Genomic DNA, 56622 nt, shown 5'->3' on the forward strand with positions numbered 1-56622 from the left:
TTAATTAGTTAAAAAAGATTCCAGCTAAGGCTGCGTTTGGCCCTCGTACGTGATTGATCCGAACTCGAACGGAGTGGTCTATCTTGAAGCGAATATATTTGCCGTTTCGGTAGGTGTCGACTACTTGAACTGGGGCCAGGATTTCGAGCGTTTCAGCGTCAAATAATTCAATAGCCGAGCGTCTGCCTTTGCGGTCCCAGTCCAGAAAATAAAGTGTTAAGTAGTAGGGTTCGCGGGTGTGGCTAAAGACGTCCAGTGTAAAGGTCTGGAGGGTAGCTTTAGGATCTTGCGTGATGAAAGCACTAGCAAACCGATCATTCGTTTTTTCTTGTTGCAAAGCGCGAGAATCAGCCGTTTTAGCTTCCCACGACTGATTGATCGCTCTGATGACCCGCACCGAATCAATGTACGCTGGCTTTTTAAGTAGGTTTTCCTCGCGTTTATTCCCTGCGAAGAAATAACCATCTTTCCCATACCGATTTTTCCAATTCCCCCCGGTGATTGAGTCGACAGTGAATGAAGTTACGGCATACTGCCATTTATCTGATTGGGTGTTAAAAGCTGGTGAGCCTTTTTCATAACGTATCTTGATGGCATAGCTGCCTGGAGAAAGGTTTCGAAGATACACGTAATTCGCATCTTCGTCCGCTGCCTTAACTGGCTGGTTATTGACCGTTATCTGTTTAATGAGCCTGCCATTCTTGGGGAGACCTAATTTCGTCGCTGTCGCACCGACAGGAACACGTACTGCGCAATCACCAGTAAGTGAGTTGAACGACGCCGATATGACGCCCCAAGGGGTGGGCACCGAGCCTTTGACCTGGGAAATCGATTCCGTCAAAAAAGGAATAATGCTGAACGTTTTAAAGCCAGGTGAATCGGGCCGTATTCCCAAAATTTCTTCTGATAACCACTTCGATACACCTGCTCCCCAGGGATGGGTTAAACTGGTATAGCCACACTGATTATTAATCGGGGCACTGTTCGGAGCTAATACGTCGTTCCAAGAGGGTCGAAACACTTCAAAGAACGTAGTACCACCATACTTAATTTGTCCACCCCATTGATCGATAAGGGTGGTGATCGCTTCATTTTTGTAGCCAGCATGGGCCATCCCCTGCAAAATGAAATACTGGTTGAAGGGCGAATAGGAAAGTCGGGTGTTTCGATCACTAAACCATTTTTTTGCCAACGCCTGTAAGCTCGTTGATTGGTCCTGCCCGGCATTAAATACTTCGGCCAACGCATGCACACCATAGTTCGAAAACTGGTCAGCCACAAGCTGCTGTTTTTTCAGCGTTGCATAACGACTGTATTTAGCCGCCAGGGCCGTATCGCCAATCGTTAGCATACCTTGAGAAAATTTCGACCAGGCGTTGATGCATAACCAGCGGTAAGCCCGTTGACTTTCGGCGATGTTGGGCCGCTCAAATCCTGCGCCCAGCCGCTCATCCCACCCCATAAAGCTTAGGTTGGGTAACGCATCAAACTGCTGGAAAGCTTTATCCAGCCGCTTCGTAGCGTTATCAAGGTAGTTTTTGAAAAAGGTGGTATCACCGGTATACGTGAAGTAGTCCAGCAATCCCAATACCCAATACATCGAATAAGCTGGAATCCCATTATCCTGCGAAGAGGTAAACGCAATGTTTTTACGGACAAAATCGAAATTACCAAACGCCACCATCGACGCGGCTTGCGACGGATACGCATCGCCCGTCCAGGAATGCCGGTCGCTACGTTCCATCAGAATAGCCCCCAGATAATTTTGCAGCAGGTTGAGTTTCACCGTGTAAGCACCCGTATACCAGATGCGGTTAAGCAGGGTATCATTGCAGGAGAAACTTCCGAGGTAATTAACGGACTTTGTCTGGCAGATCAGTCGGAAATTAGTCAGCTTCCAGGGTTTGGTGAACGTTTTAACGTGCAACCACGCAAACCGAACGCCTTCATACAGTTGATCATTCAGTTCAAGTCGGTACGTATTGCCATACCGCACGGGTTTAAGCGTTTTTGCCGGATGCTGCGCACCCGCGTTAAGAATCGCCGGTTCCTTGTATTCACTGATACTTAACAGAACTTCACCTTGTAAATCGTCCGAATCAAATTCCAGCCAACCGGCATTTACCTGGCCAAAATCGAATTGTACGTCTCCCGCTCCCAGAATTGTAATCGCGGATTTCTCAACCCGAAATGCGCTTGAGGGGCGGGCAATGTGTTGGCGTGGATACAGCGGATAAATCTGTAAGCTGTCGTCTGCTTTTGGGTTGCTCCATTGGTAGTTGCTAATCGGATCGGGAGAATTTTTTATCCGCATTGCCTTGAATGCGCCACCATGCAAAGGCAGATACGGCTCTTTTATCTGCCCCTGCACCGTCAAACTCCATAAGCAGCCTGCCAACGCGAACAAATGGATTTTAAAATGGCGGCTTACTTTTTTCATAAAAAACTCAATGTACATGCCAACGCTTCCTAATTCGAACTGGTTTGTAGTTACAATTTGCCCACCTGATCTGGCTTGAACCTTAGACCAGTAATCAGAGACAATTGAATTTATTCGTTCGCTATCAACCTAATAGCCTGGATTCTGCACTAGTTTTGAATTTATTTGCACTTCCCGGAATGGGATTGGGTCAAACAGCTTTTGCGGAGTAACGGTGAAGGCTGATGGAAGAATCCAGCCGTATTTAGCCTTTAGTCGGTTGCCTTTAGCCGTTGCGACTTCAATGGCTTTGCCAATTCGGATCAGGTCCTGCCAGCGATGATTTTCGAAGGCCAGTTCGTGACGCATTTCATTCGAAACGGTTTCCAGCGTAGCGGTCGTTGCATCCGGCAAACCAGCTCTACGGCGAACCATATTCAGGTAGGGCAAAGCCGCACCTGCTTTGTTTTGCTGAACGAGGCACTCAGCCAGCAATAGTAGCGCCCCTGAATACCGATAGACAGGAAAATTATCGGGCGTATTGAAGGCGATGTCGTAAGGCGGGTGAAAGTATTTCCGAATCATGTACCGGTAGGCTTTTCCAGCTTTTGGCGTATAATTGACAGGAGAACCAATAAAGTCAGCCGTGAAATCTTCCACACCACTGATAACGCCTTCAACGACGGCAATCGAAGCGGGAAGCCGAACGTCCCCCTTTTCATAGGAAGCCACCATTTCGTCCGTCGGTACGTTCCAGCCGCTGAAAATATTCATTCGGCCGCCATCAAAACCCATCAAAAACTGAGGATTCGTCATTTTGGGCATAAACTGCCAGGCAAAATCGCTTTGCTGTCCACTCACCCGATCCGCCATATACTGCACATCAAAAATGGATTCTTGATGATTTTTATTGGCCGGATCAAATACTTTCGCATAATCGGCCAGCAGCGCGTAATTCATTTTGGTAATGTCAACCAGTTCTTTTTCAGCAGCCGCATAATCTCGGGTTTCGCCTGACATCAGCGCGTAAGCCAGCAGCATTTTAGCCGCTCCTTTTGTTGCCCGTCCGCTTTGCGGGAAAGTAGTGACCGTAGGCAGCAGGTCGATGGCGCTTTTTACATCCGTTTTGATTTGAGCGTATACCTCTGCTGGTGTGTTTCGGGCTTGAAACGACTCTTCTGGATTCGCCACTTCTTTTAATTGAAGAGGAACTCCGCCAAAATGAGTAACCAGGCCGAAGTAATAATAAGCTCGTAAAAAATAGGCTTCTCCCAGAATTGAATTCTTCACATCAGTCGATAAACTGGTATTGGCAGCCAGCCGATCAATGATTGTGTTGACATAAGCAATACCCCGATAACTGGCGTTCCATCGACTACCCGGCGCATTCGGGATACTAGAAACGGTTGCATCGATGGTAAACTGCGGAAACGCTTCTCTTGATTTTTCCAGACCACGGTTTGCCTGATAAATGGTAAAGAAGGTATTGTCTGAGCGCATTTCATCATCATATACACCCACATTAGTCAGTTCCCGCAACGGCGTGTAGGCTGCGTTAACGGCCTGTCTGAACTGATCCTCCGTTTGAAAGTAGGTGGCCGAACTTAAATTAGTTGGTGGCGTAAGGTCCAGAAAACTGTCTTTACAGCCGGCCAGTAAGACGGCTACAACCCCAAAAAAGATTATTTTTTTCATGATCGTCAGAAAGGTCAGGGTCAGAAATTAACGTTAACGCCAAGGGTGTACACTCGTGCAATGGGGAAGGCTGTGAAGTCACGACCCTGATTGAGCCCATTTAAACCTGCCAAACCAACTTCGGGGTTCATGCCCGGATACTTGGTAAACAGTACTGGGTTCTGCGTGCTGAAATACGCCCGGAAGCTTTTGATAGTCTTGTTGTTGCCGATTGGAATCAGATACCCGAGCGTAATATTCTTGACGGCCAGATACGTACCACTGAACACCTGACGGGTTGAAAAATTCCGAAAATCGGCCGTCGTGCCCGCCCGTGTTCTGGGATAAATGCCATCGCCCGGATTTTCGGGCGAACGCCACCGCCGGGCTACGCCTTTCCGCACGTTAAATACACCGTCTATATTTTCGGTTGACTGAAAAGCATCATCGGCAATATCATTCCCAACCGTTCCGGCAACAACAATGGATAAGTCGAGCTTCTTGTAGCTTAACGTATTGGTCATCCCGTAGACAAAGTCGGGATTTGGATCACCAATAAACGTCCGGTCATTGATGTCGATTTTTACATCCCCATTGATGTCTGCAAAACGAGCAGTACCTATCATCGACGTAGCCCCATGCGGCTGGCTATCAAACTCCTGCTGAGTCATGTATACACCGGTGTTGACGTAGCCATAAAAAAGGCCGATCGGATGCCCCACCGCAGTACGGTTGTCATCCCAATACTCCTGATACCCGCCAATGGGCGCATCGTTGGTGCCGAGTTTACGGACCAGGTTGCGGTTAAAGGAAATGTTGAAGCTAGTACTCCAGTTAAATTTTCCTTCTATATTCCGCGTATCAATGGCAAATTCGTGGCCCCAGAAGTCAAACCGGCCAATGTTTGATGAAACGGCGGAGTAGCCTGACTGGACAGGTATGTCGATGGCGTACAGAAGACCGTCTGTTTTCTTGTAGTAATAATCGTAGGTGAAATTAACACGGTTGTTCAGGATCGAAAGATCTAAACCCAAATCAAACCCCGTAGTCGTTTCCCAGGTTAAATTGGAATTTCCAATACCCGCTAGCACGCGGCCAGACGCCAATGCATTATTAAATACGTAGTTCGATGGGTTAACGCCAGCCAGGTACGTGTAGTTGCCAATGTTGTTGTTGCCAACCTGTCCATAACTCGCTCTCACTTTAAGAAAATCAATGAACTTATAGCGATTCATGAATTTCTCGTCGGAAACTACCCAGCCAAACGAAGCTGAGGGGAAAGTTCCGAATCGCTTATTAGACCCAAATCTTGACGAACCATCACTACGGAACGCCAGTGAAAGTAGGTAATTCCCTTTGTAGTTGTAATTCAGCCGGCCCAGATAGCTAATCAATGAATAATCACTGGCACCAACATTTCCAATGCGGTTAGCCGCTACGTTCAACCACTGGATGCTATTATCCGGGAACTGACTACCATTGATAGTACTGTTTTCCATGGTAACCTTCTGGGTCGTATAGCCAAGCAGGGCTTCCAGATTATGATTGCCAAAGGACCGGTTATAAGTCAGCGTGTTTTCCGATAGCCAGGATACATAATTGGCGGTATTATAACTACCACTGGCTGACGCGGCTGGTGTTGGGCCTCCCCGAATCGTTGAGGGTTGGAACAGCCGGTTGATATCATTACTGGTATTAATATTAATGCTGGACTTAAAATTCAGTCCTTTCAGTACCTGATAATCGACATAGGCATTGCCGGTGAGAACCATGTACTTAGCCGGATTCACCGTTTGCATAAGTACATTATAATAATTGGGTGTTGAGAACATACCCGGTGGGGCAAACCCGATCGGATAGGTCCCGTCGTCGTTTCTGTATTTCAGGGTAGGATCAGATAGATATGCCACTTGGATGATGTTACGTCCTTCGCCCAAACCGGGGGTTATATTGGTGACGTAGTGCGTAGCAGCCAGATTCAGGCCAAGTCTGAGCTTGGGGGAGACCGAGAAAATATTGTTGGCTCGAACTGTAAAGCGACTAGCGGAATTATTCAGCATTACACCATCCTGCTTATTATAGCCTAAATGAACGGCTGACTGAATGGTTTTGGCGTCGGTAGAAATAGAAAGATTATAATCCTGGATGGCTGCTGGTCGTAATAAGACGTTAAACCAGTTGGTACCATCGTTTGGACCGTATTGGGAAGGATTCTGGTACTGCTGCGGAACACCTCCTTTGTAGCCCTCATATAGAGCGGCATCTTCGTAATATTCCTTCTTAAACTGCGCAAATTCGGGGGCATTCATTAAATCGGGTTTTCCCCGGTCCGAAACCGACTGAACCCCGACAAAGCTGCTGAACTGAACATTCCGTTGTCCATTTTTCGCCTGCTTGGTCGTCACCAGGATCACGCCATTGGCCGCCCGTGAACCATAAAGCGAGGCCGCAGCCGCGTCTTTTAATACGGTAATTGACTCAATAGCATCCGGGTTTATTACGTTTAATCCACTCGTTGTAGGAAAGCCATCCACAACGATCAGAGGATTATTACCCGCATTAATGGAAGCGGCTCCCCGTATTCGGATACTCAATTCTGCGCCCGGCTGACCGGTATTCTGGTTAATTTGTACACCCGCCAGTTTGCCCTGAAGCCGCTGGCTGATGTTGGTCGCGGGAATGTCTTTCATTTCCGCTGCCTTTATGCTCGTAATGGCTCCCGTTAACTCACGCTTGGTTTGAGTACCGTACCCAACGACGACCACCTCACTTAAGTTGGTTTCATCAGGAACCAGTTGAATATTCAGCACATCAGCGTTGGCAATTTTCTCACTGCCAGGCTGGTAACCAACAAAGCTGAAAGTAAGAGTATTTCCTTTCGCTGCCGAAATAGAGAATTTTCCTTCAACGTCAGTGATCGTACCGGTTGACGTACCGGCGACAACTACACTAACACCTGGAAGCGGAGCCCCCTGCACATCCCGGACAGTTCCGGTGATTTTTTGAGTCTGTGCTACTACCCTGGCGTAGCTAAAAAGCAGGATAACTATCGTCAGGATGATCGAACGGTACGTCCAACCCCGATTGTAATATTGTCTCATAAGGCTAAGGTTAAAGGTCAAAAAATGAGAACCGTTACAGTAATTTTCTGATCCGAAATTACATTTTGCCAATACAGACAACCTATAAATAATCTATTTTTTTGTCAAAAAGTACAAAACAATGTTTAATCTTGGCAACTTGTACTTAACTCAGACAAGGAAATGAACCTATTTTTTCGCCAAACGGTCAATGCGTACCGAATCAGAAAGTCAAAAACGTTTTTGTTTGACTTTCTGATTCGGTACGCATTAACAGCCAGTTTGAAAACAAGATGAGATTTTTGCACAGTTTGTACTTTTTGATATTTACAATCCTGAAAGCAGTTTGTAATACCCTCAGGACTTTACTACCGGACAAAGGCCATGTCGAATAACTTTTTCAAATATCTAACCGTCGGTAAGACAGAAGAGAATTGGGGTTTATATGTAACCACAGTGGGCTACTCAAAAGTCGAACCGCATCAGCATTACCCCAACGAGCCTCATCCAGATAGTCATAAACTGACCTGGAACCGAGGAAGAATCCTAAATGACTATTACATCATCTTTATAACCAGAGGCAAGGGTATATTCGATGCGAAAGATTTGCAACCGACCGAAGTAAACGCGGGGCAGTGTTTTTTTCTTTTTCCGGGTGTGTGGCACCGTTATAAACCCGATGTGAAATCGGGTTGGGAAGAATACTGGATAGGTTTCAACGGATATTACATCCAGCAACTAATGGAAAACCTAAACTTTAATCCAGCCAAGCCCTTTGTAGACGTAAAGTCAAACAAAGAAATTCTGGTGCTCTTACACCGAACAGTTGATCAGGTGAAAGCTGCCAGCGTTGGCTATCACCAACAAATTGCCGGGATCACCATGCAGATAGTAGGGCTATTAAATACAATTTCGAAATTTAAAGATTATGATAATGACCCGGTAGGAAGACTAATAGCGAAAGCAGAGTTTATCTTACAAGAGTCCTACGAGACGCAGGTGGACGTAGAAGAGTTAGCCAGTCAGTTACCAATGGGATATTCCGCTTTCCGAAAAGCGTTTAAGCGTATAACCGGCGTCTCGCCTAATCAGTATCACCTTAATCTTCGCTTATCCCGCGCCAGAGATCTGCTTATCAATACCAATCTGAATATCAGCGAAATTGCCAATCAGACCGGTTTTGAATCGGTATATTACTTTTCAAAACTGTTCAAGAAGAAAAATGTGCTTTCACCCGTCGCTTTTCGAAAGCAGGATAGCATATCCTGACCTTTATCGTAAACGAGAGCCACTACATTTGTAAGTAACCGGAACGTATTGTCGAGGGACTCGACAATTAGTAAAAAACAATCGTCCCATAATACGCCCCATCATTGAGATAGATCTAGTTTCCGTACTGGTAAGTCATTCCTCATGAAATAAAGTCTCAAAATGCCATCTCACGAAACAAACCCAAAATCTCACATTCAAGCTGAGTTTGTGAGACGAAATATCTCCCTTTGGGTTCGAATTATTTACAAGGCGTTGTTGGCCAAAAGTCGCCAGTTAAGTTCTTAGTTTTTACTTATTGGGCACTAGTCGGAAAATTACCAAAGCGTCGCCGGGCCAGGTTGTTTGGTTATGCCCTATACACGTTTTACCACTACAGCCATGGCAGCTGAGCTAACCAACAAACTGGAGGAGGTGATTTAGTAATGGTGTTTTCTTCATCAACAATGGGTCGGGGTAATAAACCCGTTGGGGCGCTTTCTGAAGTTCTAATAGGCCAAACCAATGGCCAAACTGTTGGACAAAACGCCACCGGTACACCCGCTCAAATTCTAACCAATAACCCCTCAGTCGACCAGAGGGTATCGACTCTCGCAGGTGGGGAAAAGCCTGTTGGACTTTGTGGGCATAAAAATCCGTGTTGCGCCACTCGCTTCCGTAGCGATCGACCAGGTAAAGGGAATAAGCCCAGCCGAACTGCCCCGCCTGGGTCTGGGTATCATCCAAGTAAGCCCAGTTAAAGCGAAGAGTATAATCCTGGAATACTTGCCTGAAGCGCAACTGGCGTTCCTTGGCCATTGCCTGTTTACCCAGTTTAGTCAGCTGGAGGGCATTGTGCTGTTTCTTGGTATAAGGACTCAAAGTGAGGCAGACTTTCAGCGCCTGAAGAAAAGCGACATTATCTTCCGAGATCTTTTTAGTAATGCCTTGTTCAATATCATCCTGCACCAGCAGCTTACGCTCATACAGCTCTCGGCACAATGACAGGGGGAGATTGCCCTTGGGGGTAAGCTTGATGGTTTGATGGGTGAGCAACTGCTGATAGAGCACCTCCATCAACCCAAAGAAGGGAATTTGATCCAGCAGTGAATCGGTCAGTCCCTGGTTTAAAGCCAGACAGGACCCACTGCCTAACGGCTCGCTCAGCAGCGAATGCATTTGCTGAGGAGAGAGGCCTTCGAAATCGGGCTGGGGCTGCTGATTACGGGCTTGGGTAAAAGCAGCCATCTTCTGGTTTACTTCTTCCATCGACAAATGCCCTTTGGTGACCTCGGGATGAGCTGCAATAAAAGCTTGCCAAATTTCTTGAGCGACTCCCATATGAGCAGGTGCTAGACCGATTAGTGATTAAGGCAAAGATAAAAGATAGAGGGAATCGAAAAGCCAGCCCATCCCCTCCGGACAAAATTCACGTCAAGCTATTTGCGGGTTTGACCCCTTTTCACAACGCCCGTCCTGAAACGTGACAACGGGTAAGCTGACACGATGTAATATTCTCGACCTCCGAACATAGTAAGGGGAAAAATAAACATTATGGATTAGATTCAGTAAGTGCTTTCTGCGGAAAACAGTCTACAACAATTGATGAGTAAGCTAGATGAGGTTCGGATCATATTGCCTTTAGGTTAACTTATTAATCAGAAAATATTGTTTTGAAAATTGCTGATTTACAGGTCTATAATGACTAAATAGTTAATTAGTAAGCAAGCCAATTTGTAAACTGATTTATCAATTTACAAGTTGGCTTATAACGGTTAGCAAAGGTAGCGATAGATGTATTTCGGCTACTCCTACAGGGTCAAATTCTACTGGCTAGTCGCGTTGGTTAAAACAGGCTTGTGCCTGGAAGATCTGCGTTTCTAAAGCAGAGTGTATCCCCTTCTATTTGGTTGATCTTTCCAATTTATATCATGGCTAAAGTCCTAGTTTACCTGATGCATTGTGCTTGCGGATATTGCGCCTTCGATCATAGCGCTGGATCATCGTCGTGGTGCGGTGTTTGGTTTGATTCATCACCTCTAGGTCATCCGCTCCATTGGCTTTGGCAATGGTGACAAAACTTGCCCGTAGCGAGTGAGCCGTAAAGTGTTCGCCCAACTGTTGCTGCACGAGTAAGTTAACCCACTCGTCGGACAATCGATCTCCCGTGACTCGTTCCCCTTTCCGAATGCGAACAAATAAAGGACCATCCTCTCGACCTACAACTGTCAGCCAGGCTTGCAAGGCACCAATGGCGCAGTACTCCGCTTCGTTTGCATAAGACACGGCCTTTTCTTCGACTTCCCCGAATTGATTGGTTTTCGAGCGGTCCAGCCGGATGACCATACCCGCTTCGTCAATCAGGATGTGATTGACGTCCAATTGGGATAGTTCACTGCGTCGAAAAGCCCCGGTGAAGCCTAGTAGCAGAATGGCCCGGTTACGTAAACCGGTCGGCGTGTGGGGCAAGGCGTCGAGCGCCTGGCGAAACTGCTTGAGCGAAAAGTCAGGTGCCTGTTTCTGACGTACTGTCTTTTTTAGCTTGAAGCCTTTCATGAAGACCTTGAACTGCTCGTCTGTAGTTGGCGAGTCGAGGCGATGCTGGCGGTGAAGTTTAGCAACGCTAGCCAGGTGGCGTTGGATGGTGAAGAAGCTGCGGGTTCGTCCCAGAAAGGTTACGTATTCGACCAGAGCGACTGGTGACAAGGGCGTTGGCTCATAGCCGTTCTGCTGACACCAGGCCGAGTACTGCTTGATGTCGGTCATAAACGCCCGGTGTGAATTAGCCGATCCTTGCAGGCCAGCCTGCAAATACTCCCTGGCCTCCTGGTGGATTTGTTCATCGACCCGTAGGGAAAGACTTTGCCCTTGGGCTGGAATGATCGTCAGTGCTTGAGAACTGGTATCGGGTTGACTCATGGGTTGGAAAGGGATTGGTAAGTCCCGGCGGGGAACCGCGCCGAGGGGCCGAAGCCAGGGGAAATAGGTTTCAGTATTTAATTTTCCGAATGGAATCTATCAATAATGAGAAGTTTTAACAAATATAAGATTACTCGTGATAAGTATTAATTATCGCGAGTAATCCTATATTTGTCAAAAAGAGCACGTTCTGATCAAATTTGTTAAAAACCGTATTGATTTCAGCTTTCGTTCCCCTTTACAACTCATGAGCCAAACCGACAGTCCTTCCCAAGCCTTAGCGATTATTCCCGTTTCTGAACAAAGCTTGTTGTTGCGGGTCGATGAGCAGATTCACCAGGAGGCTAGCGAGTATTTGCGGGCAGGCCTGGAAGGTTCCGCCAATTCGCACCGAGCATTTATGACAGACCTCAAGCAGTACGCGGCATGGTGTGGTGAGAATAACTACCAGCCAACGCCCTTGTCGGCCGTATCGCTGGTGGAATACGTGACTTTTTTGGGACGGACGCGCAGCTACTTTACCATTCAACGACACCTGGCTTCGATTGCCAAACTCCATCGCCAGCACAAGGTTGAGTCGCCCACCACCGACGAACAGTTCAAGGTTTTTATGAAAGGCTTCAAGCTTAAAAAGACCGTTCGCCAGAAACAGGCCCCCGACTTTTCGCTCAAGCAGTTTCGCCAGGCCTTGGACGCCTTACCGCCAACACCAACAGGTATTCGTAATCGAGCCATTCTACTGTTGGGTTTCACCGGCGCGTTTCGGCGCAGTGAATTAGCGGCACTGGATGTGAATCATATCCTGATTGATGGGGCCGGCATGGTCATTCGAATGGACCGCTCGAAAACCAATCAATTCGGAGAAGTGGAAGAAAAGGCGGTTGCCTATGCCAACGAAGCGGAGTATTGCCCGATTGGGGCCCTGCAAGCCTGGCTGGGGGTTGTGGGTCGAGCGGAAGGCCCTTTATTTGTCAGGATCCGGAAAGGGGAACGCTTGACCGGGGAGCGACTTTCCGCTGAATGGGTTAATCTACTGGTTCAACGCCAACTGGGTGAAGCCTTTACGGCTCACTCGCTACGGGCCAGTTTCGTCACCATCGCCAAAGCGAACGGAGCCGATGATTTAGAAGTGATGAATCAGACCAAACATCGCACCACGACCATGATCCAGCGCTATGACCGACGTCGCAATATCCGCAAGCATAATGCATCGGGAAAATTGGGACTTTAACGACGTGCTAGGCTGAGTATGTAGGGGATAGCCAACTAAAGAGCCGGGCCACCGGGCGGGCAAATTTCCAGCAGCGGACGGTCGCCACGGAGGACCGTTTGTACCTAACTGATGAAAATTGCAACCATAATGTACTTCGTTTAGTCAGCAGTTTTGTACCAATAATTGGCCTGTTTTGTAGGAGCATTTCGTCTCACAAACTCAACTGAACTGTGAGAATTTGATTTTGATTCATGAGATGGCAATTTGAGACTTAAATTCCTACAGGATGATTTCGCCATGACAAGTACTGTATCGATCGACTCAGAAATCGGAGCGTGTAAAGGAACAGCCTTTAGCCTGATTCGCCATACATTAGCTAATAATTTAGTGTTCACTTGTGCGATTCGTTCACCCTAAATGGTATGGTAAGTAACGAAGCAACGAAGCTGACAAACTAGCCAAACAGAAAAATACAACGAGTTCACTTAATCGTCGTCACCGGGTCGGCGCAGGTTCATCTTATCGACTCGGTAATAGAGGCTCGGTGTAGGCTCGAGTGATCCAGTAACCCGTTGAACATTCCAGATCTGGTCGAAGGGGAGCAGGATGCGGCTCACCAGGCTAAAGTCGTGTCGGTTTAGATGCACATCGCAGACTAAACCCTCATCGGTTAGCGTAATGTTGTGGGCGGATTCCTGACTGATCCAGATGTGAGCAATGTACCAACGTTCGCCTTCACGCCCCTGGGTCAGCTGGTCATAGTAGTTAGCCGTTATCAGGAATTGATTGTTTGGATCGGCCCAATCTGCCAGGATGTCTTTCAACACAGCCATTAATTCAAGGTCAATTGCCATGCTCAGCTAACTTGTTTTCAGTCTGGTGCTGGTGTTACAAAGGCCAAGTTACGGTTAGTTCGGCTTTATTTTCCGTCCTTTGGTATAGTCAGTATCACTTCTTTACGATCAACTCATCGAACAGGTAACGCATGACTGGCTTCTACTTGAGACGAAAGCGCATTCATGTGTCTGATCCATAATCGGGGCGATTAAAGGAACAGTATTTAGCTTGATACTCTGGAATTTGACTAACATATTGTTCACTTATACAAAATTTTTAATAATGACAGCTGAGAGAGAATCAACGTATCCCGCCTGCTGTTATGGCTTTCTCAATCTTAGCGGCAATGCCTTGACTAGGACGGTCGGCGAAGTTTTCGATAATAGTTCCATCAGCACCAATCAGCACATAATGAGGATACGTACTCACAATGTATTTTTCACTTAACGTTTTTGTCCAGGCACGATTAGCATACAGATCAATGGTTTTTAAACCAAATCGTTTCGAGGCCGCTCTCCACTTGGGTACTTGTTGCGCATCGGCTGCTCCCGGCGTGCCAATGCAGATGCTAACAATTTTGACGGACTTATCCTTAAACTGCTCAACCAGTTTGTTTTCATAAGGCATTTCCTGAATGCATCCGCCACAGGTAGTGAACCAGAAACTTAAGTAAACCACCTGACCTTTGTACTGACTCAGCGTGACTAACGAATCATTACTATCGACTAGCGCGAAATTGGGTGCTTTGTCGCCAGCCTGTAGTAGCTTCACATTGCTACGGGCGCGTTGTTTGACATAATCGACCAAGTAGTGAAACTGAGCCGGGAATTGTTTATTAAAGTTTGTCTCAATCCAGTTTGGATTGTCTACTGAGCCGCTTAGCTCCCAAATCTCAAAAAAAGTACCCGCGCTTTGCCCCAATTCCTTTTTAGCATAATCGAGCAGGGCTTGTGATGAAAGTTTTAGTTGGTCTTGGCGCATCTGCCAAAAGAGTTGTTCCCGTAAAAAGCGCAGATAGTCATAGTGGTATAAGGCCGGCAGGTTCTTCATCTGGATTCGACTTTTAAAGGCGTAATAGGAAGCCGGAATTACCTGTTTTTTCTTTTGGTAGTCGGTCTGGTACCAAATCATATACACCCGAAGCCAGGCGTCTGCATACTTGAGTGCATTGGTTTCATACGTTTTGAACCAATCGGGTAAGGTGTGCTGCTTCTGATAAGCCGTCCAGAACTGAGCTTGTTTCTGGTAGGTTTCATCCATCATTTTCTGGAAAGGCACCAGATTGGCCGCCCGTATTCCCTCGTTCATGCAAGCTTGCAGAGGATCATCCAACACTCGTGTCTTGGCTTGATAATACTGTTGAGTGGCTTTGTTTTCGCCCTGGAAAGCGATCAACGGCTGAGTCGGGTCCTGCCCTGGTTTTGCTAGAATGGATAGATGAATGGTATCACCGGGCGCCCCCACGAGATGATATGTGGAATCGGCAACGGTGAGAAGCGATCGACCTACCGTTCTGAATGGGGTGTTTATATAAATCTCGTTTCGGTCAACGGTTATGGAGTCTTTAATAAAATTTGCATCATACCCCGGAAAGCTATGGTAGGTATTCAACTTTACGGGAAGGGTTTGGTCTTGAGCTACGGACTTAATGTGCACGGTAAGCACCCCCGTTAGATTCAATTTAGGAAGCAATGCTTCTTTAGACTGAACCCCACCGATGGTTACACTAAAAACGAGCATGAAAGCAGTCAGTAATGATTTCATTTTAGCTTCAGATTACGTGAGGTGACTGATAGTAGTAAGCGAAAGTGACCAATGCACTAGACAAAACACTTTAGCTATTCAGGTACTGATGCTTCAAGGAGCAATAATCCATAAACTTGTTACTCCAAATTGCAAGCTACGAATCGTAATGAATAGGAATCAGAGTTAGTGTGTAGCCTAAAACGCTCCTACATGAGACGAATCACCAACAAGCCTTCAACATTCGTAATGACACCCGCTTTAACGGGAATGATACTATACTATACAACATGAAGTAGGCAGTTGAGCAAATTAGGCGTGTTCTAAAATGAATTCGGCGGATATACCTAGTTTTTTGTAGAGTTGTCGAGCCATCTCCAGGCTCAGCCGGCGTTTTCCCCGTAGCAATTCGGATACCCGTGGGGCTTCCACTTCGAGTAATTCCGCTAAATCCTTTTGTTTCAGTTTGCGCTCAAACATCTTTAATTCAATCATGCCGGCCAAGGTCTGAGGCTGACTAGGCATTGGATAGTATAGCTGCTCGTAAGCCCGCATCAAGTGAGATAACCGCAATAATTCCTGATCATCCTGCTCGCTTAGGCTAGCAAATCCACCGCCCTGTGTAGCCTTCTGCAAATAGGCTTCCACCTCCGCTTGTACTGCTCGATAATCAGCCTCTGTTTGGATGTTAGTAATCATAATTGTATTCATTTATTAGACTAGATAACGGATGCGTCCACCTTATCATATTCACTGTGAGTACCAATAAAGCGAACATAAAGACTTCGCACTCGAAAATGCACCATGGCAATTAACCGGTATTGGTTGCCTTTAATGTTAAAGACGTAACGGTCATTCTTCACGTAATCGACGCTGTTAAAATCTTGCTTTATATCGGCCAGTGACGACCAGTCAGCAGCTTCCACGATGCGCATCCAGCGTAATAATTCATCATGGACATCAGGATGCTGATGAGCATATTGGCTGATGGTAGCTGGGGTAAAAATGATCATGCCTACTCCTTAACAAGGGAAAGGAAGCTAAAGATTCGCAAATATGAAGAAAAATACAGAATTTGTAAGTAGGTACTTAGTGATAGTTTGAACAGCAGCAACGTCTTGCTCGATTTTTACAAAAGAACCTATCCTTCTAGCTTAGTGCAATTTTGAATAGGATAAATTAAGCAAAGCGATAACCAATTGAAGCCGTTTTGGAATGTGTTTCGATACGTTTTCCAGCTATGGATATCGTCCTACAGAAACGGGCGATAAAGGAGACGGGCAACCAGTAAGAACCAGGCGGAAAAAGGTTAAGTGATGTTGTGACCAATACACACACGCTGAGTGCCTTTTTATACTGTTTGCCAGTTAGTAGGAATAGCAGCTGTCCTCCAAACGGCATCACTTGACTACACCCATAATTTTATGGATACCCGCTTCAATCGTTACGTTCAGACTCTTTCCAATCCAGTCCTGGAGATCAATGCCCCCGGCTTCACTACTTGTTGGGCTTGTTCCTTTACCGAGCACAGGACCCTCTAAAATGCGTACTGGAACCCGGCAAACAAACCCCGCATTAGTCTGGATGAAAAGGTAATTGAAAATAATCGTCATAATGGGTAGGGGTTATTGGACTGAACAGACACTGGCTTTATAGTATGTATAGTATGTAATGAGTAGCTAAAATTCACCCAACTTGTGAAGGGGGATGGTAAGGAGCTACTAAAACGAATAGGCTTTCTGTTAATTCGATCCGTTTTTTCTTGTAATACAGCAGAAGGTTGGCTGCCTTAGTATGCCTGCTTAGCGCTACTTCTGAAGTTTCAGTTGACGAAAAGAAGGAAATCTCGTCAAACAACTCAGTGATAAACACATCGCATTGAGTAATTAAGGCTTCTAACAATTGCTTGTCGCGGACAAACTTGTTAAATTGAACTAACATCACTTCTGAATCAGCCATTGTGATAGAGTTTATTCAAGTAGGGATTAAGTGTTGTTTTGCCTGGGGGCTATCTACCCAGCTAGTTTAGATCAAACACTCCCTCAATCATCACCAAGATCTGAGTTGGGTTCTCGTCACAGAAAAAATCCCCTTGTACGGTAAACACTTGGCTACCACCAGTCGATTTGGCAATCCTGACAATGTGATTCACATTAACCAAATAGTTATCGATGCCTCCATACTGGGACGAACGACTTAGTTTGATAAATGGGCTCATCGGGTAAGAAATTATTTATTGTTGACTAGCCAACGAAGTGGATAATGAGAGAACAATTGTAGTAACAATGCGGGCATAAAAAACCATCGATACTTTTTTATGCCCGCATTGTTACTTCCTGTCTTGCCCGATTATAGGGGTTGATCTATTATTGAAAGCTCTTGGCCTGAGAACAGGTGTGCGATGCCTAACCTGACTCTACTCGCCAAATGTGTAATCCCGCTCTCGAACTAAGTTATTCGTCTCGGCAAACTCGAGCAACATACCGTAGTCTTCTTTCGAGCCAATGACGCCACCCCCTTCTTCAGCTGCATTCATGAAGACACACCGACACCGGCGCTGGCCAAACTGATTCCTCCCAAAATCGAAATGAGCTATTTTGTCTGGATCATACACCACTTTCCCTAAAACTACTATCTGTCCTTTTCGCATCGTGTTGGAGTTTGAATGCCTCGACGGCTGACTAGTCCAGGGCTGGTGGCTGTCAGTAGACGCACCCGTCTAGCCCTCAAATTCGGCCTAGTAGCTGGAGCCTTTCTTCGCTTTTTTACTTAAGCTTGCCTGCTTGATGGCCCAGGCTTTGGCCTTCAGGGATTGATGTAATGCTCGATCCCTGGGCAAAAAGGTGGTGCTGCGGTTCAGTGCGTTCTCAACGGCTAGCCAGTAGCTTGAATCAGACGTCTCGGGTATGTCCGAATAAATAGGTGGATTCATGAACGATTACGATAATGATCGGTTAAAAATCAAACTGGCTTTAGCCAACTATTCAGAAAGCCCCAGGCCACTTGAAACCGCTGATCGATTCTAGCAACACCTCACGTTAGCCCAAATCGATCAGCAGTTTTTATCAGGCTGTTTATTTCTTCTTGGCTTTGGGTAGCAGACCCAAGACCGTTGGGCTGGCTAGGGGCTGCTGCTCGTACTTGGGAATTTTCGCGACGCCGTGTTCCTTTGGCGCTTTGGTCGCGGCTTTCTTGTCGTTCCTGTTTTTTTTATCCTGATTAGCCATACAATAGAATTTAGAGGTTAATGCTCGTTCAAAGGGCCGTCATGACGGGGCCGGACTCCTGGGTTATTCGATGGCTAAGCCCCGAATATAATACTCCTGGCCCTGAGGCCCCTGGCGAAGATCGGCCAGCACATCTTTGCCCTGCCAGCTCACCGGATCAACCCCGTTGATCAGCAGGCTGCCCCGCATTAAGTGTAGTTCCGGTCCTCCTTTGATAACACTCATGATGTTGATGAGCACTTTGGGGATGACTACCTGATCGGTGACGGTGAAGAGTTCATTGAAATTGATTCGCATACGCTTGGTTGATTAAAAGATACTGCATTAGTATATAGGCGATGATAGTGGATAGACGAGTAAATCCAACAGTTGAGCGGGACTGGCCCAGGCTAGCCCAACCGTTTAGCGACTTGAGTTCGAATCGGGTCGTGAAATCAGGTAATGCCCGGCTTCCAGATAAGCGCGCATCAGATGCCGAAAGAAATAGATCCGATCCTGACCGATGAAAAAAGCTAGTTCATTCGGATGGGGACAGCAATACCATAAACCATTGGGAAAGTGGCCGCTACCTTTACCACGTACGTAGTTTAGATGGGGTGCCAAGACCAGCAAGTCCTGCTGCCGAAAAGGCGACGTGGTCGTGATCAGGAAGCTGCCCTGTCGCATCCGCTCTAACAGGCTGGTGATGTCCTCCCCCGAGGCACTGACCTCCTGGGTAAAGGTAATCCGTTGGCCAGCTTGTGCCGATTGGCGCAACAGATCGCTGACCGAGCGGATTAGTCTAAACCAGTGTATCTGACTTTGGCGACTAAAGGGGGTTGATGGCTTAAATACCTTAGAGACAAACAGGCGAGCTAGCGTCTCCAGATGCGCAATGAGCTGCGGTTTCGTCCAAGCAGCGTCCGGGTAGTCGATCATCGATGGCGACATTTGACTGCCGGTTAGCACGCACGCAGCAAGGCTGTTAGTAACTCAACATGCGTAATCACCAAATGATTACGGAGCCGGACTTTATTTAGTCAGAATCAGGCCTTTTGTTCGGTAACGGACCTGCACGGCAGGAAACCTAGGGTTTACCCGCTGATTAGACCCACATCCGTTGGATGGATTGGGGATATACGACTGGTAAACCGGCGGTAGCCATCTGAACAAATTAAATCGTTTTGCGCTGGCCACCGTTCTGCTTTAAACTCTGTTGATATGGCACACGAAGAAAAAGGAAACAAAAACACCAAAAAGCCAGCCACCAAAGCGCCTAAGGTACAGGGTGTCCCCAGAATCCCCAAGTACGAGCAGACCGAATCCGGCATCAAACCGCCGGACCTGGCTCGTAAAGCGAAAAAATGATAAGTGGTTAACCGGGGTTTAGGTAAGTCATTTAAAAGAGTACAGGGTTCTGTTGACACGGAATAAGCTGAGTCCTGAACTACGATCCTGGCTCACATTTTACTAGCTTACGCTGGCTGCCAATTACGGCGGTACGAAAAGGGGGAGTAACACATAATGCTACTCCCCCTTTTTCGTACCCTATCACTGAGGTAAGGTGTCCTGGTTAGCCTCCCTTATAAACGCTGAGCAGCCGGTTTGTCTAATGCCTTCATTGGCTCCTCAACCGACTTATCAATACGTATGGTAAACGGAACTTCCTTTGAGTCATCCAGCAGCCGTTTGCTGACCACAGGCACCAACTGGCTTTGCCCATGAACGTTAACGGCGGTCCAGTGCATGGCATCAAGGGATCGATTGGCTCCTTTCTGAGCTTCCGTGACAACCGGTTGATTGGTTTGTATTTCTTCGCCTAGCCGGTGAGCGTCCTGGCTGGCCTCTGGCTCCGTTGCAGGCCCAAGGCTATAGCTTTGCGCCCAGGAGTGGGTTGAGACAAACGTGAATGCAACTAAAAATAATACAAAAAATCTTGACTGTATTTTCATAACGATGTCCACCAGTAGAGGTCGGATATAGAAGCAACGGAAGGAATAAAGATATAGTTGCAATAACCTCATAATTAATAAATTGTACCAATATTTCTATAAAATGGCAGGATCGTCATCGTTCATAGTATCCTTATACATATTCAGCTTTTCTTGTTAGTCTCTGATGATTTCAATGGGAAAAGTGCAATTTTATTAGTTAAAAGTCTATTATCCTAACCGCATAAGAGCCTACTTTGAATACCTGTTCATTGACTAATTATTAATCAGTAGTTTTTGGCCAGTAAATGAGGGCTAATCGAATTGGTCGCCCAACCGCTTAGACGCAGCTGCGGGACCCGCCCACTTATCGCTGATTAGCTGGATCTACTTCCCGCTTCTTTGGCGATGAGGATATATTGGGCATGTTCCGCACGACTGGGATTACTTCCCTTATAATGAATAATAAGTCTGGGAAACCGGTCTTTCAGGCAGGGATGAATACGCCGTCATACTTTTCAGATCTCGTTCAATGGTTTGAGCAATCGTCGTCATGGGGGTATCGGTCGGCTTATTCTCAAAGGGGTCCTGTAATTGAATGGCGCTTTTCTCAATCAGAATGAAGGCCGAGGAGAGGAGCGTGACCAGCGGTACATCCAACAGATAATGAACAGGATACAGACAGAAGGGCAGAATCGTGGCAAACAGGTAAATGAATACTTGCATGTTAAACGTATAGGTTCGGGGAAAAACCGTGTTTTTGATCCGTTCGCAGCGTCCCATGGAATCGGTCAGGTTGTTGAGGGTCGTGCTCAACTGAACCAGCTGATAATCGGTTAGTTGTCCATGATCGTATAAGCTGCGCATGGCTAACCCCTGGTCCAGCAGTAGAGCGTTGGGTTTATTGGTTGCCTGAGTCACGCGCTGGCTATCCGCCAGAGGAAGGAACGTTTGTAATCGTTCCGTCACATCCTGACCCCGTAGGGTGTCCCCCAATACAAAGCAGAACGCGCATTGGCGCTCCACGAAGGCGTGCAGCCGCGCGTCTCGGTCAGGCCCATCGGCCACAAATAGCTGGAGCTGGCGAATCAGGCTACGACTATCGTTGACAATGGCTCCCCAGGCGATGCGGGCCTCCCACCACCGATCGTAGGCCTGATTGGTACGAAAAGCCAGCAGCAGCGCAATACAGGTGCCCAGGATGGCTGCAATGGCGATCGGAAGGACTAAATCCCAGGCGCTGAACAGTTTAAGGAAAACGATGCCATTGGCAAACAAAAAGATGAGCTGGGCTTGGGGCAAAATATTACGAATATAGAAGGTAAATGAAATCTTGTGATTGAGCAGCATAAGACTAATTTCCGGGGTTTGAAGCGGTCAGGAGAGATTTTCACTGCCTGAAGTTGAGCATCTTCGTGTTCAGTGTAGCTGGATGAGTTGAGATAGCCAGGCGTAACACCGAAGACTAAGCCCATCCTACCGATCGGCTTTACGACTCCCCGGCGGCCTGCTCGGAGGTATCCAGCCGGGCCATATCCAGATCGATTCGTCGTTCCGCCGTCCGCAGCACCTCGTCACTAAAGCGTTTTTCGGTGGCCAGTTCCAGAAGAAGCGCCTGCTGGTATTCGCCCAGGACTCGTTCGGCGGCCCGCTGTTCACTTACTAACGCGTGATCCGTAACCAGTTCGGGCTCCGAGTCCGTCTGATACAGCGTCGCGTCCAGTTCGGTCAACAAAACCCGGTAGCGCCGAATGAGCCTTTGTTTCAGTAACTCCGACAAAGTCATCGGAAAGTCATTTTCCAGGTAGGTCAGCGACCGGCTGGCCAGCAGGAACTCCAGCGCCTGATCCGCCCGAACCAGATCGCTTTGCGGTGTCACCCCCAGCAGCCGGATCAGCAGGGGTAAGCTCATTCCCTGCAAGACCAACGTAACCAGAATGACCACAAACGATAAGAACAGCATCAGCGGGCGCTGAGGAAACAACTGGCCGGAGCTTAGCGTGAGCGGCAGGGCCAGGGCGGTCGCCAGCGAGATCACGCCCCGGGTTCCCGTCCAGGCCACAATCAGCACGTTCCGCCAGTCCACATCGTTAGGCGGCTCATCGGCGTCCGAACCCGGTGCGGTTGACCAGCCAAGCAACCGGGGATAATACGTACTGAAAAATACCCACAAAATGCGGATGAGAATCGTAACAGCGCTAATCACCACGCTGTACAGTACTAATTCTTCCGTCGTGTAGCCGCGCAAATCCGCCACGATGGCCGGCAGTTGCAAGCCGATCAGGATGAAGACCATGCCTTCGAGCAAAAAAATGAGCGTGTCCCAAATAGCGCGGGATTCCAGGCGAGCCTGGGGTGACAGCACTTCCGGTGCCCGGCGGGTAATCAAAAGCCCCGCGCTGACGACAGCCAGAATGCCCGAGGTGTGGACGTGTTCTGCGGCTAAGTAGGCTCCGTAGGGAACTAGTAAAATCAGGCCCGTTTGGGTGGTGGCGCTACTGATTCGATCGAGCATTAGCGTCACCAACCAGCCCAGCACCCCACCGATCAACAGGCCGCCCCCGGCCACCAGTAAAAATTGCCCGCCCGCCTCCCATAACACAAACTGGCCCGTCATCACGGCGGCTACGGCGTAGCGGTAGGCGATGAGCGCGGAGGCATCGTTGAGCAGGCTTTCGCCTTCCAGAATGGCAATAACGCGTTTGCTCAGGCCCAGGCCCTTGATGATACTGGTAGCCGCCACCGCGTCGGGGGGCGAGACGATGGCGCCCAGCACGAAGGCCATCGGCCAGCTAAAGTGGGGAATCACGTAGTGGGCAGCAACGGCCACGGTACTGGCGGTAAAAAAAACCAGCGTAACGGCTAAAGTGGTAATCGGGCGAATGGAACGGGTGAACTCCTGCCAGGCCGTTTTGGAAGCTGCCTGGTAGAGCAGTGGGGGCAGAAAAAGGACCAAGGCGACATTGGGATTTAAGGCCAGGTTGGGCAAAACCGGTATGAAGCCAATCACTACACCGGTGGCCACTAATAAAACCGGATACGGCAGCTTAATTTTATGGGCGATGGCCGATAAGCCAATCAGCACAGCCAGAATAAAAATAACCGTCTCAAAGTGGGCCATAGATTGCCAGTTTATTGAATGAAAACGGACGACCCGCTGGATTAGAATTGATAGACAACGGCATTGATATTCATGCCCGCTCCCACCGAAGCGAATACGACGGTATCACCGGCTTCGATGCGTTGATGGGTCAGCTGGCCCCGTAGCAGTAAGTCCAGCAAGGTGGGAATGGTGGCCACCGAACTATTGCCCAGCCAGGCGATCGTCATGGGCATCAGTGCCAGGTCCGGGCCTGGCTGCCCGTACAGCTTGAAGAGCCGTTCCAGAATGGCGACATCCATTTTCTGATTGGCTTGGTGAATAAGGATCTTTCTGACTGCCGAAAGGTCCATACCCGCTTTGTCCAGGGCGGTTTTGATCACCAGGGGGACGTGCTGTAAGGCAAATTCGTAAAGCTTTCGCCCCTTCATTTTCATAAACCGATCGGACCGCTCGCTGCGGGCTGGCTCATAAGCCCTACCCATCGTCAGCAGGGCCACGTGCTCATGGGCATGGGTCTGGGTATGATGCGCCAGTATTCCCGTTCGTCCATCCGGACTGGCTTCCAGAACGACGGCCCCACTGCCATCACTGAACAATAACGAATCCCGATCTCCCGGATCAATCACCCGCGACAAGGTCTCGGTGCCGATGACCAGACAACGCCTGGCGTCCCCCGAGCGTATGTAATAGTTGGCCTGAATAAGACCTTCTACCCAACCCGGACAGCCGAAGGCCAGATCATAGGCTACGCATTGCGGGTTCTTGATCGCTAAGCGTGCTTTGATGCGGGAAGCCAGCGAAGGCACCAGATCGACCCGGTTACTTTGGTGAGCGACATCGCCAAAATTGTGGGCGACGATCAGATAATCCAGCGTTTCGGGATCGATGCCCGAGCTGGTCAGGGCCTGTTCGGCAGCCAGCAAACCCAGATCGGAAGCTTGCTGATCGGGGCGGGCGTAGCGCCGTTCCCGAATGCCGCTGATTGTCGTAAACTGGTCCAGCATCACGGCCTGATCAGTGGGGATGGCTTCCCCAGCGGGGGTAAAGAACTGAGTCGTTAAAAAGTCCTGATTTCGAATGATGGTATCCGGAATATAACTACCCGTTGCCGCAATGACTGAGCGAATCATAGCCTTGTTTTATTAGAGAATGCTAAACGATACGCCTGTTAAATAATGAGCCGTGCTTATCGTTTCCGTTTTTCCTAACGCTATGATTATCAAGAAAGCGAACGAACCCAAGCGGCAAGACAATTTCGGCTTAAGGATACACTTTGGTCGCTTAATAACGCCCTTCCTATCTGTAGAGGAATATAAACCTGGTACAGGTCGACTAAGCAGAGCAGTAGCTTCCACCAGGAGTTAATCCTCTTTGCCACCAAATGTTCCAGATAAGTGATTTTAATGAGGTAGCGGGCTTTCGAGCTGAATCTATCGCGGTAGCTATTCTCCGTGAGTTGGTAAAGCATTGCGACTATCTACAACACCCTTCAAGACTCATAATAAGCCCTAGTAGGTCTGCACTGCAAAACGGGGCCAAAAGAAAATAGAGAGTTAGAAAACTCATTACTCGACACAGCTAAGCTTACTTTGATAATTTAACCGGGTATATTGCCTTTAAATGGGCCATAATAGGCTATATTCTGCCTGCTAATCAGTCAGTAAAGAAAACGACCATTCTCTTTACCTATACTCAGAATCAGTACTTTACGGGGCTATTTTCATTTTGGCCCCGTTTTGCACTAAAGACCAAGCTGAGCAATCCATCCTCCAGAGCGAAGCCCGTTACCGCCACTTATCGGCTGAGCTGGAGCAGCAGGTGCAGGCCCGAACCCGGGAATTAGACCTATTAGTGGGCGATCTGCGCCGGTCAAACGAGAACCTTCAACAGTTTGCTTATGTCGCCAGCCACGATTTACAGGAACTCCTGCGCAAAATGCAGTCGTTTAGCACGCTGCTGAGTCAGTATCTGGGCCAGGTGCTCGACACCACGGCGATCGATTACCTGGAGCGCATCACCAAGTCTGCGGCTCGCATGTCCACCCTGATTCGGGATCTGCTGAGTTACTCCCGCCTTACGACTCGGCAGCAACGCTTCGGACCCATTTCGCTGGAGGCTGTCATCGCTGAGGTACTCGAGACGCTCTCGGTAGAGGTCGAACATCGCCAGGCTCAGATGCAGGTCGATGAACTGCCCATTGTGCATGGCGATGACTCCCAGTTGAGTCAGCTGTTTCAGAACCTGCTGAGCAATGCACTCAAGTTTACACCGGCCTCTGAGCGTCCCCAAATACGGGTGAAATACCTCCATCGGCACCTGGCCGAATTGCCTGTTGACATCCGGCTCAACGGATCGGCCCCTTTCTATCACCAGATTAGCATCATCGATCAGGGTATTGGCTTTGACACCAAGTATCTGGATCGCATTTTCCAGGTGTTTCAGCGGCTGCATGGTAAGCAGGAGTTTCCGGGTACCGGTGTGGGGCTGGCCATCTGCCAGCGGGTGATGGAGAATCATGGGGGTGGCATCACCGCGACCAGTAAGCCGGGTCAAGGGGCCACCTTTAGCGTGTACCTACCGGCGTAGCTCAAGGTACCGGTCGCGCAGAGTGAATCGAAAAATCCTGGCTACTGGGACGCTGTCGTTTGGGCTTGAGATAAAGTGCTTAAGAACCGACCTAACTATAGTTTTGCCAAGGGTTACATCTGGTATCCGTAGATAGAAAAGGGGCTTGGTTAGCAGAACAGGTAGCCAATGAAGAAATTGACCTGGTCAAGATGAATACTATTTTGCTGGAAAAGGTAGGGGAATTAATCCAATACAGCATTCAGCAGGATAAGACGATTCAGGCACAACAGCAACAACTTCAGGCCGTCAGGAAAAAACAGGATGAGCTACAGAACAGATTAAACCAGCTATTGAACCAGAAGTAGCGTGCCGATACCAATAGAAATCCGACAGTATATTAACTGGTCAATTAGGTAGGCTTCTCAGCGTTTAGTTTACTCTCTTTTACTAGAGAAATTCAGTAAACTAAATGCTGAAACTATTTTTTACCGGCCTTAAATCACATACCCGTATTCTGAAACACAATCGTGCCAAACAGATTGACCCGTACATTAAATTCACTATCAAATTCTATCACCTCGGAAAAGCTGTAGGGATGTCCACTTTCGGTAAAGCGATGCAACGCTTCGGCTTCGGGTATATTCAAATAAGCCGTTGTGAAGCGGGCATCCATCCCCGAAAAGCCGTGAACGAGAATAATTGTATTTTTCATGCGTGTAAAGTTGGCCTGTATACTTTTCCAGTCGACCAATAGATTTACTGCTTACTTCTTCTTGCTGCTCATCCCCTTGAAGTGGGCGTAGCAAGTTTGCATCAACAGGTAGTTGTATCCGTTAGCGAAACCTATTCTCCAGCTTGAAAGCCATATAGCAAAGCGAAGAACAGGCTAGTGACTACCACCAGCAGGAGTATATTTCTTTGCGTCCTGTTAGGCCCACCCTGAACCTGGGCCTGTTCGTCAATATAAAAGACGATTGCCGTACCGATACTAAAGAAGACAAGAACAGCCCATATCATCATTGGCAGGATCATTGGGTTCAGAGCAGAAATCAGCTACTCAGAAAATAGACATTGGGGCGTTTGGGATTAATAACCCTGGCTAATATACCCTCGAAACGCTAGGTATAAATAAGCGGCTATATGGCTGTCAGAACTTATATAGCCCCTTTTTCTCGACCAGTTTCTGAATATCGATTTGCATTCGCTTATTGCTTAAGAGTAATGGCGTGTTTTTTATAACTGAAATACCCAATAAGGATAATCAGTATGCCGATGAAGATATTGTAAAAGGTAGGCGATTGATGGGTAATAGGAGCCTGATCTAAAAATAAATCTGTCCTAATAAGATGAAAATAAGAGCCTTGATTCATGGTAGAAGATGAAAAAATACGATGATACTAAGTTGAGTAGGGTCGCTTCAGCCAGAAGACAGGTCTATCTTAATCAGAGAGTCAATCAGCAGCTATTATGGAACTATAGGGCATAGATCGAGAGCAGTAGGTTAGGGTTCACTTACTCCATTCGGCTCAAATCTTTTTTAATAGCCAGTTCGGCATTAAGCGTTAATTCGCCGTTTTGTAAACAGCGATAAAAGGCGCGCCCACACGTAAGCGCCTGGTCTCTGTCACCACTGGCTATGGCTGCTCGGTAAGCCTGATATAAGCCTTGTTCCTGTTTTTGGCGCTTACTGGCGTTTTGAATGACAAGCCAAAATACGCCTAGCACAACCACCATAAATAAGACCGTTTCCATATGATTAATAGGTTAATAAGTAACTGATTATACATTTAATTGAGTGTATTCATCCGTCTGGAGCCATCGAATGGCATCCTGCGTTGTAGGAAAGAGCAGGACTGTATCAGGATCGTTACGCTGATGGCTCGGAAGCGATAGTTCCATCAACTTGTTGACTCGACACCGAAAGCTGGGCTGGTTCATGTTCTGGGAGGCCTTGTCCAGACTCACTTGAATCTGTATGAGTTCAACCGCTCCCAGCTCTGGCCGGTCTTTATCCAGAAATACGAGCTCTACTGACTGGCGACCTACATGATTTAGTTCGCCCAGAATCTGATTTTTTCGTAATGGATGGCGGTTGATCAATGCCCCAATTGTCCATTCTAATAAGTGCTGCATACGTTTATCCGAATTAATCCTAAAGCCTTGTTACGCTAGCTTGTCTTTATAGGGTTGGTCCATACCAGGGGTTATGCGACTGAGTATCGCTGGCACTGCTTTGGTTCCAATCTTTCTCGCTCACGACAAAGATGTCTATGGCCTGTACGGTTTCTGGTTCGACCGTTAATCGAGGAGGCTTCCTTGTTGTAGGGGGATTGGCAATCATATACGTTTTGGCAAGACTTCCTTCTCGCTGTTCGATCAACAGGATAGCTTGTCCCTGCGCAAAGCCTTGTAGCGAACTAGCTTCCGTATCGGCTAACAGGTAATGGAAGGTTTGACGCTGTGCATCATCGTAGGCATAAAAACGCAAGTGGAAGGTCATGAATATGAGCATTTAACAAACTATGCCGGTCACAGCTTGGTACTAAAAAAAGAAAGGATTCGGAATCGAAAGAAGACTAGTGAAGGCTCGTATGGATTTACAGGAGAGGAGCTATAGCTACGAGTCTGGATTAGGCCGCTACCTAAGGCGAATGAAGTCCGGGTATATAAGCGCCTTTGAATGGTATTTGTTCAGTTCTCCGAAAAAAAAGATTCGAGTCAGGACAAATAAGCTATTGGTTTTCAGTTTGTTTTGTCTAACTATCTTTTACGATATGGGTTAAAATAGCGTCTGGCCTGAATGATTAAAAGAATTAATAAACAATTCACCCCTCGCCGTGTTCACTAACTAAGGCCCCGTTTTCGGCAGTCAACTGCCTGGCCTGATGGTTAACTTCTCCCGTGTAGTTCAGAATATGAAAGGCCAGATAGCAAACCTGGTCGACTGTTGCTGAATCAATGTGAGCTACCAGCCTGTTTATGCTGGCTGTAATACGCACTTCTCCTTATAGGTAGACGCTTGGTAGGAGCGATCTACTCAATCACTCACTTAACAGGTCCCGGTTTTTAGCACCTTGTGTCCGTGCTTATTGCTGCGCATAAATGGATAATGGATTCGCTGTTGAAATCCTGTCCGGGAATTGAGCGCATCAATAATACACGGACGGCATGTTCCACAGATCGCTAACGATTGCTTCAAATGGCTTTCTAAAGCGACAAATCGGGTTTAATAATTAATTAATCAATCTTTATTATGGCTACGAAATCCAGTAAGAAAGATGCGACTAAGGCTGCTAAAGTGGCCGGTGTCGCTAAAGTGCCTCGCTATGCGCAACGTGAAGCCGCTTTAGTACCCCTGGTACCTAAAGCATCCCAAAAGAATAACAAATAATCAATTTTAGGATAACACGAGTAGGGATAGGCCATATTCCAGAAGACCAGTGGTTGATCTACTACCCTGTGAATCAATATCGGGTCGATTGAAAACACGCTGATAATAATCTATCATGCTTAAAAGTAGTTGTAAATCCCGGTCTTTGGAAAGAGTTATACCCGCCGAGAAAAAGCCCTATTGAGTACGAGGTACGCCCCACACGATTCTTTATCTGACCCCTGAACATGCTGCCGGGCGATTCGATTTGATTCCTCAGTTTCAACAGATACCCTTAGGGCCCGACAGTTAACGTCAATAAGCTTAGTAAAGCAGTACATGATAATCTAGTTCGTCTCACGTTTAAAATCTTAAGCTCATGCGTATCAACTTCAATGAACTTTTCACGGTGACCGATGCCGTCGTGATACCGAAAGTGCTGATCAATATTATGAGTGTGATCCGAGGTGGTCCGGAACTACGGCTGGCAAAAGATACATGGACCATTAATGGCGTCGATCCGGTTACCTGGCAGGGTAAGGACTTACTGGTGGATATACGGACCAGTAGCCAGGGACAGGAATACTACATTCGGGGCTTAGCTATCCAATGATTCGGTCAACTTTATTAGGTCGAGTCGATTTCAAGGGTAGCTAATTGGGTACCTGTATAACTTTGCGGCTTGTGTTTTGCATGAATCAAGTCTATGATCCTCGGTGCGGCCAACACTGCGATTACCCAATGATTGAAATTGAGCCTGACAATAGGACAGCTTATCCAACAATACCAGACCAAAGGGTTTCTACGCTATGCTACTAGTTCCAGATTCCCTGGTATTGTTGTCGGATGCTGATGGAGTCACGTGTTAGTCGTTAACCCTAGGGGAGTTGTAGAGCAAGACAAACCAATAACGATTCCTATCCTGACATAGCTATAGCTTATAGAAAACGAGAAAAAGAGGTGTAGTTAAACATACTGGCTTATGCATCCGAACAGAATGGCTGAGGAACTAACCCATCAGATTGATAAATACAGTCAGCTTCTGATAGGGTTTGAACGAATGCTTCCCAGTATCACTATCGCTCAGGCAGGCCAGCCGCCTTCTTCAATTGATTTAATGCTGATCACGATTGCCCACGATCAGATTGCTGTCTACAGGAAAAAGATCGGCGAGCTAAAGCTGTTACGAGAAAAGTCCGTCTGAAAAAGAGAATAAGCAAACTCCGAACTGAATGAATTTACCTCGGCAAGTTTATCGCATAGTAAGGTGGTAGCCTGTTCGAAAGCTAGTGTCGGATCATGCCATAAAATTCATACGGACCTTCATAACAGGTTTACTTCCTTTTTTTTATAGCCGTAATCTCACCTGCTTCCAGACCCTTTGTCAATTCAACAATGGTAGTGCCAACCCCCGCTCGGATAACGGCATAAAAGAGCTTGCCAAAGTACGGGTCGTCTAGCATCCGGACTTGATCAACCACAAAAGACGAGCCCGAAAATCCTCGCTCCAATGGCCGCCCGAGTAGGGGTAATCCGGCATGGGTAGCATAAGAAAAGTCTCGATTGACCATCGTACCAGGCCCCAGAAGTAGCGTGTCGCCCTGTTGCAGCTTCTGACCATTGGGCAGCTTAACCAGCCCCGTTAATCGCTTACCAGGGAGTTGCCTATAGCCCGGGTATGCTATGAGTAGGATGAAGGCGACCAGAACGATTTTCATGTGACATAGAAGGCTAAGAGGTAATGGATAGGCAACAACAGAGTAGCTAAAATTTGCGTGACCATTTGGACTTGCCTTACCTATCCGTTTAGTCCGCTTCAGGTAGTGACATCAGGTATCGACCAGCTTCCATATAAGCACGCATCAGATGCCGATAGAAGTAAATACGGTCTCGGCCAATAAAAAAGGCCCGTTCATTTCTATGAGAACACGTAAAGAATAAGCCATTGGGGAAATGGCCCGAACCAACGCCATTAAACTGATTCAGGGCCGGTGAAAGAAGCTTTAAGTCAGGCTGATTGAGTGCGTCCGCCCGAAGAACAAAGGCGGATTGACGCATGACATCCAATAAAGTGGTGATGTCCTGAGAGGGGTCATGAGCGCTGACCTCATCTATGAAGTTAATGCGCTTGCCAGCCAGGGAAGCCTGCCGGACTAAATCGCTTACGGCCCTGATTAACTCAATCCAGCAGACCTGACTTTGCTAAGTAAAGGGGCTCCCAGAGGTAAAATCCTGAGACTGGAGCAGTTGGCTGATCTGACTAAGATGGTCAGTGAGCTGCTGCTGGGTCCACAGGGCATCGGGATAGTCATTCATGATAAACGACATTTGACTGCCGGTAAGCAAGCACTCAGCAAAGCTGTTGATAGTTAAACACCGTTTTTCTGAAAATGGTTACCCATTTATTTAATGTTTGTCGAAACGTGTATTGGGATAGCTGACACATTTAGGGTATATTCGCCACCAAAGGCAGTTAAAAGGTTGTATATTAATATATTGCCGGAAAATGTATGCTTTTAACTTTCGTTCGTTTTAGAGAGCAAATAACTTTGGTGTTTAGGCACGCGTAAAAGCATATAATTTTGATGCTATTATGGCAAAAAATACCTTTTGAGGAATATCCGTTACGAAAGGTAGCTTTGAGTAGTGAAATTGAGCCGTTTTGTAAGCCATTTAGCCAAAACGGTGAATTTGCTCCTTAGTACAGCTAGTTAAATCTGTATAACCATCTAATTATTAGATAATTATAGGCTTCACGTGGCGGATATATCCCAACTGTGTTAGCTACCCCTAAGAGTGGTCTGAAAGTCAAATTCAGCGGTACGTATTACCAGAGTGACAAACAGCTAGGATTTGTTGCGGGTGACAAGAATTTTTACTTATCGCTTAGTACACTGTAAACTAAGTTATTTAGTATTTCAGGGGTATGACCAAGCGACATCTTACTCTAACCCAGGATCACCAGACTTATTTGCGCCAACTGCTGGCCAAAGGTAGTTTGCCTGTTAAAACATTCAAGCGGGCTACCGCTTTGCTGGAACTCCATCAGGGCAAGACCTACCAGATGGTGGCTCAAACACTGAATACAAACTGCAACACGCTCGCAGCCTGGGCTGCTAAATACCAGACCGAACAATTAAGGTTCCTGACCGATAAACCCCGTAGTGGACGACCCATACTCATTGAGGGTAGTCAACGCGCCCAACTAACGGCATTAGCCTGTGAACAGGCTCCGGCTGGACACAGCCAGTGGTCGTTACGCTTATTGGCTCGTAAAGCCGTCGAACTGGGATATTGTGAACATCTGTCCCACACTCACTTGGGTGATATTCTCAAAAAAACGAGCTCAAGCCCCATCTTAAACGCCAGTGGTGCATCGGTCAGATGGACTTGCTACATTTGACTGGAGACTTTTTTTAGACAGATTTGGGGCACTAACTCCAATTTGACGATGATTAAACGACCGCAACGGCGGACCGTGTGTGTATGACGAAGCCTTCAAGGGAATGGCAGTCGAGTTGTCATATGCAAAAGGATCAATTCAGGATGCTGCCGCTTCGGCGGTCCGACCGTGAATTAGGGATTGATCCTGGTCGAATCCGTAAATGGCGGCAACGGCATCAAAAAAGCGACCAAAACCAACCTACTAATACCACTCTTTCTGACGAGCAGCAACAGATTCGAAGGTTACAACGGGAACTGAGAGAAGCTCAGATGGAACGCGATATTTTAAAAAAGGCAGTCAGCATCTTCTCCAGGGGCGACGGGAAATATTCCGATTTATAGAGGAACATGCTAACGAATTTCCCGTTGAGAGGATGTGTAAAATGTTGAATGTGAGCAGTAGTGGCTATTATTACTGGCGTAAGCACCCAGTTGGTAGCAGACAACTGAACCAGGATCAGTTAATGAGTCATATCCGGCGGGTTCATACCCAGAGCCAATGCCGCTACGGTACCGGGCTGGCGTTCCAGTCCCCGAATTGCGGATGAACTCCGTGAGCAGGGCGTGAAAGCATCACGCAACCGCATTGCCAGACTCATGCAGAAGTCGGGTATTCGTAGCATCATGTATAAAAAATACCGGGCACAAACTACCAATTCGAATCATGACTACCCAGTAGCTAAAAACCTGCTAAACAGGGAATTTACAGCTGATAAGCCAGGGAAAAAGTGGGTGTCCGACATCACGGCACGGGCCGCCCCGCTATATCGCCACCGGCGAAGGCTGGCTATACCTGACAGTGATTTTGGATTTAGCGGATCGGAAAGTGGTTGGCTGGGCCCTGAGTGCTAGTTTGAAAGCAGTTGACACGAGTATAGCGGCCTGGCGTATGGCTCTCAAAAACAGACCAATAGTCGGCAATTTGGTCTTTCATCGCTCCGGCGACCCGGTCAGATCGTGGCGTTCAGTATGCCTGTACTGACTTTCGGGATGAGTTGAAAGGCTTGCCTGTTGAACAAAGTATGAGCCGGAAGGGCAACTGCTGGGACAACGCTGTAGCGGAAAGTTTTTTCAAGACACTCAAGAGTGAGTTGGTCAACCATGCTCACTTTGAAACACGAGCAGTAGCCCGGTTAGCTACGTTCGACAGGGCCGCCTGTGCGGTACATTGAAGGTTGGTATAACCGCCGGCGGAAACATTCAGTGCTGGGCTACCGCACTCCCTGTGAACAGGAATCTTATTTTTTCACTTCCTCAATGGCAGCTTAGAAAAAATCTCCACTATACTATTGCAAGTCTAAACCAGCCTTAGGCAGTCTGGTGGACTATTATGGGCTGCGAAAGATTAATGTACGAGGCAAAGCTGGGGCTCACAAGGTGATGCTGATGGCAGCCGTTGCCTTCAACCTGAAGAAGTACATGAAGTTCACTACCAAGTCTACTGTCAGCCAAGCCCTAGCTCTAAAAGTGGAGTGGTCATTGGCTTGTCAAGACAATTTTCTGGGCTTTGCCGTGCTTTTTCTCAACTGAGATAAGACGACGAGATCAGAAAAGCCATTAGCTTTTTCAGACAGTGAACAATCGACGTAAAAAGCGGAGTTGTGCAACAGCCACGCTGCCTTTTCTGAACGCACACCTCCCTACCACTACTAAACGAGCGGTCAAGAAGCTAATTTCGAAAATAACTAGGACAATAATTTGTAGGATTACCATTTCTCAGGTAAGTATAGATCGGTGAAGTGGGCGGTAAAAACTTCATCGATCTTTACTTAACCCAGACCAAAAGGCTTCAAAACTGAAGCTAAGAGAGACTTGCTGAAGGCGGTACGCTCCGGGCTATATCCCTTTGCCTCAGCGTTCACTAAAGTTAATGGGTAAATTATACTTGACATTCACCGCACGACCTGCTTGCTTGCCGGGCTTCCAGGCGGGCATGCTCTGCACTAATCGTACTGCTTCCGTGGCCTCGGAGCTCCCCTGACGAATCAACGCCATTGGCTCTTCAATCGCCCCCTGATCCGTGACCGTAAAACTAATAAACACTTTACCGGTCAGCTTGTGGCTCGAGGTGTCCTTTACTTGGCGCACCTTGGCTTTCATATATGACTCATAGGCTTTCATGCCACCTACAAATTCGGGGGGCTGTTCGACCACCGTAAATAGCTCGCGCTCGCGAGCTGACTCGGTTTGTGCCTGAGCTTGGCTTAGTAAGGTACTCAGTAATACAGTCAGCAGCGTATAGGCAGCCAGGTGACTTCGATGAAAAATTGAGTTGGTGTTCATGGGTAAAGATTTAGCGATCAATGGAAAGACAAGAGTAGGGTAAATTCAGCTTAGTTTAACAAGTAGAACTACGGATTATGAGCTATGTAGCTCTTCTAAAACCGTCTACTTGTTGATTGAGCCGCGGTGGCCGGTCAGAATGCCGCACCACCGCCGGAGCGGGCCCTCTGGACAGCTAGTAAAATCACTGTCTCTTAAAAACGCTCCCATGTGAGACGAAGGAGTTATCAACTATCTGCCTTATAATTTGGGCGCTTCTTGAACTGTTGAACTAATAAGGATTATTGAAATAGTTATGAAGAATCCTGATTTCCAGAATTAGCGGGACAATTTTATAAAAGTACATTCTCCGTTTCTGATTTTAAAATACCCTTTCCATGTCAGCGGTGATGGCCCTTCCGACTGGGCTTGGTAATAGTATTCGCCTTCTTGCTCAAATACCCAAGCTGTTTCCTCCCCAGTACATACAGGTTGCTCAGTCAAGTAGGCGCGTCTTATTGTTCCAATATACTGCTTTGACTCCTTGATATACACCGTGATGGCACCTTTATCTGCTACCGTTGTATAGAAAGTCGCCTGTCCCTCATTAGCCAGCCCTTCAATCGGTATCTCGTTTATAGTCGTATCACTATGAACACCATCTGAGACGAATAACCACATATATTCAGATCCGTTTTTTCTATATCTGTATCTTACTTTCGTCGCACCTCCATCAAAATCCCGAATACGTTCACCAAATAGGGTCAGCCATTCAGCTTCTTTATAATGTTTGGAGGTGTTAGTATATTCAATTACCTTTTCAGCAGGTGTTGACCGAATTGTTTCGTAAGTGAAACTGGCTTCCGGTCGCAATGGATCGGGCGCATCTTTATGACAAGCCAGTACGAAAAGAGGGAGAGCTAAAAAGTAAAAGAATAGATTTTGTTTCATATTGGAACCACGCTTTCAATTTGCATTTTTTGAGTAATGATTTTTTGTCAATACTAGTTTCACATTCTCACGGTAACGCTCCTTTTCTATCCACACCATAATGCAGAAACGCCCATTTGGCGATTCCCCATTATGGGGTGGATAGAAACTAAAAAGCAGACGGGTAGTGCTCGTCTGCTTTTTTATGAAAGAGTGTAATTCTTATTTCTTCTCCAGCAGTTGCTTAACCAGTGCTTTCAGTTCGTCAATCTGCTGCTGACTGGTCTGGTTACCTTTCGCCAGCTCCGCAACTCTAGCTTTCAACTTCTGGTTCTCTTTCTCCTGCTTAATACTGTACAAGGTCAACTCTTCAATCTTCTCCAATAAGGTAGCATCCATTTTGGCCGGATCAATGCCGTCTTTTACCACTTGCACAGCCGAAGGTACATTGGGTAAATGACCATGCCGCTGGATATGGGTTTCGATCTCGGCTAGTGATTTAAGCGCATAGCCCTTTGCAAACACCTTATCACTCCACTGATTTACGTTGTCAATACGGAGCTGGTGGCGGGCCAGCACCGTTTCGCCCTCCTCGTTGACGGTCAGAAACTGGTCGGTCATCCCGTTCCGTAGAGTAGGATTGAGCAGGTGGGTGAATTTGATGGTGCCGCTATTTTGCAGGCGAATGACTCCCCGCACGTCGAGGGGGAACTGGGGGTTGTTGGTGCCGATGCCTACGGCCACGCTGGTGTTGGCGGGGTCGCCCAGGACGATGGCGTTGCTGCGGGCCACCGTGGCGTTGGCCCCGATGGCGACCGTGTTTTGGAGGGTACCGCTGGTGGGTTGGGTGTTGAAGCCCAGCATGGTGTTGTTGCTGCCGGTGGTGTTGTCGAAGCCTGCCTTGATGCCGAAAAAGGCATTGTTGTCGCCCTTGCTGTTGTTACCCGCATCATTACCAAAATACGTGTTTTTCTGGCCGGTAGTGTTATTGAGGCCTGCCCCTGAGCCCACAAAGGTATTATCGCTGCCGGTGGTGTTTTTCTGGCCCGCATCGTTGCCCACAAAGGTGTTGGCGTTGCCGGTGGTATTGTTCAAACCCGCCTGATTACCCACAAAGGCATTAAAGATCCCCTCCGTGTTGTAAACCCCCGCCTGATACCCGATAAAGGCATTATTTCTGCCCGTCGTATTGCTATACCCCGCCACATAACCTATAAAGGCATTATTGTATCCACCTGTATTGCTAAACCCCGACTTAGTACCTATAAAGGCATTATTGTATCCACCCGTATTGCTATACCCCGCCTCAGTACCTATAAAGGCATTATTGTATCCACCCGTATTGCTATACCCTGCATTATTACCGATAAAGGCATTGGTGCTCCCCGTCGTATTGTTCAAACCCGCCCCTGAGCCAATAAAGGAGTTATTGGTTCCACTTATGTTTTTCTGGCCCGCATTAATGCCTAAAAAGGTGTTGTAGTTCCCCTGTTTGTTACTCTTTCCCGTCCCAATTCCCACAAAGATGTTCCCCTGGCCTGTCGTATTTGATTGGCCGGCCTGATAGCCCACAAAGGTGTTATCGGTACCTGTCATGGTGGTATTACCCGCCTGAACACCTGTGATGACATTCCGAGCGCCTGGTGTGGCCGATACCGGTGAGGTGGCAATGTAGTTGTCTTGCGCCCGTAGGGGGCGGCTCAGCAGCAGGGTGAGCAGAAGGCTGTACAGTACTTTCATGGCTGATCCGGGTTTTTGGGGTTTGAATGGGGGCAAAGAACCGGTTGGCTTATGAGAAAACCAGGCCGGTTTGAGCTGGTAAACATATTCATCCTTCGAACGCTGGGCAATCACCCGGCCGGGTGATTTTTGACGCGAAAATACCTCTAAAAATCACCCGGCCGGGTGATTGTATCTATACATATTAATGCTTACTTTGGCCGCGTTTCAGGCTAAAAAAACGGCTGGTGGGGCCTGGCCAACTGATTTTTCAACCACGCTCCGTAACTATAAAATCACCCGGCCGGGTGATTGCGTACCGTAATCCTGCTACTGAGCTTTGCGTAAATACCCCGCTTATGAAAAAGACCCGAATCGGCCTCATCGAAGACAATAAAATCATCCGGGACAGTGTCTCCCGGTTTATCGGCTTTCATGAAGAGTTTGACATAGTAACCGTTCAGGGTTCGGTCGAGTCTTTCTTTTACAACCTACAGGTCAACCCGAATTTGGCCGTGGATATTCTACTGCTGGATATTGGCCTGCCGGGTATGTCGGGGCTGGATGCCCTACCTCTACTTTTCGACCAAATGCCCGATGTCGACGTCGTGATGCTGACGACGTATGAAGAGGAGGACGTCATACTCAGGGCGTTGTGTTCGGGTGCCTGTTCCTATATTTCCAAAAAAGCCAGCCTGCCCGAAATTGTCGATGCGCTACGTATCGTGGTGCAGGGCGGTTCCTACATGTCGCCATCGATTGCCCGCGAAATCGTCAACCACCTCATGGGCGGACGTATCAGCAAGGCCACCATCCTGACCGATCGCCAAAAGGAAATTCTGGGAATGCTGGTCGACGGAAAAAGTTACACGACCATTTCCGAACAGTTGTTTGTGTCGGTCGAGACGGTCCGTTCGCACGTAAAGAAATTGTACAAAGTGCTCCAGGTCAATAACAAGACCGAGGCTATCACCAAGTACATGAAAGGACAAATTGGCTGAGTCAACGTATTGATTATCTTTGACAAAACGCGGTTTGCGCGGCCTCCACACTCTAGTTGTTTTGTCGTTTGAAATCCCTTCCTTTCGTTACGTTCTGGATCGTTCTGCATCTGCTGTCTTCCTGTAGACCGCAACCGAAACCTGTCGATGGGCCGCTTCAGGCTCCCAACGTAGTAGAAGCTAATGGGCGGGTCGTTCCCAAAGACAGCATTCAGTTACCCATTCAGATTCCGGTACGTTCGCCAAAGGTGGTGAAAGCCGGAAAGCCGAAGATTGTTATCCTAAAAGCAGAAGGGTATTCATCGACGCTGCCACCTCAAGTGCCTGTCGGCAATCCTACCGTTTGCATCGCGGGCCAGCAAGGCTATTCCCTCCCGAAGCGAGTAACGGCACGTGAACGCACCCTTCTGGCCGGTATTCCCGAAAAAATCCTATCTAAAGCCCCAGCTTCCAAAGACCATAATCCCAAAAACATCACTACGTTCGGGCTAGAACATGGACTGAAAAACCTTAATATTTCGGAAGTCGTGCAGGATACATTCGGCAATCTCTGGATCGCAACGGGGTTTGGAGGGGTCGCCCGATACGACGGCAAATCGTTTACAAATTACACCGAGCGAGAAGGTTTAGCCAATAATACGGTCCTAAATATCCTCAAAGATCGGCACGGGAATTTATGGTTCGGAACGCAGTTAGGAGCTTCCAGATTTGACGGGAAGTCGTTTACGAACTATACGGTTAATAATGGACTGCCGGCCAATATCGTGAATGAAATCATTGAAGATAAACGGGGGTACATCTGGTTTGCTACGTATGGAGGCATCACTCGTCTTGATCCCCGAAAGAACGTATTCACGCACTTCACCGTCGACCAGGGCTTACCGTTTAACCTGGCCAACCGAATTTTTGAAGACAGCCATGGAACGATCTGGATTGGTACGTATCAACACGGCCTGTCGAGCCTGACCGTCGATTATTCGACGGCTCAGGAGACGTATACGTTTAAAAATTACACCAAAAAAGAAGGCCTGCCAGGTGACAATGTGCTGGCTATTGCGGAAGCTCACGACGGCAGTCTCTGGTTTGGTACCGACGAAGGAATTGGGCATTACACGCCGGCTAGCGATAAACAGAAGGCCTTTTTTCGGCATTTCACTACGCAGAATGGACTACCTGACAATACAGTTACGTCCATATTGATCGACAAACAAAGGCGGGTGCTGATCGCCACCGAAAATAATGTAGCTATTTATGAATCGTCTGCTATAGACCGCACAAACCGGTTTACCTACCTTACCGAATCCGATGGCCTGCCGTTTCATAGTGTGATATCGTTGTTTGACGATGCGACTGGCAATATCTGGGTAGGAACCGAACGAGGACTATCTAAATATAGCTTCAATGCCTTTACGTTGCTCACCGCAAACGACGGTATTCCAGACAGGATTATTAATGCGATTACGGAAGATCGAAACGGAAACATCTGGCTGGGAACGTATGGAGGGGGCGTCGTCAAATACCAGCGTCCTGGGCAAAACCGGGATGGTACGATTACGAATTACACCGTGCAGGATGGCCTTAGCGACAACGTGGTGTATGCGCTTCACGAAGACAAAAAAGGGAATATCTGGATGGGGACCCGCGGTGGAGGATTAACAATGTTCACTCCCTCGCCAGACGGAGGAACATTTACGCAGTATACCGAGCAACAGGGGTTGCTGTCCAACTTTGTCGTATCCATTCTGGAAGACCGAAGCGGAGCTATGTGGTTCAGTCATTTAAGCAAAACCGTGGGGGGCGTCAGCAAATTTGATGGAAAAACCTTTACCAATTTTACCAAAGCGCAGGGCTTGAATAGTCGGGATTTCTGGTCGATTGCGCAGGATCAGCGGGGTAATTTCTGGTTTGGGTCCTGGGGCGAAGGATTCACCAAGTACGAACCGGCAGCCGAGGGACAGAAAGGTGTGTTCACTCATTTTGATAAAAGAGCCGGGCTTAGCAATGAGAAAATTCGCCCGATCTGGGCCGATGCGCACGGGGCTGTCTGGTTCGGAACCATTGGCGGTGGCGTCAACAAATACGAAGAAGGTCTGGCTGGAAAGCCCGCTCAGTTTACCCATTACACGGAACGGGAAGGGCTCAGTAATAACGATGTCCGCTCAATTCTGGAAGACCGAAATGGAAATATTTGGTTGGGTAATTATTATGGGATCAGTAAGTTTTCGCCAAACGAAACCGGGTCTGGCCAGACCGGGCCAGGCAAATCGTTTGTCAGCTTTACGCAGGAAGATGGCCTTCTGGGAATCGGCTGCATGACGAATTCAATCTGTGAAGACAGAACGGGAAAAATCTGGATCGGTACGTTAAAAAATCTAACCGTTTTCGATCCGGCCCTGATTCGCCCTGATACGTCCTTACCTACTGTTCAACTGACCGATATTAAACTGTTTGACGAACAAACGACCTGGCGAACAGATACCAGCTTCCTGCTACGAAATGGGATACGGGTAGGCGGTTTCGGCTTCAAAAACCTGTCTAATTGGTACGCTATTCCACAACAACTGAGTCTGCCCTACAACAATAACTTCATTACGTTCGATTTTGTCGGTATCAACACCAATACGCCCCAGAGGGTACGTTACCAGTATCGGTTAGAAGGGTTGGAAGACAACTGGAGTGCTACCACGAGCCGCTCCGAAGCGGTTTATGGTAATTTAAGTCCCGGCAGCTACGTATTTAGCGTTAAGGCACGTAACGGCGAAGGGCGGTGGGGCAACGTAATGAGCTATGCGTTTACGATACGTCCGCCCTGGTGGACAACGTGGTGGGCTTATGGGCTGTATGGACTGTTGGCAGCCGCCATTATTTACGCCTGGATTCAGTACCGAGTACGGCAGGGCATCGAAAAAATCAAAGCGCAGGAAGCCATCCGTATCAACATCTCCAGCGACCTGCATGATGACGTGGGTTCTATTTTATCCGGACTGGCCATGCAATCGCAGCTGATGGCGCTAACGGCGCGGGAGGAGCAGAAAGAACTACTGGGCGAAATCAGTGCCATGAGTCACGACGCCATGGAACGAATGCGCGACACGGTCTGGGCCATCGATTCGCGCAAAGACAAATACGAAAACCTGATCGACCGGATGCGGGCTTTTGCCGAACGAAATTTGAATCAGCAAGGCATAACCCACGATTTCGACATTGCTATTGACGACGCCCGGAAGTTTATCGATCCGCATAAACGCCAGAACATCTACCTGATTTTTAAGGAGGCCATTACCAATATCTGCAAACATTCGGATGCCACGCACGTAACAATGGCTTTTGGCGAATCTAACCGGCACCTGTATTTGCTCATCCACGACAATGGTGCCCGCAAAAAGAAAGCGAATTCCGACGGAATTGGTCTGTCAAATATACAGATGCGGGCTACGCGAATCGGTGGTGAGTTGCGCGTCACGTATGAAAATGGTTTTAAGGTAGAACTCACGCTGACCTAGGAACAAATAGTAGTTGTCCGCTTAAATTGTGCTGAACACGCCCTCATCCCATGGATTGACTTTCCGTATTCGTGATTTTTCATTCTCACAATACCCTGGTTTTAGAGGACCTGCGCGCCCGAGTCAGCATCTTTCGTATCTTTGAGTAACTCGTCTCGCTCAATCGCCTGATCGTTCACCATGGCTCAGACCACACCCCCTACCGCGCCTACATTGCCTGAATTAATTAAGCAATACCAAGGGCTCACCACCGGCGTGATTAACTTCGAGCTGTATAACCAAATGGTGCATACCCATCATTCGACCGCTATCGAAGGCTCTACCCTGAGTCTGCTGGAAACACAGACCTTGTTGGAAAAAGGGCTTACGGCGGGGGGCAAGCCGCTAGAACACCATTTGATGGTTATTGACCATCAGGCCGCTCAACAACTGGTCCTCGACTGGGCCACTCAACACGAGCCCCTGAACCGGGACCGTCTGCAGGCCATTGCTGCAGCGGTCATGCGCCAAACGGGTGGGCCAACAAACACCCTATTAGGCACCTTCGATTCGAGTCTGGGTCAATTCCGCACGGTTAGCGCCATGGCTGGTAGCCGTATGTTTTTAGATGCTAAGAAGGTGCCGGCGGCCGTTGATACCTTGCTCAAAGAAATGAACACGCTGTTACCTGCTGCTAAAACAATCCGGCAGGTCTATGACCTTTCCTTCCAGGTGCATTTTCAGTTAGTCAGCATTCACCCCTTTGGCGACGGCAACGGGCGCACGTCTCGGCTGCTGATGAATTATGTTCAGCAGTATCATGGCCTGCCCTTAAGCTTAGTCTATGCCCAGGATCGAACGGCTTATATTACTGCCTTAGAAGAGTCCCGTCGGCAAGAATCAACCAAACCGATGTCGGATTTTATGTACGGTCAGCTCAGCCAATTTCTTACCCAAGAGATTGCCCGGTTAGGCAAGCCACAAGTTCCTAAGCTGGGGGACGTATTGAAAAATAAAGGGGGACTAACTTTACTTTTTTAGTGAATTATTGGCAAACCACTTCTCTTTATAACCGTTTCAGCGTAAGCCAATCTACCGCTCATCTAACTACGTCATAAATGGGGCGTTTCAAGAACCTAAAATTTGCTAGGGACTTAGGCCCGTCTCCTTTTCCTGATTCCCAAACGCCCTGTCTCTTAAGGGATAATAATACCAGCTACTGTCGCTGGACGGGAACCGCTTCCATCAGTAGGGTAAAAGCTTTTTTCATGCCCCGGCCTAAAAAACGTTCCCCTTTGTAGTGACCCAGCCGAACTACGACCAACTCATGAGTAGGAAGGATATGGATGTATTGACCACCCGCTCCGCTCATGTAATACGTTCCTTTGGGCATGAAAGGTAGAGCCTCCCCATAAATCGCAAAAAAACCACCATACATGGAGCGTCCATCGGCGACCCAGGCCGGAGCCAGCGTACTGACAAACTTCACAAACCCTTCCGCCAGCAGCCGCTCGCCATTCCAGACCCCGTCCTGCAGGTACAGATTGCCAATCCGTGCCCAGTCACGGGCCGAGGAAAGTTCGTAGCCCTGCGTGAGAAAATTGCCATAAGGGTCGGTTTCCAGTACCATGGTGCGTACCCCAATCTTGTCAAATAAGGCCCGTTGCGGAAAGCTGTGGTAAGGCTGTTTCAACCGCTCGATGCCTAGACGGTTGAGGTAGTTGATCAACACCACATCACTATTGCGATAGCGACCCACCGTATTGGGCGCCCACTGCTGAGGCAAACTAGCCGCATACTCGAATGAATTGACCCCACCAGTATACAGATATAGATGGTCGGGATAGCCTAGGGAGGGGTTATAATCCGGATCTTGGGGCGCCCGACACCGTAAGCCACTCGACATGTTCAGCAGATTCCGGATACGGATCTGTTGTCGGGGATCGCCTTTGGCTTGCCATTGGGGAATGGGAGCTGGCTGATCCAGGGTATAGATCCCTCGCTGCATCAGAACGCCCATCAAGGTAGCACTCAAACTTTTGCCCGTCGACCAGCTTTCCAGGGGCGTATCTTTAGTGATGCCCTCCCCGTAGCCTTCAGCAATGATGCGTCCTTTGTAGGTGACCACAAAGGCGGCTGTCTGGGCTTGAGGATCTTCAAAAACGGCCTTCAAAGCCTGAGCTACTTTAGCCGTATCCAGTTCGGCTGGCAGGGGCGTGGAGGGTAGCACATCACCCATAGGCCAGGGGGTTTTAGCTGGATCGGGGAGATTACGGCTTACCTTGACGGGATTGAAAGAAAGCGTTTTTTTGCCTTCAGCTAGACAGACGCATCCCTGATCACCCGTATAGATGGCTGTGCGCACGACACCGTTTGGCAGGGTGATTGAGACGGATTTTCGCTGGTAGTCCACCACCGGCTTGCTTACCAGGGCGCGGGCTTCGTAGGGACTAGTGAAATAGCCAACATTCTCGGCGGCAAACTCGGGTTTGAGTCCGGTGATGAAGACGGCTGAACACATGATTTTGGCGTATCCAGCCGTCTGGTGGGACAGCGAATCACCTGGAGGAGCCAGATAAGGAGGCTGGTTTTTGAGTTGAAGTTCGAGTCCCCGGCGTATCAATTGATCTTGGGGGTTGGGCTTGTTCTGGGCATGGGTAGCCAGGTGTAAGCTAAGTAGTAGAGCTAAAGGCAGGTAAAATTTAGTCACTAGCTGAGGGATTGGGTTAATTGAAGAGGAAGTAAATCAGAACCAAAGGGAACGATGGTTTCAAAAATAAAATAAAAGAAATTATGGTTCTATCTGTTTTGAGACAAAACCTATCAAGTATGAGACAAGTAACGGTGGGTAAGGCGTGGAAATGTAGAGCCCACTAACAATCTCCAGACCAATCTCATTAAAAGCTCCCACATGAGACGAAGCAGCATTCATATATCTGCCTTAAAATTGGGGCGTTTGGAGAGACCTTTTTTTCGGACAAATGCTGTACGGTTTTGGACAAATAATCAACCGAAATACATATAATCGACTCATTGTCAGTGCTATATTTTGATGGCACAAATTTTGTCAATGGATATTGAGGTTGGCCAATGGCCAGTATTATGAAAAAATCCTTGTTTTCACTGCTTTTCCATTCGGGTAAATTGAGGTAAAATAAGCATGAGCTGGATCAGGCGATGAGCGCTTTTGAGAAGGCCATTGCCTAGGTTGCTAAACATGAAAAGGCAAAATCAAAGCTGCAGCGCATAAAGGCTAAGGAAGAATAATGATATGTCAAAGATTTTAACCGATGGGGAATCCTCTGGGATAGTGAAAACCAGTTTTATGCACAGCGGGCTGATCGCCAGTGCTGTTCATTATTCGCCCTATGGATGCGATACCACGGTACACGCCCATCGCGACGCACATTTCAGCTTGGTCTTGAAAGGGGGAAGCAGCGAAAGGCTTGGCCAAAAGTATTACCAGCGGTTGCCAGGGGACATTCATTTTTACCGGTCGGGGGAACTGCACCAGACCATTCCCAAAGCCCTTTCTACCCATATCAACCTGGAACTGGACGAATCTTTTCTTCACCGGTTCGGTCTGACAGAAGAGGACATGAAAGGGGCTACGCGCAATCCAGCCCAGATGCGGGTCAGTTTGCTAAAGATCTATACTGAACTATCTGCACATGAGCCCTATGTCAGCTCGGCGGTTCAGCTGATGCTGGGGAGCACAACTACAAGTGGTAAGCGGGGAAAGACCCCGTCCTGGGTAGTTGCCATCAAGGTACTGCTTGAGGACCGTTGGAGCGAGTGGCCATCTTTGGCTGAACTTTCGGCTGAGGTCTCGGTGCACCCGGTCACGATTTCCCGATTTTTCCCGGTTTATTTCAACTGCACCCTAGGGGAGTATTTAAGGCGGCTAAAGATCGGCCGTAGTATTGGTTTGTTGTGCGATCCTTCGCATACCCTTTGTACAGTTGCTCATGCCTGCGGATTTGCTGATCAGAGCCACTTTATCCGCACCTTTAAGGCCTATACCGGGGTGCTGCCCAAACAGGTGCGTTTGCTTTAGGCTAATATTGTTCTATTTGTGTATGTTCTGGACCGGTAAGTTTGCCCAAAAATTTCAAACTTACATGAAAAATCAAAGAGCATATAGCCGTTTCGCTTCGATGATCCCATGGCTGATGGGTCTTTTTATCGGTCCTTTAGGTAGTTTTGCCCAAACCTTGCCGGTGATCCGCGCCAGCTCCAAGACCGTTACGGTCATTGACGGTACGCATCTAAAAAAGGACTATTGGTACATAATGCCCGAGCGGAAACCGGATTTTTATTACGTTGAATTTCCGGAGAATGCGCACCAGGTACGCTTCATCACCGACCAGGATTCGATTTCCTTTGATGTGCGTTTTGGCAAAGAATATGATTTTGTAATTTTATTGAATGGCCAGGACAGTTGCTATACTCGGATCCGCTCCGTCTATCGCAATAAGTCCAGTTATAAGCGGCTGGCTGTCCCTGCCAATCCTGCTGCCGATACGCTGGAGTTCTCGGTGGGGGATAACGATAAGATCTATCTTCAAGGGCTGGTCAACGGGACCAAAGTCCTGAATTTTCAGTTCGATCTGGGTGCTATGCCGCAAATCGTTAAAAAGAGCAGTGGCGTGAAGGCGAAGATGACATTCGATGATTCGGATGTGCTCACCAACAGCAAAGGTACCCATCGTATGCCAGCCAGTACGGGCAATACACTTAAAATTGGGAATTTGCAGTGGGAGGGAGTAAGGTTTACTACCGCCGATAACCTTCGGGGCAAGGACGATGGTCTCTTGGGTAACCTGTTCGGGGATAAGGTCATTGAGATCATCTATGACCAGAAAAAAATGGTCATCCATGACCAGCTGCCTGCCCTAGGTCCGGGGTACATCAAGCATGCGATGTTTCTGGAATATGGGATTGTTCCGTTCATCAAAGCGGAAGCAGTGGTGGATAAGGTGAGCTATTCGGACTGGTTCATGTACGACACGGGGCATATGGGGAACGCAGGGGTAGCGGATTGGTTTGTTAGCAAGATCGGACTGGGGCAGGTAAAAAAAAGAAAACAGGGTTCTCACCTGACGGTCGATCTGCCGGTATTGCAAGTGAGCGGTACGCGTTTTGAGAATGTACCTGTCTTTGTGGATAGGGCGGCTCCTGGGACCGGCCATCAAAAGCTCGGCATAAAGATACTTAAGTATTATAATGTGATCATCGATAATCGAGGGGGGTTTATTTACATGCAGCCCAATGCGCTGATGGCCACCCGGTCGAAGTAGCCATTTAGGCCGTTGGGACGAGCTGGTAGATTTTTCATTAACAGCTGGAAAGGCTGTAACCATGGCTTCGGTCATTTTTTGTTCGGCCTAATTGGTGCAAAGACTCTTCTTATCCGACTCTAGATGGAGATTCATTTGATTACTGGACTTGCTACCTTTTACTGGACGCGGTCCCCGGGACAAAAAGCTAAGTAACATTTGTCTGAAAAAGCAATAAGTCTAATCTCACAAAATGCTCTAAAAATGAGATGGTAATCACGCGTTACTGATGACTAATCGTTTCAGCAGTGCATGTACATTAGTTACGTGCCAGCTCTGCCCATTGCGGCGATACGTGGGCACGCCTTGCCGATTCAGTTCATCACGGATACTGCGCACAGTTGTAATGCCCTGCTGTTGAATGGCGTTGATGGTCGGCCGCATCAGCTCAGCGAAAGCGTGGGCCGCTTCCTGGTTCTCCTTGGCTCGCTCGGCACCGGTCACGCCTAGCTTCTTCCCCCGCCGTTTGGCGGCCTGTAGCGCGTCCCTGGTGCGGATGCTGATCTGTTCCCGCTCATGCTCGGCAAAAGCCGCCAGTAGATGCACCATCAGCTTGTTGGCATACGGATTATCAACCGCCTTGAAATCGACCTTGCTCTCATACAGCCCACTAATGAAATGGACATTGCGCGATAGTCGATCGAGCTTGGCGATGATCAGTGTCGCTTTCTCTTTGCGGCATTGCGCCAGGGCAGCCAATAGCTGCGGACGCTGATTTTTCTTCCCGCTTTCGTTTTCGGTGAAGTGGTTAATGACCTGATAGCCCTCGCGCTGAACAAACAGACGGACGGCTTCTTCCTGGGCTTCCAGCCCCAGGCCGCTTTTGCCCTGACGGTCGGTAGAGACCCGATAATAGGCGATGGCTGGTTTCATAATGGCAATATAGCCGTATTTTGTTACTATGTGAACCAATATTCATATAGTAACAAACAAACTAGCACATACAAATAGACGAACATCTGCTTATCAACTAGGTCCTAGATTCGTTATTTTGAAAATAGTATTTTACCAATATAGTTATTATTTTAAATGTAACCAACAGTAATATTTAAAATTTACACTTTTTATAGTTAGCATTCAGCGTTAGTAACCCTTCCTTGTACACTTCTGGCATTTAAATCAAGGAACCCAATATTTTTATAAGCAAGGATAAGCGTTCATATGGAGAGGGTTTACTGAGATTAAGTCAACAATCATTTACTGACTGACTGATTGGCTACCTATATTGTCGTACTTTACTTTCCAAAGAATGAAAAGTGTAATTGGTGGCCATTCCCTACGATGGAATTAGATCATATTTTTATATTTACACATCGGGCACAACAGGTCGCCAGCTCATTACAAGTCTTTGGCTTGAGTGAAGGCACAGCCAATGTCCATCCCGGCCAAGGAACAGCTTGTCGGCGCTTCTTTTTTCAGAATGCGTACATAGAATTAGCCTGGGTAATTAATATAGATGAAATTAAAAACCCGGTGATCGAACGAACCAAACTATGGGAACGATCACAATATAGCCTAACCCATTTTTGTCCATTTGGCCTTTGTTTCCGAACCAACCAGCAACCTGAACAGGCTATTAACCTAATTTTTGAGGATGGCTGGCGATATCATTCCATTTATTTACCTGAAGGCCAATTTGCCAACATTGCTTCAAATGAGGATTTTCCCGCTGAGCCTATGCTCTTTGAGATGCCATTTTTTGGTCTGGCTCCCCATGACTACCCGGTAGAAAAGCAGCAACCTTTGACGCATGCAACGGGATTCCAGCAACTGACCAAAGTAAGCTTAACACTCCCCTCGCCAAACAACGACTTTTCTGTGGCACTCAGAAAGGTTCTTCAGGAAGGTACGATTCAAGTATCAGTTGGCGAGACTTATTCAGCAACTTTAGAATTTGATGATGGTAGGCAAGGTGAATTGAAGGACTTTAATCCGTTGATTCCGTTACGGATTACCTGGTAGCCAGCCACAGAGCTGCTTCATAAACAACGGTTCCCTAGTTAGAAGTACTCACATTGCTGTCCGTTGCTACACGGATCGGTAGAGGCACCCACGAGTCTGTGCAACGACTTGGCTATTTTTTAATGCCGCCGGTCAGAATTTCCTGTTTATCAACCGATAACTAAAGAAGGATAGGTAAGGGGCATTCCATTTGCTAGCTTACAAGTTGTTTTATATAAAGCCAATAATCATGAAAATACATTCAGTGATCAAGAGTGCCTTGGTTTTTACCCTGATCCTTGCTTCGTCAAGGCTTCATGCCCAAAACGCGACGGATTCAGTGTCCATTCAAGCCATCCTTCAGCAAGAAGATCAGGCGTGGAATAAGGGCGATGCCTCAGCTTACTCCCAACCATTTTCCGCTGATGGCACCTTTACCAATATCGGAGGTATGTTCTTCAGAGGGCATAAAGCCTTTTTAGACCAGCACGATGTGATTTTCAAAAGCTTCTTTAAGAATACGGTCCTCAAACAAAAAATCGTATCCCTCAAATTTGTCCGCTCCGATGTCGCCCTTTTAGAAACCTTATGTCAGGTATCGGGCTTTGCCAAAGAAGGTTTACCTGCCAGACTTCAGCTAGACGCCAAGGGGCAACTCAATACCCGTTTATTACAGGTATTGGCTAAGGAGACAGGCGGTTGGAAAGTTGTTTCCTACCACAACGTGGATGTAAAACCAGGAACGCCTATTCCTGAATGAATGGCATAGCCACTCCCTGCATGCTAGTTGTGCTTGTAGGGAGTGACTATGCCGGAATCAACTTCAACTGTTAACAGACAAGAGTCTCGCCACTACATACAATGATATTTGGGTTGGATTGCCCCATAGAACCTATATCATTGGTAAGGCTAGTTTTCAAAACTAGAGGTGTAAAGTTGGGATTGGAACAGTCCATAAAGTATGATATACAGGATTTCATCTGAAATGTTGACTCACTAAACTCAAAATCATTCACTATCTCGCAAAACGCCCGAATTACAGATACGCAAATTTCTTTTTGTCTCAGGCAGGAGGGTTATATGAGAAAGGGATGCACTTCCCATATTTACATACTAGCGGGTTGAGTTTTGCGACGCGCATCCTTTCGCTTGTGATCTGCCTATTATAATGGCGAGGACGGAATAGTAGCCCCCAACACCTTCATCATCTGTATTCGTTGGGAGTAACCGAATACATCATTGATGGATTGACTGGCAGATTTAGAAGTATTTTTCCGCACTATCCGATCTAAATCGTCAAAAAACGCTTCGCTAAAGTTGGGAAACTGACTTTTACTGCTGGCCTCGCCAAACAAGGTTTGTTTAAATTGGTAAAAAAAGTCAGGCGCGTAGGAAGTGCTTTTCCATGAGGGCTTTGTTGGGTAACCAGTTACTACATACTCTTTAAAAGATTTAAACAAGAATTTCCCTTCGGGTAATAAACCCCGATTAGTATTGGCACCTAGCAAACCCAGAGCCGCGCCTGGCCCGCCGTTGAGTAACAGCATGGCTTCACGGTTCATATGTTCCCGGTAAGGGTTACCTGCCTCGGCTAAACTGGGCTCATCCTGCACCATCAGCGCGTGCATGGCTCCATTGATGTAATGAAGTGTACCTTCTTCAAAAGTGCTGTTACCATCCTTATCAGGCGACTCGTGTGCATGTAAAACTTCATGTGGAAGTTCAGCTCCCAAACCAATGTCAGCAGTGATCGCATTATTAAACGTTATAGTATATTGTCCATTTGCGGATATATTTGTTTCAGCAAAAACACCGTCTGGAAGTGTACCCCGTGTGACTAACTTAAAAAGTGGCAATCCAGTAGAGGTTTTGCCGGTTAGAAGCCTGTTGATCACCTCCTGCCCAGCTTTGTATCTACTGATGGCCGCCATACCCGCCCTCACTTCAGGGTCAGGCATCAGTTTGACTACCTGCACATCGGCGTAGAGCCGTAAAGCTTCGGCCTGTTGAGCAGGGTCTTTGATGAAGGCTTTTAGTTTAGCTTCTCCTTCGGATACCGTGATGCGCTTGACGGGACCGGGAAAAGTCAGGCCGCTGCCATAATCATTAGGAAATCGGTCTTTCAGCGCAATTGAGAAAGGGCGTAGCGTCAATGTCGCTGAATCTTTTTGGGCCTGGGAGTAGCTGGGAGAAACAGGATCATCTTTTTTAGAGCAGGAAACCAGTAGGCTTATCAGTGAACAAAATAAAAGGGTGCGGAAAAGTAGGAACATGTATCAAGTATGATTTTAAAGGTATGAATAGCTAAAACTACTAAAAAGTCCGATAATAGTATAAATCAATGGAGCATTACGGTTTAGCATTAGCCCGTTGATTTCTGGTAGGTTACTGCTGGAGCACCTCAGCCTCTTTAATCTCTTATTAGTCACCGTCTTTTTAAACGCCCTATTTCTGAGATGGAGATAGTGATTGTCTCTGAAAAGACAATCTAAATAAGATGAAATCTCAAAATGTTATCTCACGAATCAAATTCAAAATCTCACATTTTAGTTGAGTTTATGAATCAATGGGCATTACTTTAAAACCGCTCCTCTAGCTGATGGGCTTCTTTCAATAAATAGCGCCGAGTTTCCTGATCTTTCTCAATGGCCAATCGTTGCTGAATGGCTATGTAGCGGTCTTTACAGGTTTTGAATAAATCCGTTGAAATCAGCTCGACTAACCACTGACTAAAATCCTGTAGTTCGGCTTGCTGCTGCGAATAGGGAAACTGATCGGTAAAGCTTTCCTGAGCCAGATTGGACCACTCGTATTTAGCGATGGGCGGGGCTGGATTGCCTAGAAATTTATCCAAGATATACGTATTCGAACAGAAGGTTTGCCAGGCCTTACTCCTGGCTTGGTCAAATTTACCGGCTTTGAAGAGCAGTACTGTCCATTCAAACAGAAAATCGGGTAAGCCAATGTCATCAGGAAATGTTTTGGCGAACCATCGGGTATACGTTACTCCCCCTTTATAATCGCCTAGCTGAAGATAATACCGAGTGGGTAAATAGCGCAATCCTCGGGAGTCATCATAGCCACCAAACTTTCGTTTTTCGGCAGCTAAAGCTCGTTTGATATCAGCAATCTTTTTCTCCAGCCGTTGAATTTGCTTCGGTGTCATTCCTAGAAGGTGAAGTAATAATGGAAATATAAGCTCAAAGACTAGCTGGCAAGGTTAGCTATATACCCTAGCCAGACACAACTACAACGATCAAAGAACATCCATTGCCTTAGAAAAGATGTGTAGCAGAGACGGTGTGGTTCTTACTGAAATCCGTCAATCGCGCAAAATCTGTTAAAATTCACTGGGTCTAAAGCCCCGAGCCAATAAATAATTGATCTGTTTGCTCCCCTGAGCTTCCATCCAATGGGACATAGTAAGATAATCGATATTGAGTTCATTTGCCCAGTATCGAAGCCAGGGGGTATATCGGTTGGGATTGATGTTGCTCCCCGACGGGGTAAGAATGATCGTAGCCAGCCCCATAACGATCGTGCGTTGAAAGGTGGGCATCAGTTTGAGTTGAGAACTCCAGAAATCATTACCAAATTGAGCATACTGAGTTAGCTCCGCTGAATTTACATCTAATTCATCCATCAGCTGGGTCATATAGGGGGGCGGCCAACCCAGTTGAGAAATATCTTCATGAAGGGGTTTTTCCGGTTCGCTTATTAGCAGGCGAGTCTGGAAAGCCAGTGCCAATAACCCAATAATGGAAACGTGCTGAAGATGGCTCTGCTGGAAGAAACTCCGCATCAAGGAGTGATGAGGCAAGGGTAGTAGATCGTCCACCATGGGCAAAGGGTTTTACATAAATAAAGGGGAATAAAATTAGCTTTAAGCGTTGACTTTTGGGGTGGCTACTTGGGCAGTCCGACTGGACGGTTGCATCCCGGCCGTTAGCTGTGCGGTTAACCGCATTTTGGCCGTGCCACGGTGGCCCCGTTTTTCCATGCAGGTCGTCTTACCACTTGCACACATTAAATAGGTTATCTTGTTTTGGTAATGGGAATTGACATAATAATCGCTGAAATCAGGGCCTAAAAAAAAGTGATAAATAGGCCCATCTCTGTTTCAGTGTGAACAATAAATTTCTCAGTTGGGCGTTTTATATCTGTTACGTTTCTTCAGCCTCATTGGTCAACCCAGTGGGGCTTTTTCGTTTATCGCTTACTTTTGGGGCATGGAAGTGCAACCTGATCAACCAACTCCGCAAGCTGATTTGATAAAGATCCAGAAACAGCGCCTAGAAGACGCCACTGATTTCTTGAGCATCTGTGATCGCCTATCGACGGGTTATGATAGCGGCTACTATTGGGAAGATGTGCAACGAGCTTTGCGCATTGCCGCTGGCTTAGAAGAGTGGCCAGATTAACTCTCTTTCTCTATAGTATATTCTTTCTCTCCCCTCCTATTATTCTACTAGTAGAAGAAGTATCTTAAATTATAAATTAATTGATTTATATATCTTTATAACAGTAGGTAGAATGTCGAGTCATGGATTTCACATTTATTAAACGACCGTTTGTTAAATGTGAAAAACATCTATCTTTACCCCAGAATTCTCCTTTTGTGCCGTGGAACATCTTTTTGGACACAAACAGTACGTCGCTTACTATCGGGTCTCTACTCAACGCCAGGGCGCTAGCGGACTAGGCCTTTCGGCTCAGCGTACCAGTGTCAGTTCGTATATATATAGTAAAGGGGAAATAATAGCTGAGTTCACCGACATCGAATCCGGCAAGAAGAACAACCGCCCCGAGTTACTGAAAGCAATCGCTTATTGTAAACAAAATGGAGGAACGTTGCTGATTGCCAAACTAGACCGGCTGACTCGCAACGTAGCCTTTATCTTTACCCTACGGGATTCGGGCGTTGAGTTTGTATGCGCCGATATGCCGGAGGCCAACACACTTACCATCGGCGTCATGGCCACCATGGCCCAGTACGAACGCGAAGTCATCGCCGAGCGGACTCGCAAAGCACTGGCTGAGAAAAAGCGGCAGGGCGCTCAGTTAGGCACGCCCCAAAATCTAACGGCCGAGGCTATCTCCAAAAGCCGACAAGTTCGCCAGCTTGCTGCCCGCCAGGATGAAAACAATCGCCGGGCGGCTACCCTGGTGCGCTCCTTACGCCAAACGGGCCAATCCTGGACTCAGATCGCTCAAACCTTGAACGAGAATGGATTCCGCACCCGACGAGGTAAGCCCTTTCGAGTAATGCAAGTGCAACGGGTCATTGAGTTGATGGATTCACCAAATAATCAATAAGTGAATTAGGTCTTTAGTGCAAAACGGGCCCCCAAAATGAAAATAGTCCCATAAAATACTGATTCTGAATATTGTAAAGAAAACGGCCGTTTCCTTTACTTCCCCTGAAATTTGTGAGACGTAAGTTTTTAAGCTAATTATTGGGCAAGTAACCCAGTAAAGTAATCAAAATTAGCTTTGTTTAGTCATTGACGAGATACTTGCCTAACCACCAATTTCCCTATTTTCATTTTAGCCCCGTTTTGCAGTGCAGACCATTTATCAAAGTTCCAGTATCAAAGGCCTCTCGGAGAAAGTTTATATAAAATGTAAACATAATTTGAGACTGCTTGAACCGAGGTCATAATTCTTTCAATATCACTTTTGATTTATCTATTATATTTTATTTTTGAAAAAAACCTTGGTTTATAAATAACATATTTAAACGTGGAAAATTCTGAGAGTAATAAAGAAAAAGAACCACTCTTTTCGCTATCAAATGTATTTTATACCTTAGGACTAAACCCAAGATCTAAACCTTATACAGTACCAGGTTTCGTTATTGGGCTTCTTGTAGCAACACTTTTTTTAAAAAATAATCCTATTTTCACCTTATTAGGAGTTTTATCTAGCTGGGGTGTCCTAATTCTTCAAAGATACTACTATCGAACAAGAGGCAAATCTTTAAATGAAATAGAGAAAACTATGGTATTGACATTCATGGGTGTTCTAGTTTCATTAAATTTCGCTTATATAAATTATGGATTATTAATACTAGACCCAAAAAGTTATATAGTTCTTAGTCCAGACACAGCTTCTGTATATAGTGAATTTAAACTTGACTCCACAAGGTTACAGGTCGATAAAAATATTTTCAGTGAAGTTTTACAATCTGTTAATCAGACGAAAATAAATTATATAAAGATTAACCCAACTATAAAATCTGACGAACATTTAAAATTTAATCATTATGCACTTGGCATTAAAAACGATAAATATACTCTGTATTCTTACATTGGTAGTGATAGTGAAAATTCAAGTACTATAGGGCGTTTAATGGTGCATAGTGACAGTTCGAGTTACATTGCAAGTGGAATTTATTCTTTTGATCCTAAGCTTTTTGACAAAAATGAAATAGAAAAACAACTACTAATAAAGCTTATTAACAGTTCATTATATGAAATTAAGAAAAATATAAAAGAAAAAAATGATGATTTTGATTACATCCGCCAGTCGCGGTTAAAATTTTCCAATATCGTTTATCAATACACAATGGATCTATTTAATAGAGATCCAAAATATTTGAAGCCTAATTCAGGTCTTGCTAAGGCATTAGATTTAATATACGCCATTATAAAATATTTTTTCTTGACGATAATTATCAAAACGCTTGCTCAAAAGAAGTAGATTAGTTGCTTGTCAATGATAATTTCTTCGCATGACTTATTTCAAATCATTTATTTATTACGAATTATTCTCTTTTCATCAACAACCGAGTCCCTTATTTTTGTGCAATAAGCTACAAACGAAGGGTCAAATCCATTGTTTAATACCACTGCATAGATTTCGCTATCACCTAATAGTTGTTTTAATTGGTGCTGAAGGGTATGGTAATCATAATTGCTATCTACCATATCATTTTTTAAATGTTGGTATGTTAGCTCCAATGTACTTAGCCAAAGAAAGGTACACCATTTTTTTGGTTGAATCAAATGGGCTATTAGACTCGGCGAGGTCAAGAGTTTTTGGCCATGAGTGTTAAGCGGCTTGATGAATAGACAGTATAGAATCAGCCATAATTCTTTGATTAATAAAAGTAATAAGGGATAGTTCTGCCCAACTCGATGAACAAACGTAGTACAATCGCTACCACTATGGCTCAGTGCCTGTACTAGTAA

At 47.0% G+C, this 56622-nt stretch carries 57 protein-coding genes; 22 read left to right on the forward strand and 35 right to left on the reverse strand.

The genetic code is table 11. From position 1 onward, the window contains the following. Nucleotides 1–4 precede the first annotated feature (4 nt). The 3 genes from ACYVF1_RS28825 to ACYVF1_RS28835 all read right to left on the reverse strand — a co-directional run bounded on the left by ACYVF1_RS28825 (nt 5) and on the right by ACYVF1_RS28835 (nt 7194). Complete coding sequence (locus ACYVF1_RS28825; protein WP_461085555.1) at nt 5–2440, reverse strand: alpha-L-rhamnosidase C-terminal domain-containing protein; 2436 nt, start codon at nt 2438–2440, stop codon at nt 5–7. 129 nt (nt 2441–2569) lie between these two features. Then, entirely contained in the window at nt 2570–4114 is a 1545-nt protein-coding gene (locus ACYVF1_RS28830; RefSeq protein ID WP_461085557.1) for a RagB/SusD family nutrient uptake outer membrane protein, read from the reverse strand. Between the two features lie 20 nt (nt 4115–4134). Beyond that, nucleotides 4135–7194, reverse strand: a complete 3060-nt coding sequence (locus tag ACYVF1_RS28835; protein ID WP_461085559.1) for a SusC/RagA family TonB-linked outer membrane protein — start codon at nt 7192–7194, stop codon at nt 4135–4137. A 363-nt stretch (nt 7195–7557) separates the two neighbouring features. On the opposite strand from ACYVF1_RS28835, the gene ACYVF1_RS28840 reads away from it, so the two are divergent. Continuing rightward, entirely contained in the window at nt 7558–8442 is an 885-nt protein-coding gene (locus tag ACYVF1_RS28840; protein ID WP_461085561.1) for an AraC family transcriptional regulator, read from the forward strand. A gap of 393 nt (nt 8443–8835) precedes the next feature. On the opposite strand, the gene ACYVF1_RS28845 is transcribed toward ACYVF1_RS28840, so the two are convergent. Both ACYVF1_RS28845 and ACYVF1_RS28850 read right to left on the reverse strand, forming a co-directional pair. After that, nucleotides 8836–9762 carry a hypothetical protein gene (locus ACYVF1_RS28845; RefSeq protein WP_461085563.1) on the reverse strand — a complete coding sequence of 309 codons (927 nt, stop codon included), beginning with the start codon at nt 9760–9762 and terminating at the stop codon, nt 8836–8838. A gap of 594 nt (nt 9763–10356) precedes the next feature. Beyond that, the gene (locus ACYVF1_RS28850) at nt 10357–11340 is read right to left on the reverse strand and encodes a site-specific integrase (RefSeq protein WP_461085565.1); all 984 of its coding nucleotides are present in this window, start codon (nt 11338–11340) and stop codon (nt 10357–10359) included. 247 nt (nt 11341–11587) lie between these two features. Here ACYVF1_RS28850 and ACYVF1_RS28855 point away from each other — a divergent pair, with 247 nt between their 5' ends. Beyond that, nucleotides 11588–12571: a site-specific integrase gene (locus tag ACYVF1_RS28855; protein ID WP_461085567.1), complete on the forward strand. Its 984-nt coding sequence runs from the start codon at nt 11588–11590 to the stop codon at nt 12569–12571. A 467-nt stretch (nt 12572–13038) separates the two neighbouring features. Here the strand turns inward: ACYVF1_RS28855 and ACYVF1_RS28860 are convergent, their stop codons facing one another. The 11 genes from ACYVF1_RS28860 to ACYVF1_RS28910 all read right to left on the reverse strand — a co-directional run bounded on the left by ACYVF1_RS28860 (nt 13039) and on the right by ACYVF1_RS28910 (nt 19290). Continuing rightward, nucleotides 13039–13407 carry a hypothetical protein gene (locus tag ACYVF1_RS28860; protein ID WP_461085569.1) on the reverse strand — a complete coding sequence of 123 codons (369 nt, stop codon included), beginning with the start codon at nt 13405–13407 and terminating at the stop codon, nt 13039–13041. A gap of 283 nt (nt 13408–13690) precedes the next feature. Continuing rightward, entirely contained in the window at nt 13691–15154 is a 1464-nt protein-coding gene (locus ACYVF1_RS28865; RefSeq protein ID WP_461085571.1) for a redoxin family protein, read from the reverse strand. Between the two features lie 291 nt (nt 15155–15445). Next, nucleotides 15446–15832 (reverse strand): helix-turn-helix domain-containing protein, encoded by a 387-nt coding sequence (locus tag ACYVF1_RS28870; RefSeq protein ID WP_461085573.1) that lies wholly within the window; start codon nt 15830–15832, stop codon nt 15446–15448. 20 nt (nt 15833–15852) lie between these two features. Further along, entirely contained in the window at nt 15853–16146 is a 294-nt protein-coding gene (locus ACYVF1_RS28875; protein ID WP_461085575.1) for a type II toxin-antitoxin system HigB family toxin, read from the reverse strand. A gap of 387 nt (nt 16147–16533) precedes the next feature. Beyond that, nucleotides 16534–16746: a hypothetical protein gene (locus ACYVF1_RS28880; protein WP_461085577.1), complete on the reverse strand. Its 213-nt coding sequence runs from the start codon at nt 16744–16746 to the stop codon at nt 16534–16536. Nucleotides 16747–16819: 73 nt separating this feature from the next. Next, on the reverse strand, nt 16820–17092 hold the full coding sequence (locus ACYVF1_RS28885) for a hypothetical protein (RefSeq protein WP_461085579.1): 273 nt from the start codon (nt 17090–17092) through the stop codon (nt 16820–16822). Between the two features lie 457 nt (nt 17093–17549). Next, nucleotides 17550–17783, reverse strand: coding sequence for a hypothetical protein (locus ACYVF1_RS28890; protein ID WP_461085581.1), 234 nt, complete (start codon nt 17781–17783; stop codon nt 17550–17552). An 87-nt stretch (nt 17784–17870) separates the two neighbouring features. Next, complete coding sequence (locus ACYVF1_RS28895; RefSeq protein WP_461085583.1) at nt 17871–18065, reverse strand: hypothetical protein; 195 nt, start codon at nt 18063–18065, stop codon at nt 17871–17873. Between the two features lie 142 nt (nt 18066–18207). Continuing rightward, nucleotides 18208–18360, reverse strand: a complete 153-nt coding sequence (locus tag ACYVF1_RS28900; protein ID WP_460979307.1) for a hypothetical protein — start codon at nt 18358–18360, stop codon at nt 18208–18210. Nucleotides 18361–18423: 63 nt separating this feature from the next. Continuing rightward, nucleotides 18424–18657: a hypothetical protein gene (locus tag ACYVF1_RS28905; protein WP_461085585.1), complete on the reverse strand. Its 234-nt coding sequence runs from the start codon at nt 18655–18657 to the stop codon at nt 18424–18426. 105 nt (nt 18658–18762) lie between these two features. Continuing rightward, nucleotides 18763–19290 carry a hypothetical protein gene (locus tag ACYVF1_RS28910; RefSeq protein ID WP_461085587.1) on the reverse strand — a complete coding sequence of 176 codons (528 nt, stop codon included), beginning with the start codon at nt 19288–19290 and terminating at the stop codon, nt 18763–18765. Nucleotides 19291–19560: 270 nt separating this feature from the next. Between ACYVF1_RS28910 and ACYVF1_RS28915 the strand changes: the two genes are divergently transcribed. Beyond that, nucleotides 19561–19707, forward strand: coding sequence for a hypothetical protein (locus ACYVF1_RS28915; RefSeq protein WP_460979304.1), 147 nt, complete (start codon nt 19561–19563; stop codon nt 19705–19707). Nucleotides 19708–19922: 215 nt separating this feature from the next. Here ACYVF1_RS28915 and ACYVF1_RS28920 read toward each other — a convergent pair whose 3' ends face one another. From ACYVF1_RS28920 to ACYVF1_RS28935, 4 genes are all read right to left on the reverse strand, one after another. Next, nucleotides 19923–20291 (reverse strand): hypothetical protein, encoded by a 369-nt coding sequence (locus ACYVF1_RS28920; RefSeq protein WP_461085589.1) that lies wholly within the window; start codon nt 20289–20291, stop codon nt 19923–19925. Between the two features lie 432 nt (nt 20292–20723). Further along, complete coding sequence (locus tag ACYVF1_RS28925; RefSeq protein ID WP_461085591.1) at nt 20724–21620, reverse strand: bestrophin family protein; 897 nt, start codon at nt 21618–21620, stop codon at nt 20724–20726. A 139-nt stretch (nt 21621–21759) separates the two neighbouring features. Further along, on the reverse strand, nt 21760–23391 hold the full coding sequence (locus tag ACYVF1_RS28930) for a Na+/H+ antiporter (protein WP_461085593.1): 1632 nt from the start codon (nt 23389–23391) through the stop codon (nt 21760–21762). A gap of 41 nt (nt 23392–23432) precedes the next feature. Continuing rightward, complete coding sequence (locus ACYVF1_RS28935; protein WP_461085595.1) at nt 23433–24503, reverse strand: 3-oxoacyl-ACP synthase III family protein; 1071 nt, start codon at nt 24501–24503, stop codon at nt 23433–23435. 595 nt (nt 24504–25098) lie between these two features. Between ACYVF1_RS28935 and ACYVF1_RS28940 the strand changes: the two genes are divergently transcribed. Continuing rightward, the gene (locus ACYVF1_RS28940; protein WP_461085597.1) at nt 25099–25959 is read left to right on the forward strand and encodes a sensor histidine kinase; all 861 of its coding nucleotides are present in this window, start codon (nt 25099–25101) and stop codon (nt 25957–25959) included. A 191-nt stretch (nt 25960–26150) separates the two neighbouring features. Then, nucleotides 26151–26306 carry a hypothetical protein gene (locus ACYVF1_RS28945; RefSeq protein ID WP_461085599.1) on the forward strand — a complete coding sequence of 52 codons (156 nt, stop codon included), beginning with the start codon at nt 26151–26153 and terminating at the stop codon, nt 26304–26306. A gap of 134 nt (nt 26307–26440) precedes the next feature. On the opposite strand, the gene ACYVF1_RS28950 is transcribed toward ACYVF1_RS28945, so the two are convergent. The 4 genes from ACYVF1_RS28950 to ACYVF1_RS28965 all read right to left on the reverse strand — a co-directional run bounded on the left by ACYVF1_RS28950 (nt 26441) and on the right by ACYVF1_RS28965 (nt 28441). Then, nucleotides 26441–26653: a hypothetical protein gene (locus ACYVF1_RS28950; protein ID WP_461085601.1), complete on the reverse strand. Its 213-nt coding sequence runs from the start codon at nt 26651–26653 to the stop codon at nt 26441–26443. Between the two features lie 800 nt (nt 26654–27453). Beyond that, on the reverse strand, nt 27454–27693 hold the full coding sequence (locus tag ACYVF1_RS28955; protein WP_461085603.1) for a hypothetical protein: 240 nt from the start codon (nt 27691–27693) through the stop codon (nt 27454–27456). Between the two features lie 27 nt (nt 27694–27720). Further along, a complete protein-coding gene (locus ACYVF1_RS28960; RefSeq protein WP_461085605.1) occupies nt 27721–28074 on the reverse strand; it encodes a hypothetical protein in 354 nt (117 codons plus the stop codon). A gap of 46 nt (nt 28075–28120) precedes the next feature. Beyond that, nucleotides 28121–28441, reverse strand: coding sequence for a hypothetical protein (locus ACYVF1_RS28965; protein ID WP_461085607.1), 321 nt, complete (start codon nt 28439–28441; stop codon nt 28121–28123). 753 nt (nt 28442–29194) lie between these two features. Here ACYVF1_RS28965 and ACYVF1_RS28970 point away from each other — a divergent pair. The 3 genes from ACYVF1_RS28970 to ACYVF1_RS28980 all read left to right on the forward strand — a co-directional run bounded on the left by ACYVF1_RS28970 (nt 29195) and on the right by ACYVF1_RS28980 (nt 30515). After that, the gene (locus ACYVF1_RS28970) at nt 29195–29332 is read left to right on the forward strand and encodes a hypothetical protein (protein ID WP_461085609.1); all 138 of its coding nucleotides are present in this window, start codon (nt 29195–29197) and stop codon (nt 29330–29332) included. Nucleotides 29333–29690: 358 nt separating this feature from the next. After that, nucleotides 29691–29924 (forward strand): hypothetical protein, encoded by a 234-nt coding sequence (locus ACYVF1_RS28975; protein WP_461085611.1) that lies wholly within the window; start codon nt 29691–29693, stop codon nt 29922–29924. Nucleotides 29925–30293: 369 nt separating this feature from the next. After that, nucleotides 30294–30515: a hypothetical protein gene (locus ACYVF1_RS28980; RefSeq protein WP_461085613.1), complete on the forward strand. Its 222-nt coding sequence runs from the start codon at nt 30294–30296 to the stop codon at nt 30513–30515. A gap of 130 nt (nt 30516–30645) precedes the next feature. Here ACYVF1_RS28980 and ACYVF1_RS28985 read toward each other — a convergent pair whose 3' ends face one another. Further along, nucleotides 30646–31029 carry a hypothetical protein gene (locus ACYVF1_RS28985; RefSeq protein WP_461085615.1) on the reverse strand — a complete coding sequence of 128 codons (384 nt, stop codon included), beginning with the start codon at nt 31027–31029 and terminating at the stop codon, nt 30646–30648. Between the two features lie 88 nt (nt 31030–31117). Beyond that, a complete protein-coding gene (locus ACYVF1_RS28990) occupies nt 31118–31369 on the reverse strand; it encodes a hypothetical protein (protein ID WP_461085617.1) in 252 nt (83 codons plus the stop codon). 868 nt (nt 31370–32237) lie between these two features. Here ACYVF1_RS28990 and ACYVF1_RS28995 point away from each other — a divergent pair. After that, nucleotides 32238–32714 carry a helix-turn-helix domain-containing protein gene (locus tag ACYVF1_RS28995; protein ID WP_461085618.1) on the forward strand — a complete coding sequence of 159 codons (477 nt, stop codon included), beginning with the start codon at nt 32238–32240 and terminating at the stop codon, nt 32712–32714. A 122-nt stretch (nt 32715–32836) separates the two neighbouring features. After that, nucleotides 32837–33097 (forward strand): transposase, encoded by a 261-nt coding sequence (locus ACYVF1_RS29000; RefSeq protein WP_461085620.1) that lies wholly within the window; start codon nt 32837–32839, stop codon nt 33095–33097. A 119-nt stretch (nt 33098–33216) separates the two neighbouring features. On the opposite strand, the gene ACYVF1_RS29005 is transcribed toward ACYVF1_RS29000, so the two are convergent. After that, complete coding sequence (locus ACYVF1_RS29005; protein ID WP_461085906.1) at nt 33217–33381, reverse strand: hypothetical protein; 165 nt, start codon at nt 33379–33381, stop codon at nt 33217–33219. On the opposite strand from ACYVF1_RS29005, the gene ACYVF1_RS29010 reads away from it, so the two are divergent. Together ACYVF1_RS29010 and ACYVF1_RS29015 are read left to right on the forward strand one after the other, a co-directional pair. Further along, complete coding sequence (locus ACYVF1_RS29010) at nt 33320–33607, forward strand: hypothetical protein (RefSeq protein ID WP_461085622.1); 288 nt, start codon at nt 33320–33322, stop codon at nt 33605–33607. The two genes, ACYVF1_RS29005 and ACYVF1_RS29010, sit on opposite strands and share 62 nt — an antisense overlap. Nucleotides 33608–33777: 170 nt before the next feature. Then, the gene (locus tag ACYVF1_RS29015) at nt 33778–33927 is read left to right on the forward strand and encodes an integrase core domain-containing protein (RefSeq protein ID WP_461085624.1); all 150 of its coding nucleotides are present in this window, start codon (nt 33778–33780) and stop codon (nt 33925–33927) included. Nucleotides 33928–34606: 679 nt separating this feature from the next. On the opposite strand, the gene ACYVF1_RS29020 is transcribed toward ACYVF1_RS29015, so the two are convergent. From ACYVF1_RS29020 to ACYVF1_RS29030, 3 genes are all read right to left on the reverse strand, one after another. Then, on the reverse strand, nt 34607–35038 hold the full coding sequence (locus ACYVF1_RS29020) for an energy transducer TonB (protein ID WP_461085626.1): 432 nt from the start codon (nt 35036–35038) through the stop codon (nt 34607–34609). A gap of 318 nt (nt 35039–35356) precedes the next feature. Next, on the reverse strand, nt 35357–35968 hold the full coding sequence (locus ACYVF1_RS29025; RefSeq protein WP_461085628.1) for a hypothetical protein: 612 nt from the start codon (nt 35966–35968) through the stop codon (nt 35357–35359). A 201-nt stretch (nt 35969–36169) separates the two neighbouring features. After that, nucleotides 36170–37687 carry a hypothetical protein gene (locus ACYVF1_RS29030; protein ID WP_461085630.1) on the reverse strand — a complete coding sequence of 506 codons (1518 nt, stop codon included), beginning with the start codon at nt 37685–37687 and terminating at the stop codon, nt 36170–36172. A gap of 338 nt (nt 37688–38025) precedes the next feature. On the opposite strand from ACYVF1_RS29030, the gene ACYVF1_RS29035 reads away from it, so the two are divergent. The 3 genes from ACYVF1_RS29035 to ACYVF1_RS29045 all read left to right on the forward strand — a co-directional run bounded on the left by ACYVF1_RS29035 (nt 38026) and on the right by ACYVF1_RS29045 (nt 43190). After that, a complete protein-coding gene (locus ACYVF1_RS29035; protein ID WP_461085632.1) occupies nt 38026–38667 on the forward strand; it encodes a response regulator in 642 nt (213 codons plus the stop codon). A gap of 68 nt (nt 38668–38735) precedes the next feature. Next, complete coding sequence (locus ACYVF1_RS29040) at nt 38736–42170, forward strand: sensor histidine kinase (protein ID WP_461085634.1); 3435 nt, start codon at nt 38736–38738, stop codon at nt 42168–42170. A gap of 180 nt (nt 42171–42350) precedes the next feature. After that, nucleotides 42351–43190 (forward strand): Fic family protein, encoded by an 840-nt coding sequence (locus ACYVF1_RS29045; RefSeq protein WP_461085636.1) that lies wholly within the window; start codon nt 42351–42353, stop codon nt 43188–43190. A gap of 175 nt (nt 43191–43365) precedes the next feature. Here the strand turns inward: ACYVF1_RS29045 and ACYVF1_RS29050 are convergent, their stop codons facing one another. Continuing rightward, on the reverse strand, nt 43366–44859 hold the full coding sequence (locus ACYVF1_RS29050; RefSeq protein WP_461085638.1) for a serine hydrolase domain-containing protein: 1494 nt from the start codon (nt 44857–44859) through the stop codon (nt 43366–43368). A 561-nt stretch (nt 44860–45420) separates the two neighbouring features. Here ACYVF1_RS29050 and ACYVF1_RS29055 point away from each other — a divergent pair. Together ACYVF1_RS29055 and ACYVF1_RS29060 are read left to right on the forward strand one after the other, a co-directional pair. After that, entirely contained in the window at nt 45421–46206 is a 786-nt protein-coding gene (locus tag ACYVF1_RS29055; RefSeq protein WP_461085640.1) for a helix-turn-helix transcriptional regulator, read from the forward strand. A 64-nt stretch (nt 46207–46270) separates the two neighbouring features. Further along, a complete protein-coding gene (locus ACYVF1_RS29060) occupies nt 46271–47449 on the forward strand; it encodes an aspartyl protease family protein (RefSeq protein ID WP_461085642.1) in 1179 nt (392 codons plus the stop codon). Nucleotides 47450–47704: 255 nt separating this feature from the next. Here ACYVF1_RS29060 and ACYVF1_RS29065 read toward each other — a convergent pair whose 3' ends face one another. Further along, nucleotides 47705–48361 carry a recombinase family protein gene (locus tag ACYVF1_RS29065; RefSeq protein WP_461085644.1) on the reverse strand — a complete coding sequence of 219 codons (657 nt, stop codon included), beginning with the start codon at nt 48359–48361 and terminating at the stop codon, nt 47705–47707. A gap of 408 nt (nt 48362–48769) precedes the next feature. Between ACYVF1_RS29065 and ACYVF1_RS29070 the strand changes: the two genes are divergently transcribed. Then, nucleotides 48770–49450: a VOC family protein gene (locus ACYVF1_RS29070; RefSeq protein WP_461085646.1), complete on the forward strand. Its 681-nt coding sequence runs from the start codon at nt 48770–48772 to the stop codon at nt 49448–49450. Between the two features lie 229 nt (nt 49451–49679). Then, nucleotides 49680–50189: an SgcJ/EcaC family oxidoreductase gene (locus ACYVF1_RS29075; RefSeq protein ID WP_461085648.1), complete on the forward strand. Its 510-nt coding sequence runs from the start codon at nt 49680–49682 to the stop codon at nt 50187–50189. 403 nt (nt 50190–50592) lie between these two features. Here the strand turns inward: ACYVF1_RS29075 and ACYVF1_RS29080 are convergent, their stop codons facing one another. From ACYVF1_RS29080 to ACYVF1_RS29090, 3 genes are all read right to left on the reverse strand, one after another. After that, nucleotides 50593–51702, reverse strand: coding sequence for a hypothetical protein (locus ACYVF1_RS29080; protein ID WP_461085650.1), 1110 nt, complete (start codon nt 51700–51702; stop codon nt 50593–50595). Nucleotides 51703–52007: 305 nt separating this feature from the next. Then, nucleotides 52008–52595 carry a hypothetical protein gene (locus ACYVF1_RS29085; RefSeq protein ID WP_461085652.1) on the reverse strand — a complete coding sequence of 196 codons (588 nt, stop codon included), beginning with the start codon at nt 52593–52595 and terminating at the stop codon, nt 52008–52010. A gap of 174 nt (nt 52596–52769) precedes the next feature. Further along, nucleotides 52770–53270 (reverse strand): hypothetical protein, encoded by a 501-nt coding sequence (locus ACYVF1_RS29090; protein WP_461085654.1) that lies wholly within the window; start codon nt 53268–53270, stop codon nt 52770–52772. A gap of 304 nt (nt 53271–53574) precedes the next feature. Between ACYVF1_RS29090 and ACYVF1_RS29095 the strand changes: the two genes are divergently transcribed. The 3 genes from ACYVF1_RS29095 (at nt 53575) to ACYVF1_RS29105 (ending at nt 56131) form a co-directional block, all read left to right on the forward strand. Continuing rightward, on the forward strand, nt 53575–53850 hold the full coding sequence (locus tag ACYVF1_RS29095) for a hypothetical protein (protein WP_461085655.1): 276 nt from the start codon (nt 53575–53577) through the stop codon (nt 53848–53850). A gap of 202 nt (nt 53851–54052) precedes the next feature. Further along, nucleotides 54053–54745, forward strand: coding sequence for a recombinase family protein (locus ACYVF1_RS29100; protein WP_461085657.1), 693 nt, complete (start codon nt 54053–54055; stop codon nt 54743–54745). 426 nt (nt 54746–55171) lie between these two features. Beyond that, nucleotides 55172–56131: a hypothetical protein gene (locus tag ACYVF1_RS29105; protein WP_461085659.1), complete on the forward strand. Its 960-nt coding sequence runs from the start codon at nt 55172–55174 to the stop codon at nt 56129–56131. Nucleotides 56132–56622: the final 491 nt, after the last annotated feature.

The sequence above is a fragment of the Spirosoma flavus genome (assembly GCF_054778555.1).

What these genes read in the sequence shown, in the direction of transcription:
- ACYVF1_RS28825 (WP_461085555.1), bottom strand. Translation starts at nt 2,440, where the DNA reads ATGAAAAAAGTAAGCCGCCATTTTAAAATCCATTTGTTCGCGTTGGCA.
- ACYVF1_RS28830 (WP_461085557.1), bottom strand. Translation starts at nt 4,114, where the DNA reads ATGAAAAAAATAATCTTTTTTGGGGTTGTAGCCGTCTTACTGGCCGGC.
- ACYVF1_RS28835 (WP_461085559.1), bottom strand. Translation starts at nt 7,194, where the DNA reads ATGAGACAATATTACAATCGGGGTTGGACGTACCGTTCGATCATCCTG.
- ACYVF1_RS28840 (WP_461085561.1), top strand. Translation starts at nt 7,558, where the DNA reads ATGTCGAATAACTTTTTCAAATATCTAACCGTCGGTAAGACAGAAGAG.
- ACYVF1_RS28845 (WP_461085563.1), bottom strand. Translation starts at nt 9,762, where the DNA reads ATGGGAGTCGCTCAAGAAATTTGGCAAGCTTTTATTGCAGCTCATCCC.
- ACYVF1_RS28850 (WP_461085565.1), bottom strand. Translation starts at nt 11,340, where the DNA reads ATGAGTCAACCCGATACCAGTTCTCAAGCACTGACGATCATTCCAGCC.
- ACYVF1_RS28855 (WP_461085567.1), top strand. Translation starts at nt 11,588, where the DNA reads ATGAGCCAAACCGACAGTCCTTCCCAAGCCTTAGCGATTATTCCCGTT.
- ACYVF1_RS28860 (WP_461085569.1), bottom strand. Translation starts at nt 13,407, where the DNA reads ATGGCAATTGACCTTGAATTAATGGCTGTGTTGAAAGACATCCTGGCA.
- ACYVF1_RS28865 (WP_461085571.1), bottom strand. Translation starts at nt 15,154, where the DNA reads ATGAAATCATTACTGACTGCTTTCATGCTCGTTTTTAGTGTAACCATC.
- ACYVF1_RS28870 (WP_461085573.1), bottom strand. Translation starts at nt 15,832, where the DNA reads ATGATTACTAACATCCAAACAGAGGCTGATTATCGAGCAGTACAAGCG.
- ACYVF1_RS28875 (WP_461085575.1), bottom strand. Translation starts at nt 16,146, where the DNA reads ATGATCATTTTTACCCCAGCTACCATCAGCCAATATGCTCATCAGCAT.
- ACYVF1_RS28880 (WP_461085577.1), bottom strand. Translation starts at nt 16,746, where the DNA reads ATGACGATTATTTTCAATTACCTTTTCATCCAGACTAATGCGGGGTTT.
- ACYVF1_RS28885 (WP_461085579.1), bottom strand. Translation starts at nt 17,092, where the DNA reads ATGGCTGATTCAGAAGTGATGTTAGTTCAATTTAACAAGTTTGTCCGC.
- ACYVF1_RS28890 (WP_461085581.1), bottom strand. Translation starts at nt 17,783, where the DNA reads ATGCGAAAAGGACAGATAGTAGTTTTAGGGAAAGTGGTGTATGATCCA.
- ACYVF1_RS28895 (WP_461085583.1), bottom strand. Translation starts at nt 18,065, where the DNA reads ATGAATCCACCTATTTATTCGGACATACCCGAGACGTCTGATTCAAGC.
- ACYVF1_RS28900 (WP_460979307.1), bottom strand. Translation starts at nt 18,360, where the DNA reads ATGGCTAATCAGGATAAAAAAAACAGGAACGACAAGAAAGCCGCGACC.
- ACYVF1_RS28905 (WP_461085585.1), bottom strand. Translation starts at nt 18,657, where the DNA reads ATGCGAATCAATTTCAATGAACTCTTCACCGTCACCGATCAGGTAGTC.
- ACYVF1_RS28910 (WP_461085587.1), bottom strand. Translation starts at nt 19,290, where the DNA reads ATGTCGCCATCGATGATCGACTACCCGGACGCTGCTTGGACGAAACCG.
- ACYVF1_RS28915 (WP_460979304.1), top strand. Translation starts at nt 19,561, where the DNA reads ATGGCACACGAAGAAAAAGGAAACAAAAACACCAAAAAGCCAGCCACC.
- ACYVF1_RS28920 (WP_461085589.1), bottom strand. Translation starts at nt 20,291, where the DNA reads ATGAAAATACAGTCAAGATTTTTTGTATTATTTTTAGTTGCATTCACG.
- ACYVF1_RS28925 (WP_461085591.1), bottom strand. Translation starts at nt 21,620, where the DNA reads ATGCTGCTCAATCACAAGATTTCATTTACCTTCTATATTCGTAATATT.
- ACYVF1_RS28930 (WP_461085593.1), bottom strand. Translation starts at nt 23,391, where the DNA reads ATGGCCCACTTTGAGACGGTTATTTTTATTCTGGCTGTGCTGATTGGC.
- ACYVF1_RS28935 (WP_461085595.1), bottom strand. Translation starts at nt 24,503, where the DNA reads ATGATTCGCTCAGTCATTGCGGCAACGGGTAGTTATATTCCGGATACC.
- ACYVF1_RS28945 (WP_461085599.1), top strand. Translation starts at nt 26,151, where the DNA reads ATGAATACTATTTTGCTGGAAAAGGTAGGGGAATTAATCCAATACAGC.
- ACYVF1_RS28950 (WP_461085601.1), bottom strand. Translation starts at nt 26,653, where the DNA reads ATGAAAAATACAATTATTCTCGTTCACGGCTTTTCGGGGATGGATGCC.
- ACYVF1_RS28955 (WP_461085603.1), bottom strand. Translation starts at nt 27,693, where the DNA reads ATGGAAACGGTCTTATTTATGGTGGTTGTGCTAGGCGTATTTTGGCTT.
- ACYVF1_RS28960 (WP_461085605.1), bottom strand. Translation starts at nt 28,074, where the DNA reads ATGCAGCACTTATTAGAATGGACAATTGGGGCATTGATCAACCGCCAT.
- ACYVF1_RS28965 (WP_461085607.1), bottom strand. Translation starts at nt 28,441, where the DNA reads ATGACCTTCCACTTGCGTTTTTATGCCTACGATGATGCACAGCGTCAA.
- ACYVF1_RS28970 (WP_461085609.1), top strand. Translation starts at nt 29,195, where the DNA reads ATGGCTACGAAATCCAGTAAGAAAGATGCGACTAAGGCTGCTAAAGTG.
- ACYVF1_RS28975 (WP_461085611.1), top strand. Translation starts at nt 29,691, where the DNA reads ATGCGTATCAACTTCAATGAACTTTTCACGGTGACCGATGCCGTCGTG.
- ACYVF1_RS28980 (WP_461085613.1), top strand. Translation starts at nt 30,294, where the DNA reads ATGCATCCGAACAGAATGGCTGAGGAACTAACCCATCAGATTGATAAA.
- ACYVF1_RS28985 (WP_461085615.1), bottom strand. Translation starts at nt 31,029, where the DNA reads ATGAAAATCGTTCTGGTCGCCTTCATCCTACTCATAGCATACCCGGGC.
- ACYVF1_RS28990 (WP_461085617.1), bottom strand. Translation starts at nt 31,369, where the DNA reads ATGCGTCAATCCGCCTTTGTTCTTCGGGCGGACGCACTCAATCAGCCT.
- ACYVF1_RS28995 (WP_461085618.1), top strand. Translation starts at nt 32,238, where the DNA reads ATGACCAAGCGACATCTTACTCTAACCCAGGATCACCAGACTTATTTG.
- ACYVF1_RS29000 (WP_461085620.1), top strand. Translation starts at nt 32,837, where the DNA reads ATGCAAAAGGATCAATTCAGGATGCTGCCGCTTCGGCGGTCCGACCGT.
- ACYVF1_RS29005 (WP_461085906.1), bottom strand. Translation starts at nt 33,381, where the DNA reads ATGATGCTACGAATACCCGACTTCTGCATGAGTCTGGCAATGCGGTTG.
- ACYVF1_RS29015 (WP_461085624.1), top strand. Translation starts at nt 33,778, where the DNA reads ATGAGCCGGAAGGGCAACTGCTGGGACAACGCTGTAGCGGAAAGTTTT.
- ACYVF1_RS29020 (WP_461085626.1), bottom strand. Translation starts at nt 35,038, where the DNA reads ATGAACACCAACTCAATTTTTCATCGAAGTCACCTGGCTGCCTATACG.
- ACYVF1_RS29025 (WP_461085628.1), bottom strand. Translation starts at nt 35,968, where the DNA reads ATGAAACAAAATCTATTCTTTTACTTTTTAGCTCTCCCTCTTTTCGTA.
- ACYVF1_RS29030 (WP_461085630.1), bottom strand. Translation starts at nt 37,687, where the DNA reads ATGAAAGTACTGTACAGCCTTCTGCTCACCCTGCTGCTGAGCCGCCCC.
- ACYVF1_RS29035 (WP_461085632.1), top strand. Translation starts at nt 38,026, where the DNA reads ATGAAAAAGACCCGAATCGGCCTCATCGAAGACAATAAAATCATCCGG.
- ACYVF1_RS29045 (WP_461085636.1), top strand. Translation starts at nt 42,351, where the DNA reads ATGGCTCAGACCACACCCCCTACCGCGCCTACATTGCCTGAATTAATT.
- ACYVF1_RS29055 (WP_461085640.1), top strand. Translation starts at nt 45,421, where the DNA reads ATGTCAAAGATTTTAACCGATGGGGAATCCTCTGGGATAGTGAAAACC.
- ACYVF1_RS29060 (WP_461085642.1), top strand. Translation starts at nt 46,271, where the DNA reads ATGAAAAATCAAAGAGCATATAGCCGTTTCGCTTCGATGATCCCATGG.
- ACYVF1_RS29065 (WP_461085644.1), bottom strand. Translation starts at nt 48,361, where the DNA reads ATGAAACCAGCCATCGCCTATTATCGGGTCTCTACCGACCGTCAGGGC.
- ACYVF1_RS29070 (WP_461085646.1), top strand. Translation starts at nt 48,770, where the DNA reads ATGGAATTAGATCATATTTTTATATTTACACATCGGGCACAACAGGTC.
- ACYVF1_RS29075 (WP_461085648.1), top strand. Translation starts at nt 49,680, where the DNA reads ATGAAAATACATTCAGTGATCAAGAGTGCCTTGGTTTTTACCCTGATC.
- ACYVF1_RS29080 (WP_461085650.1), bottom strand. Translation starts at nt 51,702, where the DNA reads ATGTTCCTACTTTTCCGCACCCTTTTATTTTGTTCACTGATAAGCCTA.
- ACYVF1_RS29085 (WP_461085652.1), bottom strand. Translation starts at nt 52,595, where the DNA reads ATGACACCGAAGCAAATTCAACGGCTGGAGAAAAAGATTGCTGATATC.
- ACYVF1_RS29090 (WP_461085654.1), bottom strand. Translation starts at nt 53,270, where the DNA reads ATGGTGGACGATCTACTACCCTTGCCTCATCACTCCTTGATGCGGAGT.